The sequence below is a fragment of the Sulfuricurvum sp. genome (genome assembly GCF_028688295.1).
In the GTDB taxonomy this organism is placed as follows: Bacteria; Campylobacterota; Campylobacteria; order Campylobacterales; family Sulfurimonadaceae; genus Sulfuricurvum.
Genome location: NZ_JAQTYM010000009.1, coordinates 1 through 57,671, shown reverse-complemented (window position 1 = coordinate 57,671; position 57,671 = coordinate 1). Strand labels below are relative to the sequence as shown.

General features: G+C 42.1%; 62 protein-coding genes (1 of these 62 running past the window's edge). 26 read left to right on the top strand and 36 right to left on the bottom strand.

The genetic code is table 11. From position 1 onward, the window contains the following. From polA to PHR02_RS03980, 4 genes are all read right to left on the bottom strand, one after another. Positions 1-766, bottom strand: part of the annotated coding region (gene polA, locus PHR02_RS03995; protein ID WP_299989263.1) for a DNA polymerase I (this coding region is incomplete at its 3' end). Its footprint begins 1,585 nt before the window's first position; 766 of its 2,351 annotated nt are in view. Positions 767-775: 9 nt separating this feature from the next. Next, positions 776-1,594: an HDOD domain-containing protein gene (locus tag PHR02_RS03990; RefSeq protein WP_299989260.1), complete on the bottom strand. Its 819-nt coding sequence runs from the start codon at positions 1,592-1,594 to the stop codon at positions 776-778. A gap of 34 nt (positions 1,595-1,628) precedes the next feature. After that, positions 1,629-4,445, bottom strand: a complete 2,817-nt coding sequence (gene uvrA / locus PHR02_RS03985; RefSeq protein ID WP_299989256.1) for an excinuclease ABC subunit UvrA — start codon at positions 4,443-4,445, stop codon at positions 1,629-1,631. Positions 4,446-4,450: 5 nt separating this feature from the next. Beyond that, complete coding sequence (locus PHR02_RS03980) at positions 4,451-5,188, bottom strand: sulfite exporter TauE/SafE family protein (protein ID WP_299989253.1); 738 nt, start codon at positions 5,186-5,188, stop codon at positions 4,451-4,453. Positions 5,189-5,417: 229 nt separating this feature from the next. Between PHR02_RS03980 and PHR02_RS03975 the strand changes: the two genes are divergently transcribed. Genes PHR02_RS03975 through PHR02_RS03965 form a run of 3 tightly spaced genes read left to right on the top strand, consistent with a single transcriptional unit; the run spans position 5,418 to position 7,084 of the window. Then, positions 5,418-5,840: a chemotaxis protein CheX gene (locus PHR02_RS03975; protein WP_299989250.1), complete on the top strand. Its 423-nt coding sequence runs from the start codon at positions 5,418-5,420 to the stop codon at positions 5,838-5,840. Between the two features lie 3 nt (positions 5,841-5,843). Further along, positions 5,844-6,191 (top strand): flagellar motor switch protein FliN, encoded by a 348-nt coding sequence (gene fliN, locus PHR02_RS03970; protein ID WP_299989247.1) that lies wholly within the window; start codon positions 5,844-5,846, stop codon positions 6,189-6,191. Further along, positions 6,188-7,084 carry a hypothetical protein gene (locus PHR02_RS03965; protein ID WP_299989245.1) on the top strand — a complete coding sequence of 299 codons (897 nt, stop codon included), beginning with the start codon at positions 6,188-6,190 and terminating at the stop codon, positions 7,082-7,084. The genes fliN and PHR02_RS03965 overlap by 4 nt, the downstream gene beginning before the upstream one ends. 14 nt (positions 7,085-7,098) lie before the next feature. On the opposite strand, the gene PHR02_RS03960 is transcribed toward PHR02_RS03965, so the two are convergent. After that, positions 7,099-7,566, bottom strand: coding sequence for a hypothetical protein (locus tag PHR02_RS03960; RefSeq protein WP_299989242.1), 468 nt, complete (start codon positions 7,564-7,566; stop codon positions 7,099-7,101). A gap of 79 nt (positions 7,567-7,645) precedes the next feature. Beyond that, positions 7,646-9,004, bottom strand: coding sequence for a nitrogenase iron-molybdenum cofactor biosynthesis protein NifE (gene nifE / locus PHR02_RS03955; RefSeq protein ID WP_299989240.1), 1,359 nt, complete (start codon positions 9,002-9,004; stop codon positions 7,646-7,648). A gap of 77 nt (positions 9,005-9,081) precedes the next feature. Here nifE and PHR02_RS03950 point away from each other — a divergent pair, with 77 nt between their 5' ends. From PHR02_RS03950 to PHR02_RS03940, 3 genes are all read left to right on the top strand, one after another. Then, the gene (locus PHR02_RS03950; protein ID WP_299989237.1) at positions 9,082-9,333 is read left to right on the top strand and encodes a GIY-YIG nuclease family protein; all 252 of its coding nucleotides are present in this window, start codon (positions 9,082-9,084) and stop codon (positions 9,331-9,333) included. After that, complete coding sequence (locus PHR02_RS03945; RefSeq protein ID WP_299989234.1) at positions 9,318-10,082, top strand: transglutaminase domain-containing protein; 765 nt, start codon at positions 9,318-9,320, stop codon at positions 10,080-10,082. Before PHR02_RS03950 ends, PHR02_RS03945 begins: the two co-directional genes overlap by 16 nt. 64 nt (positions 10,083-10,146) lie before the next feature. Beyond that, complete coding sequence (locus PHR02_RS03940; protein ID WP_299989231.1) at positions 10,147-10,905, top strand: TerB family tellurite resistance protein; 759 nt, start codon at positions 10,147-10,149, stop codon at positions 10,903-10,905. Positions 10,906-10,927: 22 nt separating this feature from the next. Here the strand turns inward: PHR02_RS03940 and PHR02_RS03935 are convergent, their stop codons facing one another. Next, complete coding sequence (locus PHR02_RS03935; RefSeq protein ID WP_299989228.1) at positions 10,928-11,536, bottom strand: DedA family protein; 609 nt, start codon at positions 11,534-11,536, stop codon at positions 10,928-10,930. Positions 11,537-11,628: 92 nt separating this feature from the next. Between PHR02_RS03935 and PHR02_RS03930 the strand changes: the two genes are divergently transcribed. Further along, positions 11,629-12,510, top strand: coding sequence for a DMT family transporter (locus PHR02_RS03930; protein WP_299989225.1), 882 nt, complete (start codon positions 11,629-11,631; stop codon positions 12,508-12,510). 2 nt (positions 12,511-12,512) lie between these two features. On the opposite strand, the gene PHR02_RS03925 is transcribed toward PHR02_RS03930, so the two are convergent. Further along, positions 12,513-12,773, bottom strand: a complete 261-nt coding sequence (locus PHR02_RS03925) for a hypothetical protein (protein ID WP_299989223.1) — start codon at positions 12,771-12,773, stop codon at positions 12,513-12,515. 191 nt (positions 12,774-12,964) lie between these two features. Between PHR02_RS03925 and PHR02_RS03920 the strand changes: the two genes are divergently transcribed. Further along, a complete protein-coding gene (locus PHR02_RS03920) occupies positions 12,965-13,831 on the top strand; it encodes an energy transducer TonB (RefSeq protein ID WP_299989220.1) in 867 nt (288 codons plus the stop codon). A gap of 61 nt (positions 13,832-13,892) precedes the next feature. Next, complete coding sequence (locus tag PHR02_RS03915) at positions 13,893-14,549, top strand: energy transducer TonB (protein WP_299989217.1); 657 nt, start codon at positions 13,893-13,895, stop codon at positions 14,547-14,549. 9 nt (positions 14,550-14,558) lie between these two features. On the opposite strand, the gene PHR02_RS03910 is transcribed toward PHR02_RS03915, so the two are convergent. The 3 genes from PHR02_RS03910 to PHR02_RS03900 form a co-directional block, all read right to left on the bottom strand. Next, positions 14,559-15,641, bottom strand: coding sequence for a GGDEF domain-containing protein (locus PHR02_RS03910; protein WP_299989214.1), 1,083 nt, complete (start codon positions 15,639-15,641; stop codon positions 14,559-14,561). 173 nt (positions 15,642-15,814) lie between these two features. Next, positions 15,815-16,744, bottom strand: coding sequence for an aldolase/citrate lyase family protein (locus tag PHR02_RS03905; RefSeq protein WP_299989211.1), 930 nt, complete (start codon positions 16,742-16,744; stop codon positions 15,815-15,817). Then, positions 16,713-17,075: a cytochrome c gene (locus PHR02_RS03900; protein ID WP_299989208.1), complete on the bottom strand. Its 363-nt coding sequence runs from the start codon at positions 17,073-17,075 to the stop codon at positions 16,713-16,715. Before PHR02_RS03900 ends, PHR02_RS03905 begins: the two co-directional genes overlap by 32 nt. A gap of 68 nt (positions 17,076-17,143) precedes the next feature. On the opposite strand from PHR02_RS03900, the gene folD reads away from it, so the two are divergent. From folD to PHR02_RS03845, 11 genes are all read left to right on the top strand, one after another. Then, entirely contained in the window at positions 17,144-18,001 is an 858-nt protein-coding gene (gene folD / locus PHR02_RS03895; protein WP_299989205.1) for a bifunctional methylenetetrahydrofolate dehydrogenase/methenyltetrahydrofolate cyclohydrolase FolD, read from the top strand. A gap of 2 nt (positions 18,002-18,003) precedes the next feature. After that, the gene (gene lepB, locus PHR02_RS03890; protein ID WP_299989202.1) at positions 18,004-18,822 is read left to right on the top strand and encodes a signal peptidase I; all 819 of its coding nucleotides are present in this window, start codon (positions 18,004-18,006) and stop codon (positions 18,820-18,822) included. Next, positions 18,803-19,486 carry a site-2 protease family protein gene (locus tag PHR02_RS03885; protein ID WP_299989199.1) on the top strand — a complete coding sequence of 228 codons (684 nt, stop codon included), beginning with the start codon at positions 18,803-18,805 and terminating at the stop codon, positions 19,484-19,486. The genes lepB and PHR02_RS03885 overlap by 20 nt, the downstream gene beginning before the upstream one ends. An 8-nt stretch (positions 19,487-19,494) precedes the next feature. After that, positions 19,495-19,932, top strand: a complete 438-nt coding sequence (gene rpiB, locus PHR02_RS03880) for a ribose 5-phosphate isomerase B (protein WP_299989196.1) — start codon at positions 19,495-19,497, stop codon at positions 19,930-19,932. Between the two features lie 3 nt (positions 19,933-19,935). Beyond that, positions 19,936-20,268 (top strand): hypothetical protein, encoded by a 333-nt coding sequence (locus PHR02_RS03875; RefSeq protein ID WP_299989193.1) that lies wholly within the window; start codon positions 19,936-19,938, stop codon positions 20,266-20,268. Between the two features lie 21 nt (positions 20,269-20,289). Then, positions 20,290-20,838 carry an adenine phosphoribosyltransferase gene (locus PHR02_RS03870; RefSeq protein ID WP_299989190.1) on the top strand — a complete coding sequence of 183 codons (549 nt, stop codon included), beginning with the start codon at positions 20,290-20,292 and terminating at the stop codon, positions 20,836-20,838. Continuing rightward, positions 20,838-22,037, top strand: coding sequence for a tryptophan synthase subunit beta (trpB, locus tag PHR02_RS03865; RefSeq protein ID WP_299989187.1), 1,200 nt, complete (start codon positions 20,838-20,840; stop codon positions 22,035-22,037). Before PHR02_RS03870 ends, trpB begins: the two co-directional genes overlap by 1 nt. Positions 22,038-22,046: 9 nt before the next feature. Further along, a complete protein-coding gene (locus tag PHR02_RS03860; RefSeq protein ID WP_299989185.1) occupies positions 22,047-22,640 on the top strand; it encodes a DedA family protein in 594 nt (197 codons plus the stop codon). Beyond that, positions 22,621-24,039 (top strand): leucyl aminopeptidase, encoded by a 1,419-nt coding sequence (locus tag PHR02_RS03855; RefSeq protein WP_299989182.1) that lies wholly within the window; start codon positions 22,621-22,623, stop codon positions 24,037-24,039. Before PHR02_RS03860 ends, PHR02_RS03855 begins: the two co-directional genes overlap by 20 nt. 115 nt (positions 24,040-24,154) lie before the next feature. Then, a complete protein-coding gene (ychF, locus tag PHR02_RS03850) occupies positions 24,155-25,255 on the top strand; it encodes a redox-regulated ATPase YchF (protein WP_299989179.1) in 1,101 nt (366 codons plus the stop codon). Positions 25,256-25,307: 52 nt separating this feature from the next. Further along, positions 25,308-25,910 (top strand): hypothetical protein, encoded by a 603-nt coding sequence (locus PHR02_RS03845; protein WP_299989177.1) that lies wholly within the window; start codon positions 25,308-25,310, stop codon positions 25,908-25,910. Here the strand turns inward: PHR02_RS03845 and PHR02_RS03840 are convergent. From PHR02_RS03840 to PHR02_RS03830, 3 genes are read right to left on the bottom strand one after another with little or no spacing between them, the layout of a single operon-like run. Further along, entirely contained in the window at positions 25,900-26,718 is an 819-nt protein-coding gene (locus tag PHR02_RS03840) for a phosphatidylserine decarboxylase (RefSeq protein ID WP_299989174.1), read from the bottom strand. The two genes, PHR02_RS03845 and PHR02_RS03840, sit on opposite strands and share 11 nt — an antisense overlap. A gap of 3 nt (positions 26,719-26,721) precedes the next feature. Continuing rightward, positions 26,722-27,813: a tRNA pseudouridine(13) synthase TruD gene (gene truD / locus PHR02_RS03835; RefSeq protein ID WP_299989171.1), complete on the bottom strand. Its 1,092-nt coding sequence runs from the start codon at positions 27,811-27,813 to the stop codon at positions 26,722-26,724. 7 nt (positions 27,814-27,820) lie between these two features. Beyond that, complete coding sequence (locus tag PHR02_RS03830; protein WP_299989168.1) at positions 27,821-28,645, bottom strand: thiamine-phosphate kinase; 825 nt, start codon at positions 28,643-28,645, stop codon at positions 27,821-27,823. Between the two features lie 160 nt (positions 28,646-28,805). Between PHR02_RS03830 and PHR02_RS03825 the strand changes: the two genes are divergently transcribed. The 4 genes from PHR02_RS03825 (at position 28,806) to PHR02_RS03810 (ending at position 33,767) form a co-directional block, all read left to right on the top strand. Then, the gene (locus PHR02_RS03825; protein ID WP_299989165.1) at positions 28,806-29,996 is read left to right on the top strand and encodes a diguanylate cyclase; all 1,191 of its coding nucleotides are present in this window, start codon (positions 28,806-28,808) and stop codon (positions 29,994-29,996) included. Positions 29,997-30,174: 178 nt separating this feature from the next. Next, positions 30,175-31,887: an FAD-dependent oxidoreductase gene (locus tag PHR02_RS03820; RefSeq protein WP_299989163.1), complete on the top strand. Its 1,713-nt coding sequence runs from the start codon at positions 30,175-30,177 to the stop codon at positions 31,885-31,887. A gap of 10 nt (positions 31,888-31,897) precedes the next feature. Continuing rightward, entirely contained in the window at positions 31,898-32,875 is a 978-nt protein-coding gene (gene sdhB, locus PHR02_RS03815) for a succinate dehydrogenase iron-sulfur subunit (RefSeq protein ID WP_299989160.1), read from the top strand. Positions 32,876-32,885: 10 nt separating this feature from the next. Further along, positions 32,886-33,767, top strand: a complete 882-nt coding sequence (locus PHR02_RS03810; protein ID WP_299989157.1) for a CoB--CoM heterodisulfide reductase iron-sulfur subunit B family protein — start codon at positions 32,886-32,888, stop codon at positions 33,765-33,767. Between the two features lie 14 nt (positions 33,768-33,781). On the opposite strand, the gene PHR02_RS03805 is transcribed toward PHR02_RS03810, so the two are convergent. Next, positions 33,782-33,967, bottom strand: coding sequence for a hypothetical protein (locus PHR02_RS03805; protein WP_299989154.1), 186 nt, complete (start codon positions 33,965-33,967; stop codon positions 33,782-33,784). Between the two features lie 28 nt (positions 33,968-33,995). Between PHR02_RS03805 and PHR02_RS03800 the strand changes: the two genes are divergently transcribed. Continuing rightward, the gene (locus tag PHR02_RS03800) at positions 33,996-34,304 is read left to right on the top strand and encodes a DUF167 family protein (protein WP_299989151.1); all 309 of its coding nucleotides are present in this window, start codon (positions 33,996-33,998) and stop codon (positions 34,302-34,304) included. A gap of 5 nt (positions 34,305-34,309) precedes the next feature. On the opposite strand, the gene mog is transcribed toward PHR02_RS03800, so the two are convergent. The 7 genes from mog to PHR02_RS03765 all read right to left on the bottom strand — a co-directional run bounded on the left by mog (position 34,310) and on the right by PHR02_RS03765 (position 42,376). After that, positions 34,310-34,840, bottom strand: a complete 531-nt coding sequence (gene mog, locus PHR02_RS03795) for a molybdopterin adenylyltransferase (protein ID WP_299989148.1) — start codon at positions 34,838-34,840, stop codon at positions 34,310-34,312. Then, the gene (gene bioV / locus PHR02_RS03790) at positions 34,837-35,352 is read right to left on the bottom strand and encodes a pimelyl-ACP methyl ester esterase BioV (protein ID WP_299989145.1); all 516 of its coding nucleotides are present in this window, start codon (positions 35,350-35,352) and stop codon (positions 34,837-34,839) included. The genes mog and bioV overlap by 4 nt, the downstream gene beginning before the upstream one ends. Further along, on the bottom strand, positions 35,339-37,006 hold the full coding sequence (locus tag PHR02_RS03785) for an AAA family ATPase (protein ID WP_299989142.1): 1,668 nt from the start codon (positions 37,004-37,006) through the stop codon (positions 35,339-35,341). Before PHR02_RS03785 ends, bioV begins: the two co-directional genes overlap by 14 nt. Next, positions 36,981-38,228, bottom strand: coding sequence for a tRNA (N(6)-L-threonylcarbamoyladenosine(37)-C(2))-methylthiotransferase MtaB (gene mtaB / locus PHR02_RS03780; protein ID WP_299989139.1), 1,248 nt, complete (start codon positions 38,226-38,228; stop codon positions 36,981-36,983). Before mtaB ends, PHR02_RS03785 begins: the two co-directional genes overlap by 26 nt. After that, positions 38,225-39,847, bottom strand: coding sequence for a mechanosensitive ion channel domain-containing protein (locus tag PHR02_RS03775; protein WP_299989136.1), 1,623 nt, complete (start codon positions 39,845-39,847; stop codon positions 38,225-38,227). The genes mtaB and PHR02_RS03775 overlap by 4 nt, the downstream gene beginning before the upstream one ends. After that, complete coding sequence (gene aroB / locus PHR02_RS03770; RefSeq protein ID WP_299989133.1) at positions 39,844-40,899, bottom strand: 3-dehydroquinate synthase; 1,056 nt, start codon at positions 40,897-40,899, stop codon at positions 39,844-39,846. Before aroB ends, PHR02_RS03775 begins: the two co-directional genes overlap by 4 nt. Positions 40,900-40,969: 70 nt before the next feature. After that, positions 40,970-42,376, bottom strand: a complete 1,407-nt coding sequence (locus PHR02_RS03765; RefSeq protein ID WP_299989131.1) for a TrkA C-terminal domain-containing protein — start codon at positions 42,374-42,376, stop codon at positions 40,970-40,972. A gap of 172 nt (positions 42,377-42,548) precedes the next feature. On the opposite strand from PHR02_RS03765, the gene PHR02_RS03760 reads away from it, so the two are divergent. Further along, entirely contained in the window at positions 42,549-44,498 is a 1,950-nt protein-coding gene (locus PHR02_RS03760) for a bifunctional diguanylate cyclase/phosphodiesterase (RefSeq protein WP_299989129.1), read from the top strand. On the opposite strand, the gene PHR02_RS03755 is transcribed toward PHR02_RS03760, so the two are convergent. The 14 genes from PHR02_RS03755 to PHR02_RS03690 form a co-directional block, all read right to left on the bottom strand. Further along, positions 44,495-45,238, bottom strand: a complete 744-nt coding sequence (locus tag PHR02_RS03755) for a TIGR02757 family protein (protein WP_299989127.1) — start codon at positions 45,236-45,238, stop codon at positions 44,495-44,497. The genes PHR02_RS03760 and PHR02_RS03755 overlap by 4 nt on opposite strands. After that, entirely contained in the window at positions 45,238-46,503 is a 1,266-nt protein-coding gene (locus PHR02_RS03750; protein ID WP_299989125.1) for an RNA polymerase factor sigma-54, read from the bottom strand. The genes PHR02_RS03755 and PHR02_RS03750 overlap by 1 nt, the downstream gene beginning before the upstream one ends. A 6-nt stretch (positions 46,504-46,509) precedes the next feature. Then, positions 46,510-47,232 (bottom strand): LPS export ABC transporter ATP-binding protein, encoded by a 723-nt coding sequence (gene lptB, locus PHR02_RS03745; RefSeq protein ID WP_299989122.1) that lies wholly within the window; start codon positions 47,230-47,232, stop codon positions 46,510-46,512. Continuing rightward, the gene (gene tsaE / locus PHR02_RS03740) at positions 47,225-47,635 is read right to left on the bottom strand and encodes a tRNA (adenosine(37)-N6)-threonylcarbamoyltransferase complex ATPase subunit type 1 TsaE (RefSeq protein ID WP_299989119.1); all 411 of its coding nucleotides are present in this window, start codon (positions 47,633-47,635) and stop codon (positions 47,225-47,227) included. The genes lptB and tsaE overlap by 8 nt, the downstream gene beginning before the upstream one ends. Further along, the gene (trpD, locus tag PHR02_RS03735) at positions 47,632-48,612 is read right to left on the bottom strand and encodes an anthranilate phosphoribosyltransferase (protein ID WP_299989117.1); all 981 of its coding nucleotides are present in this window, start codon (positions 48,610-48,612) and stop codon (positions 47,632-47,634) included. Before trpD ends, tsaE begins: the two co-directional genes overlap by 4 nt. Next, positions 48,609-48,857, bottom strand: a complete 249-nt coding sequence (locus tag PHR02_RS03730) for an RNA-binding S4 domain-containing protein (protein WP_299989114.1) — start codon at positions 48,855-48,857, stop codon at positions 48,609-48,611. Before PHR02_RS03730 ends, trpD begins: the two co-directional genes overlap by 4 nt. A gap of 106 nt (positions 48,858-48,963) precedes the next feature. Further along, complete coding sequence (locus PHR02_RS03725; RefSeq protein ID WP_299989112.1) at positions 48,964-49,119, bottom strand: hypothetical protein; 156 nt, start codon at positions 49,117-49,119, stop codon at positions 48,964-48,966. A 12-nt stretch (positions 49,120-49,131) separates the two neighbouring features. Next, positions 49,132-49,620, bottom strand: a complete 489-nt coding sequence (locus PHR02_RS03720) for a hypothetical protein (RefSeq protein ID WP_299989110.1) — start codon at positions 49,618-49,620, stop codon at positions 49,132-49,134. Beyond that, positions 49,602-50,126 (bottom strand): hypothetical protein, encoded by a 525-nt coding sequence (locus PHR02_RS03715; RefSeq protein ID WP_299989108.1) that lies wholly within the window; start codon positions 50,124-50,126, stop codon positions 49,602-49,604. Before PHR02_RS03715 ends, PHR02_RS03720 begins: the two co-directional genes overlap by 19 nt. A 9-nt stretch (positions 50,127-50,135) precedes the next feature. Beyond that, positions 50,136-51,242 carry a hypothetical protein gene (locus PHR02_RS03710; protein ID WP_299989105.1) on the bottom strand — a complete coding sequence of 369 codons (1,107 nt, stop codon included), beginning with the start codon at positions 51,240-51,242 and terminating at the stop codon, positions 50,136-50,138. Between the two features lie 62 nt (positions 51,243-51,304). Then, entirely contained in the window at positions 51,305-53,044 is a 1,740-nt protein-coding gene (locus PHR02_RS03705; protein WP_299989102.1) for a YgiQ family radical SAM protein, read from the bottom strand. A 381-nt stretch (positions 53,045-53,425) separates the two neighbouring features. Then, a complete protein-coding gene (locus PHR02_RS03700; protein WP_299989099.1) occupies positions 53,426-55,387 on the bottom strand; it encodes a LapD/MoxY N-terminal periplasmic domain-containing protein in 1,962 nt (653 codons plus the stop codon). Between the two features lie 3 nt (positions 55,388-55,390). Further along, complete coding sequence (locus tag PHR02_RS03695; RefSeq protein ID WP_299989097.1) at positions 55,391-56,035, bottom strand: transglutaminase-like cysteine peptidase; 645 nt, start codon at positions 56,033-56,035, stop codon at positions 55,391-55,393. Between the two features lie 19 nt (positions 56,036-56,054). Then, on the bottom strand, positions 56,055-57,671 hold a 1,617-nt coding region (locus PHR02_RS03690; protein ID WP_299989094.1), incomplete at its 5' end, for a vWA domain-containing protein.

The window sequence follows — 57,671 nt, the reverse complement described above, 5'->3', positions numbered from 1 at the left end:
CTGAAAAATCGAGGCTATTAAACACGTCATCTTTGAGACGTACCAGTTCACGAGAACGGAATGCGTCATCTCGATAGGTTTCAAGCAGCCCTTTGATCCGAGGAGGTGTTACCTCTTCGAGTCTTTCGTACATTGCATCGAGTGTGAAAAACTGCGTTAAAAGCTTTTGTGCCGTTACCTTTCCGATCCCCTTGACCCCTGGGACGTTATCGGCAGTATCGCCGATGAGGGATTGATAATCGATAAACTGGCGCGGGTGGACGCCGTATTTCTCTTCGCAGTGACGCTCATTCATCACTTTTTTGCTGATGGCATCGACCAACACAACCCGATCATCATCGATGAGCTGATAGAGGTCTTTATCGTGCGATACGACACGAACCAAGAAACCGTGCTGACGCGCTTGGCGTACAACGGAGGCGATCATATCATCCGCCTCAAAACCGCTTTGAGAGAGCGATTTGTATCCCATTTTATCGATCCACTCGATGGCGATAGGGAGCTGCATAACCAATTCTTCGGGTGCAGGAGAACGGTTGGCTTTATACGCAGGATCGATTTCGGCACGAAAACTCGGTCCTTTAGCATCGAGAGCAAAAATGAGATAATCGCTGCTGTGATCTTTATGCAGTGAAGCAATAAAGTTGATAAATCCGGTCAAAAGACCGGTAGGAAAACCCTGGCGATTTTTAAGAGGGGGAAGAGCGTAAAAACTGCGGAAAAAGAATCCAAACGTATCGATAATGGTAACAACTTGCTGGGCCATTAATCGACTTTATACAACACGAATTTTATCAAGAATCGCATCAATTGCTGCTTGCAATTTAGCGATATCATAACCTGCTTCTTCTGCTTTTTTAAGTCCGTAAGCGATACCGTGTTCTCCGAATGGGTCATTGATCGGAACAATAGTTTTGACGATATGAAGTGCCATTGCAAACTCTTGAAGTTCCTCTGGTGCCTCTTTTGGTGAATCTGAAAATTGAATCATTTCAACAAATTCCCGATCAAAATTCCAGTGGTTAAAAATCTCTGCGGTTACTGTTGCCGTTGTCTCTTGGATATAAGAGCGTTCAACCGATGCAATATCAATAGCAGAAGTGATATCTGCTTTAAAATTCGTTGCTAAATCTTCTTGGATAACATCACTGGCAATAATAATTTTACCTGTCTCTTGCAAGAATGACGCTAGAAAAAGTTTATCCGCTTTAGCCCGATCAATTTTCAAATACCAGCTGTGCATCAATGCTGCTTGCAAAGATGAAATCTCTGCAAAGCGATCGGAACTGATCCCATAAGGTTCCATATCAACATTCAAAAGCTTTCGAACCGAATTACCCAATCCGATAGAGCGGGTCATACTCATTCCAAAAAGTGAAACTGCTTGTGAGACATTATTAATCTCACGACGGAAACTATAAAGAGGCGAATTTGCCGCTTTGAGTAAGTTGGCAACAATCATCGGATCGGTTTCAACCGTTTTTACCAAATCATGGATCGATGAGTTTGGATCGTTACAAACACGTTGCATGTCGATAACGGTTTTAGGAAGCGGAGGCAAAGATTTAATACTATTTATAATCGAGCTTTTCATTTAATACGGTCCTCTACAAAAGCAATTAGGGTTATTATAGCCTATTTAGCTCAAGAGCCAAATATTTTCCGGTAAAACTACCCGTTTTTTCCCAATCACGTGCAACACATTCAGGATCACCTTCCGCAATCAGCAATCCGCCGCCACTTCCCCCCTCAGGACCCATATCGATGATCCAGTCAGCATTTTTAATCATGTCGAGATTATGCTCAATGACAAGAACCGAATTTCCAAGCTCAACGAAGTTATGAAGAACTTTGGTCAGACGGTTGACATCATCAAAATGCAATCCTGTTGTCGGCTCATCGAGAATATAAAGGGTATTTCCCGTATCCCGTCGGCTCAGCTCTTTGGCGAGTTTAATACGCTGAGCTTCCCCACCGGAGAGGGTAACGGCATTTTGACCCAACGTGATGTAATCTAGCCCTACATCGCTGAGTGTCTGCAAAATCGCTTTGATCTTCGGGATCGGGGCAAAAAATTCGAGCGCTTCGCCGACGCTCATGTTCAATACATCAGAGATCGTTTTCCCCTTGTACTCCACTTGGAGGGTTTGGAGGTTGTATCGGCTGCCGTGACACGAATCACATTTGACCATAATATCGGGTAAAAAGTGCATCTCGATCTTGATCTCCCCTTCCCCCTGACACTTCTCACATCGTCCACCTTTGACGTTGAAACTAAATCGTGATGCCGTGTAGCCTCGAATCTGTGCCTCTTTCGTTTTAGCAAACAGGTTACGGATCTCATCCATCACCCCTGTATAGGTGGCAGGATTGGAACGCGGTGTTCGTCCGATAGGGCTTTGGTCGAGGTAGATTACTTTATCAAGCTTCTCTAGCCCTTCCACTTCGACACCCGCAACGCGGTTAATTTTACGGGCATGATTGAGAATTTCTCTCGTTACGGGAAGGAGTGTTTGTAAAATCAATGAACTCTTACCGCTACCACTCACACCCGTGACACACACGAAATTGTGAAGAGGAATTTTAACACTCAGATTATTAATATTATTTAATGTCACATTGTTGATGGACATCCACTCTTTTTGTTCACGGCGATAAAAATACTCGATTTTTTTCCGACCCGAAAGATATTGTGCGGTGAGAGTATCAGATTTTTTCATCTCTTCGAGGGTTCCGGCGAATACGACATTTCCGCCGAATTTCCCCGCACCCGGTCCGATATCGACGATATAGTCGGCATTCTCAATCGTCTCTTTGTCATGTTCGACAACGATAACAGTGTTCCCTTTTTCCTGCAATGATCGCAACGTTCGGATCAGTTTGAGGGTATCGCGTTCATGCAGACCGATACTCGGCTCATCGAGGACATACATCACTCCCGTCAATCCGCTACCGATTTGAGAAGCGATACGGATACGCTGTGCTTCACCGCCGCTGATAGTACGCGCATCACGGCTGAGGGAGAGATATCCTAACCCCACATCAAAGAGAAAGAAAAGGCGCTCACGAATTTCATTCAAAATTGACGCGGCAATCATCGTACTCTGATCACTCAACCCCTCAAAGGTTTTAGGATCGGCGAACCACGCATACGAATCTTTGAGCGGCATCGAAATAACATCACCGATCCCTTTGTCCGCAACACGAACGGCAAGAGATTCGCGTTTTAAACGATGAGAGTTACAAATATTACACGGCTTTTCAGACATGTAATCCGCCAAATCTTTTTCATCTTTAAAGATGTCATAGGCGATACGGACAATCCCCGGCCACGTACGCTTAATCGGGTGATCTTGCCATTTAAATTCCACTTCATCGACACTGCCGTGGAGAATTGCTTTTTTCTGATACTCTTCGAGGGTATAAAAAGGGGCGCTAATACTGATCCCCGATGCGGAACAAAATGCTTTTAGAAAGGTAAAATAGTATCCCTTATTAAAGCCATAAACGATTTTAATCGCCCCTTTCTCTATCGGAAGTTCAGAGTCGATGATCTTGTCGTAATCAAGAGCATAGCGAATCCCTAAACCATCACATTCTGAACACGCGCCCTTAGGAGAGTTAAACGAAAACGAGAGAGGCTCTAGCGGATCAAAACTCACTTTACAATCAAAACAGGCACTGTGTTCACTGTAGTGGATCAGTTTTTCATGCATTCCCACTTCGTCGTGGTTTTGGATCTCGATTTCTACTTCACCGTAGGATTCTTTGAGCGCTTTTTCAACGTCTTGGGCTACGCGGTCATGGTTGTCGTCTTTGATGATGAGACGGTCGATAACTACTTTAAGGGTATGTTTCTTGGTTTTGGAGAGTTCAATCTCTTCATCAAGACGCACCATAACACCATCAACCATTGCCCGCACGTATCCTTTATGACGCAATGATTCGAGGATATCGGCAAACGAGCCTTTCTTTTCACGTACTAACGGTGCTAAAATAACTATCTTTGCTCCATCAGGGAGCTTGAGTACTTGATCGATAATATCTTGTGCCGACATTTTTGAGATTTTTTTACCGCAGAGATGACAGTGTTGAATCCCGATACGGGCATACAAGAGACGTAAATAGTCATAAATCTCGGTGATCGTCCCTACCGTAGAGCGCGGATTTTTGGAAGTCGTTTTTTGATCAATTGCGATAGCAGGGGTAAGTCCTTCGATTTTATCAACATCCGGTTTTCCAACGCGATCCAAAAACTGTCGTGCATAGGATGAAAGAGATTCGATATAACGGCGTTGACCTTCAGCATAAAGGGTATCAAACGCCAATGTCGATTTACCGCTCCCACTGATTCCGGTACAGACTACCAATTTATTTTTCGGAATTTCCAAAGAGATATTTTTGAGATTGTGTTCTCGCGCACCAATAATTTTAATTTTATCCATAAATCTTACCCCGTAATCAGTTTGTATGCCGTAATGGCAAAAATAAAGACGTAAAAAACCACCAATATTTGTTTATATTGGCTTATTTTGATCAAATTCAAAAGCCAAATCCCCATCATAATCCCAAGCAGTGAACTCAGCCCCATAATCAATCCTGCATGAAGATTAATCATACCCAGCCAAAGCAAGGTACCAAAAGCCGAAATAGAGGTAAACATAACAAAGAAAAGTCCTACCGCCGACGCTTTTTTCAGAGGAAAGCCCATAAAACTCACCAATATCGGCGTCATAAGGATAGAACCCCCTACTCCGAGCATCCCAGAGAATACCCCAATTCCTCCACCAATGGTAGTGTAAAGAGGTCGATTGATCACTTCAGAACGAGTGGGCACGGGAGATGAAAACGCTAAACGTCCCAACGTAAAAGCAACAATTCCCAAAAAGAGCCATTCAAGAATCGTTTCATCCAAGATTTTGACGAAAACTCCTCCAACCATGGCACCAAGTACTCCGCCATACCCGAAATATTTAATATCATTGACCACATACGTCTGTTTCTTGTGATGAATCCACGCCGCCATTAACGATCCTGCCACCATTTGCATGACCGAAATACCGATTGCTTCTTTAATACCGAAACCGAGATAGAGCAAGATCGGAACAGTGACCGTACCGCCGCCGATTCCGAAAAAACCGGAGAGTGTACCGACACCAAGTCCTAAAAGAGCCAATTCTATTGTCATACTATCACTTTAGTTGAAAAATAATTCTTCAAAAGTTCATTCCGCGCGATTATACTCTCTTCGTGCTTCAAGCAACCCCCTTTTCGTTCACTTGATTTTACGGTATAATCAATTCTCATACTGTTGTTACCCACTTTTTGGGCACTACCCGAAACTCATAAAGTGACTCAACACCCTGAAGCTACCCGTCTCTTTCGGATAGGGTGAAATTAATGAGAGTGAGGATGCAATGCTAGCGATCATTGTTCATGCAGCTGAAAACTTTTGTCAACATCAACTACGCTTGCCGTTTGAACGTATTGAGAGTAGCCCAAAAAAGAGAACACTTCTTGCTTATATTGATGTAGAAGAAAAAAATGCTCTCCTGCATCGCGTCTATATCGGATGCGATGAAGCGTTGATGCAACGGATTAGCGAAATTTTTTTAGGTGAAGATGAAAGTGATGAACAAACGCTTATCGATATGCTTTTGGAAACGACCAACATGATTGTAGGAAGTGCAAAAGTGTTAGCAGAAGAGTCGTACGAAACAACGATCAGTATCATGACCCCTTTTTTCGTATCTGATGATACGAGCAAGGGTGAGTTACAAGAAGTTCAGCACCTCAGTATTGATAATTGCGAAATGATGATTGCGCTAAAAAGGCTCTAAAAAATGAATGAAATCGTTACACCTCAGCCCTCTTCACTTCCAAAAGATCACCCCTTTGATGCACTCAAAGAGCTTTCATGGATGGATTATGAGGGATTGCTCGATATGGAAGTGGAGTTTGTTGCTGACTTGGGACAAACCAGCCTTTCTTTGGGGGAAATTTTAAAACTCGAAAAAGGCTCCGTCATTGATTTGGGAAAACCCGCCGGTGAAAGTGTCGAATCTTATGTAAACCGTCGTATTATCGGGAAAGGCGAAGTAATGGTATATGAAAAAAACTTAGCAATACGGATCAATGAGGTACTCGATTCGAGTGCCGTACTTTACTACCTTTCAAAAGAGAGACTATGAGATACTTACTTCCCCTACTTCTTCTCCCGGCACTGTTATGGGGTGCCAAAGTTTTAAGCTATAACGTTTATGACCGTAACGACCGTGTTGACGTCATGCTCACCTTTGACACCCCTTATGAGGGTGTTCTCCGCCAAAACCGTCAAGGTAACACCGTTGTTATTAAGCTAGAAGAGGCCTTTATCGAATCACCGAAAATTAAAGATGTTAACTCAAAATACTTAGGAAAGCTCACCATTGCACCCCAAGGAGAACACATCGAGATTGTAGCGGTAGTGAGTAGCGGCGTCTCGATGCAAGCGTCTAAGACATCCGATTCCTACGGTCTACGTCTCCGTTTTATGCACCCAGTATCTACTGAAGCACTTCAACCAACACCACCTGTCGATGAAACCGCACTCCAAGGTCTCCCTACAAAATCTGACGGTGAATTTGAACAAAGCTATTATGTAGTCATCGGCATTTTAGTGATCGGGATTGGTATTTTATTTTGGCTAAAACAAAATATTGCCAAACGTGCTGAAACGATGCATAATGAACCGAAAACACCGTGGCTCTTTAACAAAAATTCAACAGAACCAAAATCGACTCCGATACCGGGTATGAAAGGATCTACTGATGCAGGAGGGATACATATTCGCTTCCAAAAGACATTGGATTCATCCCATACCGTTGCGATGCTCGATTATGGAACCATGAGTTATCTTGTTCTTTTAGGGAACAATACATTATTACTCGATAAATTCCAAGATAATATTCCGATTACCCAAAATGAATTTGAAACTCTTTTACAATCCAAACATCGTGAGTTGGATGGCTTTTTCCAAATCGCACCTGCTGCGCAAGATGAGATGTTTGATTCTTACAAAGAGAAAGCTTCCGGGGTATATTAAAACACCCCTTTTCTTTATTTCACATTTCCTAAATCATAACGACTATAGACATCATAGGCTTCTTCCCCTCCGGTAGTGGAGAGAACTTCACGGATCAATTCAGCCGCTTCTTTACGACTTCCTCCCGCAAACCCTTTTGCATAAATTTCAGCTAACGTTATCTTAGCCGCAGGCTCGCCCTGTGCAACTGCCATCTTAAGATAATATGCTGCTTTATCGAAATCTTCAGGAACCCCCATCGCATTAGCATACGCAAAACCTGCACTTACTTGCGCCGGTAAAATCCCTGCTTCAGCGGCTTTGGCATAATACGCTGTCGAGTGGGTAAAATTTCTCTCAACACCCTGAGCGTTATAATAAAGCGTCCCCAGTGCATAAGCACATCGCGGGTCCTCTGGATTTTTATTAAACCATTCATACGCTTCTTCAAAACGTTTGCCACTGTAGGCATTCATCCCTGCATTGTAAACATCAATCTCCATAGCAGCCTCTTTTTAATGCGATTGTAACAAAAGAGGCTAAACCTAAAGATGTATCGCGCACATTAATCCAAAAGTTTATTTACAACTCCCACGGTGCCGGTTTGCCTACATTGGCAAAGACCGGATTACGAAACGCATATTTTAAGTCTTCTGCCAAATTCAACAATCCGTTATATCCGCCGTAACTGGTTTTCTTTTCTTGATTAACATCAATAAAAGAGATTTTCTTCTTGATAGCCGTGTAGAGACTTCGTCCACCGGCGAGAAGAATATTCGCCCCCGTAGAGTCGATAATTTTCCCCTGTTCAGAAGCAGGTTTCGTCATCAGTACCCCATTTTCACCCAAATACTCACGTGCTTTATCGATATCATCCTGTGTCGATTTTGCCACGCTCGTTGCAACGACTTCAATACCCAAATCCTGCAAACCTGAAGCAATCGACCACGCTTTATTCCCTCCGGTATTTAGAACCGCTTTTTTCCCAGCAAACAGTTCCCTATAAGGGATAAGAGCACTCTCGAGTTCAGCTTCAGCTTGAGCAATCACCTCTTCGGCTCGTGCTATCAACTCCTGATCACCTAAAGCATTTACGATCTCACGAATCGCAAATGTCGTATCGCGTTTACCGTAAAATGAGACCGAAATCCACGGAATCCCATACTGCTCTTGCATTTTTCGTGTCAGCGTTATCAGTGATTTGGCACAAACGATAACATTGAGTTTCGCACGGTGGGCACAGCGGATATCCCCCACTCGCCCATCTCCGCTCATTGAACTCAGAACGCGGATACCAATCTTTTCAAACAACGGAAGATATTGCCACATGTCTCCCGTAACATTATAATCGCCGATAAGATTGATATCATACGGTGTCGTAAATTCCGGCTCTTTGGTACCAATCAGATGTTCCAATACCGCCTCACCGGCGAGACGTGAACCAAGATTTTTGCTCCCCACAAATCCGGCGGCATGAACGGGAACGACGGGGACACCATATTTTTCAGCTCCCAATTTACAAGTCATATCAATATCATCGCCTACAAGAGCCGTGACACAAGTCGAATAGACAAAAATCGCTTCGGGTTTGTAATGTTCCATTACATAATCGATCGAATCCCCCAGACGTTTATCCCCCCCAAAGATGACATCATTGGTCGTAATCCCCGTCGTAAATCCCATTTGTGTATGATCCACACCCGTGTACGACGTTTTTGTCTCACGTGTCTCCCACGATGCGCCCAGACAGGTTTGAGGACCGTGCACAAGATGTACTGCATCTGCATACGGGAAGAGAGAGATTTGAGCACCGTCAAACGCACATCCCCCTGCGGCCAGTCCGGGTTTAGGCTTATCACACCCTTCTCCAGGTTTTTTATCTTTAGAGTGTGAACAGGCACTCTCATTCATAAGCTCTTTGATTTTTGCGCGGCTGACCATGGTGACTCCTTAGAGTATAGTATTGCTTAATATGCAATTTTTATGCATCTTCACCTCTCTTTTGTTATACTCTCATCATGAAGAGCTACAGCGTTTATATCCTCAGATGCAATGACAACACATTTTATACCGGTATTACTACCGATATCGAGAAACGGCTAAATGAGCATAACACCTCTATGCGGGGAGCAAAATACACCCGATACCGCCGTCCGGTAGAGCTTATGTATCATGAAAGCCATATCGATAAAAGCAGTGCGCTGAAACGTGAAATCTTTATCAAACAGATGAAAAGAGATCAAAAAGAGGCATTATGGATCTCTGGATAAAAATCCTTCTCGTTGCTCTTTTTGGTATCTTGATTTATCGTGAAATCCTAAAATCACTCCACAATCCCCATAAACGCCCCCTCCAAAAATCCAAAGCAGGATTTATGAGTTTCATTACCATCACTATTCTTATCGGAGTTTTTACCTATGCAGGGATCTTCGTCACGAAAATAGAGACACGCGATTTACGCTCCTTTACTCCCTCACATTCTCCACAAATGATCAGCATCTATGATCCCGGCGTTATTGAGTTGGAGGGGATGGTAATAAAAACAAATCTTGCGCACCAAGGTGAACTTACCGCCCTTGCAACACAACTCACCTCCGCATGTGCCGGAGACAAGGGATGTGAACTCCAATCGCTTTTTGATTACGTTACACACATCCCCTACCGAACTGACCACACCAGTCGTAATGCAAAAAAAGTAATCGAAACCAATTGGGGAGATTGCGATGATAAATCAAACCTTTTTGCTTCACTTTTGAATGAACGTGGATTTGACTATCGGTTCGTGTATGTACCGCGTCACGTCTTTGTCGTTGTCCATACAGAAGATGGCGATAATCTCCCTTTTCTTCCTGCGAGCTTGCAGATCGAGGGAAAAAAGTTTTACTATGCTGAAACAACCGCCAAAAATTCAAAAATTGGAGAATTCAACGGCCAATTTCCCCACAGCTTTGAGGGGATATACGATATCAAAAAAGATGAAGCCGTTGATCATGAAACTGTCTCTTTCAGCTTTGGATAAAAAATCTTTTTTATTATCCATTTAAAGCTACACTTTCATTCAATTTTTTATCTCAGGATTTTTCATGACTCAAATGATCATACTTATCGTCGTTATTGCCCTTTTTTACTGGCTTTCACGCAGTTTTTCCCAAAACCAACACACCTATACCCCCAATCAGTTTGCCGGATTCAAACTCAACAAAGATACTCTTGCGCACAGTGAGTTAGGTCTCTTTGTTGCCCTTTCAGCCAAAGTAGCCAAAGCCGATGGACGTGTCGATGAACTCGAAGCGGAGTTAGTCGCTAACATGTTCTCCGATATCAGTGCCCTCTTCCCTGATCCTGAGGCAACCAAAAAGCTCCTCAAAGAGATTTTTGACGAAGAGAAAAATGCTCCCCACAATCTAGACCTCGTAGCTCAAGCACTCTATAAGGCTCTCTCGAAAGATCCCCATAAACGTCAAAAAATGGTCGAATTTCTCGTCAATCTCACTTACATCGATGGAACGCTAAGCCAAAGTGAAGAGGAGATGCTCCATAGAATTGCCTATCATTTAGGGTTCAGTGAACAAGATCTAAAAGCAATGATGGAGCGTTTTGGTGCTTATCATCGAAACAGTATCAAAGAGAGCTCGATCGATCAAGCCTATACCCTCTTAGGAATCACCGCCGAAGCAACGAACGATGAAGTAAAAAAAGCGTATCGCGCACTCGTACGTGAGTACCATCCCGACATTATCAAATCACAAGGCGCTTCGGATGAGTATCTCAAAGAAGCAACTGAAAAGGTGCAAGAGATTAATGCCGCCTATGAGATGATTAAAAAATCACGAGGTATATGATCAAAAAGATATCGAAAGAATTTCACTCTTCGATAATCTCTTTTTTGACTTTGAGTCGAACATAGATCGCAATCATTAAGATAACCCCCACGACAAGAGCAACAATCATTATATGAAGATATTCTTTTAAAAGTGCCTGATTTCCTCCAAGCATATATCCCAATAACGCCAAAATAATCACCCAAATCCCTGCACCGAGACTGGTGTAAATACTAAATGCGATAATGTTCATTCTTGCCAATCCGGCAGGAAGTGAAATGTATTGGCGAACGGCAGGAATCAAACGGCCGCTAAAGGTAGAGATATGACCGTGTTTAGCGAAAAAATCATCCATTTTTTGAAGACTCTCTTCTTTAAACAATACATATTTACCGTACTTCACGATAAACTCACGCCCCAGTTTCAAAGCCAAATAATAGTTAAACAAAGCGCCGCTCAAACTCCCCGCGATACCGGCCAAAATAGCACCATAAAGATTCATTTCTCCCTTGGATGCCAAATATCCGGCTGGAATCATCACCACTTCGCTTGGAAAAGGGAAAAAACTGCTCTCTAAAAACATCATCACAAAAATCCCTAGATACCCTAAAGCACCAACCGTTTCAACAATCCAATTAATAATTTCACCCATTATTTTTCACTTTTAAAAATATTTTGCAAATACTACACTCTATTGACTAAAACTACTCCCTATAACCGTCAATATCATGTTACAATCGCACCATGATTTCGCACCTCGATAATACCCGACTTGGCATCATTTATATGCTCGCAGCCTCTTTTTTATTTTCATTAACGATGGTATTTGCCAAACTTCTCTCTGCTTCACTAGGCTCTGTTGAAGTGACATTTTGGCGCAATACCATCGGATTGATCGTTATCGCGTTTTTCCTTCTGCGCAAACCGATGAAAAATGTCGGTGGAAAGCCGTTTACCCTTATTTTTCGCGGCGTTATCGGTACCGTTGCCCTCCTCGCATTTTTTTATACCATCAGTGCTACGACTTTATCTAATGCCATTGTTTATGCGAAAACAGAACCGATTTTTACCGCTTTACTCGCTTTTTTTCTCTTAAAAGAAAAACTCCAATCCCATGCTCTTTTAGCCATTGCCATAGGATTTTTAGGAGTGATACTCCTAAGCAAAATGGAATTTGGATACCTTCATATTATGGGGCTTCTGACCGGTTTTTTATCGGCGCTGGCGTATACAAGCGTACGAAGTCTCAAAGCCCATTACGATGAGCGAACCGTAGTCCTCTCCTTCATGCTCTCCGGCGTTATTATCCCTGCTCTTTTAATGTTTATAGCCAACTACGTTCATTCTGATTTTTTTGCTTTCGCCCTAAACTCGTTCGTTATTCCTCAGGGGATTGCGTGGTTGTGGATTATTTTGATGGGAGTAGCCGCCGCTTTCGGTCAAATCTACATGACGAGAGCCTATTTCTACGCTAAAGCGGGCATTGTGAGCACCCTGAGTTATTCCGTAGTACTCTTTGCTACACTTTTTGGAATACTTTTGGGTGATCTCTTCCCTACACCAATCGTTATAACAGGGGGGATTTTAATCGTTATTAGCGGGATTTTACTCTCACTAAAAAAATAATATTAGAGTTTACTATCTAATTTATCAGCGATGCTATCCCCTAACTGATCGATAGGCATCCCTTCATTTTTAGATGTAGGCTGAACTTTTTTAACCGGAACGGGAGCTGCCGGTACGGGTTCGACGCTAACCGGTTCTTGGACTTCTTGTGATACTGTCACGTTATTTTCTAGGTCTTGTTTTTTCAGATAATCATCTAAAAAAAAGGCTTTAAAAATCAACAAAATAACCGCGAAAATTAAAATATAAACAATTCGATGCATTATTCTCTGCCTTCGTTTCTAAAATTTATAACTATCAAAGGAAGGTATCTTAGCGTAGTTTTTTTAACAAAATTCTATCATTAGTAAATACAAGGTACAATTCCCACAAATACATGATGTTACGCACTAAAACGAATACATCCGTTTAAAGGTCAGTTAACACAATAAACTAAACTATATTTTTTGAGACTATGAAGCGAATCCAATCTTTTTCCATCTATGCATTGTTAATCGCCCTCTTAGTGCATCTCATCATAGCACTATTGCTTGTGCTCCTAAATCAGCTAAAACCGATCATCCCGCCTGAAAAAAATCCATCAAAACCGACAGAAGAGCGCTTTCGCCTCTCCATCAAAGAACGCCCTACACCGAAACCTGAAGCGATCATCAAAAATGAGATTCCACGCCCCAACACCAAACGTCCGATTCCTCAGGGAGAACAGCTTATCAAGCCATCGGAGCCCGTTCAAAAACCTCTTCAAAAAGTGACCACTCCAGAACCCCCGCGTAGTATAACGCCCCCTGAGCGCGTCAAAAATGAACCGGTAAATGAGCCTAAAAAAGCGTTCGAACGTCACATCGCCAAAACGGTTGCCGAAATTGAGCGTAAACCTGTTCCTCAAAAAGCATTCAATCTCCATGAAAGCCTCTCAAAAGCTGACCCCTCAGCACAAGAGAGACCGGTCCGAAGTTCTACCAAAATCGCCGACAGTATCCAACGTCTTTATGGGGATAAATTTAATGAGCTCTCAGCAGGAGAACAAAAATACATTCTTGACAACCAAGAAGTGATGCGCCGTATTACCCAAGGGGTACTCGATCGATACGGCCGATCACGTATTCCCGATAGTATTCGTACTCAAGATACCAATATGATTGAATTTTATCTCCATCCAGATGGCAGTATCTCTGATATCCGTTTTCTAAAAAACTCACAGCTCTCTATATTGGATGATACAACCAAAGAGGTTATCGAACTCTCCTACGCCAAATACCCCCGACCTGAACAAAAAACACTCATTCGCTACCGTGTCTTTTATAACCTTACAGGATATTAATACTCCAGTTTAATCTTTAACTATTTAAAAAAGCTGGAGTTTCAATGGTTATAATGCAAAAATGAAATCAACTAACTCACAAAAAGCATTGCTCATAGCACTCTTTTTGCATCTTTTTATTGTGAGTATCTTTTGGATCAGTTTCCCTAACATCAAGGAAGATAAAAAACTCCTCCCCGAAAAACGATTCGGTATCTCTTTGAGTGAAGCACTTGAGATCAATGACAACAGCCCATCAGTACCACAGAACACACCTATTCCTTCACCTCCGATGCAAACCATTGTCGAGAAATCTCCTCCCTCTTCAGAAGAAAACAACCCACTCCCTCTCGACACACCCAAACCATTAACACCCAAAGATCGTGATTCTCTCCCCTTTTCTGTTCTTCACCACTATGGAGAAGAGTTTTTTAATCTCAGTGCAGGGGAACAACACTACATCATCGACAATCTCCAAAAGATACGTAAACTCAATGAGATCGTCGGAACAAGATTACTGAGAGATCGTCCCGATGATGTCGATCCGATGGATAATAATGTGGTTGAGTTCACCCTCAATCCTGATGGGAGTATCAGCGATCTATCTCTCGAAAAAAATCGCCTAGGAACACCGCTCGATGAGCTAACCCTTCAAACGATTAATCTCGCCCATCCGAAATATCCCAAACCTAACCAATCCACAAAAATACGGATACGGGTTTATATTATTATCAAATAATCGCAAAGACTAATAGCAGATTCGATTACGCCCTTGCTCCTTGGCATTGTAAAGATGCTTATCTCCAAGGGTTACGAGTGTATTAAAATCTTCTATATGTTCACTGTTTTCGATAATCCCGATACTTGCCGTGACACGAATCGTTTCCTCATTATACGAAATCGACGTCTCTTCGATTTTTTGGCGAACCCGTTCCGCAATTATTTTGGCTTCATTCAGATCGGTTTGAGGCAATATCACCCCGAACTCCTCCCCACCCAGACGTCCTACGATATCCTGTTCTCTCGTTTGCTCAAGCAATATTCCTGAAACAGCCTCGATAACACGGTCACCGCACTCATGTCCGTAGGTATCGTTAACCCGCTTAAAATGATCGATATCAAGCATAATAAAAGAGATCCCTTTATCATCATTCCAGTGGCGTCTGGAGACTTCATACCATGTTCGGCGGTTGAGGAGATTGGAGAGTCCGTCAAGCGACATCAAAATATTGTTTTCAAACGCATTCCGATACGCCTCGATACCGTTTCGGCGGCTGAGAATAACTACCGCAAAGACATAACCTGCCAGCGGCAACGCAAAAAAGATATAGGTCACGATCTCTTCCGCACTTTTTCCCACCCAAGCCATCACAAAGAGGACAAAAAGGATTTGAAAACTCTCCATAATAAAATAGATTTTTTTAGTAACCAAAGGGGCAAGCATCATGGTAGCAGTGAGATAAAACATCCATGAATAGCCAACAAAATGGACAGGATTTCCAAACAAAAGATAAGTGAGTGCAACCGCACTGAATCCCATCGTACCAAACGTCGTAATCGCTTCGATACGGCGATTTTCGAAATACGGGTGTGCCACAGCGATAATCACCATAACGGCAAAAAATACCGCCGTAAGCCTACCGCCGAGTACATACAAAAACTCACTTGTCGCACCGTAGGTTTTATAATCGAAAGGGATATAGATAACGGCTAAAAAAAGACCGATGTAGCTGAAAAGGAGAAAGTTTTTAAATATACGATTTCCGAAATACTTTTCGAACGATTCAAAACGGATAAGACGGTTGGATTGCAATGCTACGGTATTCGTCATGCTGTACTCTCGCTACTAGTGGGGTTACTAATAGCGTAGTACAAAATGTGTTATCGAAACCTTAAAGTGTTATTGCTTATTTTTCAACTAGTGACAATTTGTCACGGTTTCATTTTCATTGTAGTCCGTCCATTATCAAAAGGCGGAAAATAGTTCTAAATGAACTACTACTGCTACTGCGCTAAAACCGACAACGCACCCTTATAAATCGGCTCGTCAATAAACCCGTACCGCTCATCCACAAAACCGCTAATTCCACGGACGCTGTGTTCTTCGAATAATCTCACGATCTCGTGGCATCGCTCTATCTCTGCTTCACCGTGACCGAAAATGTCATGAATCAGCTCTACTTGAGCAGGGGAGATACACCCTTTTGCATCAAATCCCATCATTTTTTCCAACTCCAGCCAGTTACGTAATCCATCACTGTTTTTATAATCTTGATAGACAAATGATACCGGTTTTACACCGCATGCACGACAGGTAATCAAAAAGTGAGAGAGGAGCGTGTGAACCATCGGATTATCGGGGATAAGAAGCGTCTGAGAGAGGCCTAAATCGGCAAAGAGATCGAGAATTCCGAGATAATAGGCACTAATCCGTGTATCGATGCGCAGTTGAGCGAGCAAAAGCCACGCCTCTTTGGTCTCGATGGAGAGATGAATTTCAATCCCCTCATCTACGAGGGTCAACACCCGTCTCACATCTTCAATACTTCGAATTTTAGGAACCCTAATCGCATCGGGCATGAAAGGATTGAGAAACAAAATCTCCTCAGCACCTCCCTCATCCAGAGGATTCACCCGAACCACTAATTTTTTATCCGTTTGCGGATTGGATGAGAGTACCATGGCGCACAACGCCAATGCGTAAGGTTTTTGGGAGGCACTGACACCATCTTCGAGGTTTAGCATTAAACACTCAGCTTCCAGTGTCGGAATTTTAGAAAGATGTTTGATGTTATGGGTAGACACCATCATGGCGGATCGAAATGACAAGGTACGGTTTAATTCCCTCTTCACGGGAATTGCTAACGCCCTCAGGGTTGTTATGTTTTCGGAATCAACTAAATTATTGAGCTTTTCGAGGTTTCTGAGCGGCACTTTTAAACTCCTCACGATGGAGATAATAATAAAGGGTTTGTATCTCAGTATCCGTGAGATAATAACGAGGCATGCCAATGATGCGACTGTTCACTTTGTCATAAAACTCACGAAAAGAGAGCTTATGGATCGGTTTTCCGGCAAAAATCTTGTTTTCACCTTTGTCACGATAGCGGGCAATTAGCTTCCCCTCACCCTTTTCTCCATGACACAAATGGCACCCTACCCCTCGTGGATTATGATAGAGCCCGGCCGCATACTCTTCTTTCGTAATAAATGATTCCGCATGAGAGAATGTGAATGCCAAAAATAATAGAATAACCCCGCGCACCTGATCCCTTTAACCATTTATTAGTCTTTACTCGCTATGATACCCAAAAACAATTTGACGGTGATTAAATGCAAATTCTTGACGGTAAAGCACTCGCACAAAAAATCGAAGAAAAAGTGACGCTCGGGGCCAAAGAGCTGAAAGTTAAAACCGGTAGAGTTCCGGGTTTAGCGGTAATTTTGGTCGGTCATGATCCAGCGAGTCAAGCGTACGTCGGTATGAAGAAAAAAGCCTGTGATCGTGCAGGATTTTATTCGGTTACGCACGAAATGCCCGATGATATCTCCCAAGATGCCATCCTTAAAACCATCGAAATGATGAACCTAAATCCTAACATCGACGGGATTTTAATCCAACTTCCTCTCCCTAAACATGTTGATACCACCAAGATCCTCGAAGTGGTTGCCCCATCCAAAGACGTAGACGGATTCCACCCCTATAATGTCGGACGCCTTGCAACAGGATTGGACGGTTTTGTTCCGTGTACACCACTGGGGGTTATGGAACTTTTGGCAGAATATAACATCGATCCAAAAGGGAAAAACTGCTGTGTCGTCGGCGCTTCTAACATCGTCGGAAAACCGATGGCGGCACTCTTGCTCAACGCCAATGCAACGGTTGAAATCTGCCATATTTTTACCGATGATCTGAAAAAACACACACTGGCCGCAGATGTTATCCTCGTTGGAGCAGGTGTTATTAATCTCATACGCGAAGATATGGTTAAACCTGATACCATCATTATCGATATCGGAATCAACCGAACTCCTGATGGTCGTCTCGTCGGAGATGTTGACTACGATGCGGTTGCCCCTAAAACCTCCTATATTACCCCTGTACCGGGAGGAGTCGGTCCAATGACTATCGCGATGCTCCTCTCTAACACCCTAAAAGCCGCACAAATTCACGCACAAGAAGAGAACTAATTTTGAAGAAAAAAATATTTAATGCAGCGCACAGCGCGTACCGTTTTTCAAACACATGGACAGGAACGATTATCATTGTCCTCTTTATCATTTTCTTTGTGGCGCAAGCCTTTCGTATCCCTAGCGGATCAATGAAAGATTCTCTCCTCGTCGGTGATCATTTATTTGCCAAAAAATTTGCCTACGGAATCTCAACACCCCATATTCCGTTTCTCGAAATTCCTCTTATTCCAGGAACCGATGGACACATCATCGATGGAGCCGAACCAATGCGCGGTGATATCGTCATCTTCCGCTATCCTAACAATACTCAGCTTCACTACGTTAAACGATGTGTTGCATTACCGGGGGATGAACTCTTTTTGTCAGAAAAAGTACTCTATCTTCATCCTCGTGAAGGTGATGAGTATGCCCGTAAAGCCTTTTCAGAGTATGAGCTCGTAGAGGTTGATGGAAAATTATGGGTTAAAAATCCTTACGCAAAAGAGCACCCGGGGATCCATAATGATAACAAAATGGTTGATAACGGAGTTTTCCCCACTGAACTTTTCAATTTTGCACCGATCCAAGTTCCCGAAGGGGAGTATTTCATGATGGGAGACAACCGTGACCACTCCAATGACAGCCGTTTTTGGGGATCAGTCCCGTATGGCTTGATCGAGGGGACACCGTGGTTTGTCTATTTCAGTATGGACAGCAATTACGAAGTACGCTGGGATCGTATCGGAAAAACACCAACCGATTTAGAACAAAAAGAGATTTTAGAACACGCTGTTAACGAGCGAATCCGCGAAGATGCCAATGACCATGAGCTCTATTGATCTACTCGAAATCGCTGCGGCGGTTATCGCTCTTCTCATTGCCATTATCGGTCATGAGATAATGCACGGTTGGGTCGCCTATAAATACGGTGATACTACCGCTAAAAACCAAGGTCGGCTCAGTATCAATCCTCTCATTCATATCGACCCCTTCGGTTCTATTCTCGTCCCCCTTATGACCTATTTTATCCCTATGCTTCTTGGGGCTTCGAGCGGTTTTTTATTCGGTTGGGCAAAACCGGTTCCGATCAATACGCATACGGTTATTCGAAATGGTGGATACAACGCTGCCATGCAGGTGAGTTTGGCAGGAATCGCTTATAATATTTTCCTAGCTACCCTCTCTTCGATCATACTGGTTTCACTTGCTCAACCGACTGAAGCTGACAGTATCGCTTATATTTTTGGATATATCTTTATAATGAAATTGCTGTTGATCAATGTTGTTTTAGCAGTATTCAATCTCCTACCCATTCCGGGATTCGACGGGGCTCACTTTTTGTCGTATCTGAGTCTGAAATACAAAATACGTGCCATTGCCGAATTTTTCGCTAAAGCCGAACCTTATGGAATGATTGTTATCATCATCATATTAGTTACCCCGCTCAAAATACCACTCGTAATGTGGCCGATTCAAGCGGTATTAAATTTATTGTTAGGGTAAGGAGAATTATGAAGTTTTACGTTGCAACCGATCATGCCGGAATCGATCTTAAAGATTTTACCGTTGAAAATCTCCGTTCCAAAGGTCATGAAGTGATCGATTTGGGACCATTTTCCAAAGAGAGAGTCGATTACCCCGATTACGCAGTTAAAGTGTGTGAAAATGTCCTAGCTGATATCGGTTCACAAGGAATTTTGATCTGCGGTTCAGGTATCGGCATGTCGATGGCGGCTAACCGTCATCATGGCATCCGCGCAGCACTGTGCCATGATGCCTATACAGCGAGCGTTGCACGTGGGCACAATGATGCCAACGTCCTTTGCTTCGGCGAACGTATCGTGGGGCAAGGGGTTGCCGAATCGATCCTTGATGCATGGATTGCAGGCGTGTTCGAAGGGGGTCGTCACTGCGGCCGCGTGAGTAAAATAGAGGCCATACAAGGATAATTGATGTTTTTAGAGTGGTCATTGCTTACCGTCGTTACCTTGGGAGCCATTTTCTTTTTGGTTAAAATGTTCTATTTTCGTAGTATTACGGTAAAAGAACAGCGTAGCAGTGAAATGATGAAAATGACCCTCAAAGAGGCAGAAATACTGATCCGAAAATACCAAATTCAACTTCAACGCGCACTCGGAAATGTTGACATCCTCAGCGAAGAACTCAACAACCTTCGTAATGAGCTAAAATCGCTTAAACAGCGTAACTCCAAACACCGTTCGGAAACTGATCGCCTCCAAAATAAAATCAAAGAGCTTGAAGGGCGCATTGACGCGCTAATTTAACCAATTTCTCAAGGAAAACCTATGAATCTGAGCATGAGTGACCGAGCTATATTAATCAACGCGATTCGCGATATCCCCGATTTTCCAAAACCGGGAATTATTTTTAAAGACATCAGCACCCTCCTCTCTAATGCAGATGCATTCGGTGTTTTGATGCGCCATCTGCATGCGCGTTACAGTAGCTATGATCTTACTCACGTTGCCGGTATTGATGCACGCGGGTTTATTTTTGGCGCAGCGTTAGCTCAAATGTTAGGATTAGGTTTTGTTCCGATCCGTAAAAAAGGAAAACTACCCTATACCACCGTCTCGGAAAAATACTCTCTCGAATACGGTGTCGATGAAGTAGAAATCCATATCGATGCTTTCAGTGGTGTTGATAAACCCAGAGTACTCTTGATCGATGATTTGATTGCAACCGGGGGAACCGCCTACGCAAGTGCCAACCTCATCAATAAAGTGGGTGCAGAGTGTATCGAAGCGTGTTTCATCATGGGGCTTGATTTTTTAAGCGGACAAAGCAAACTGCGTGATCTCGTCGAAGTTTATACCGTAATCGGAGTTGACTAATGTATATCCCATCCCCTTCCAAATTTGATCCCGTTGAGGGTCATTTCGGTATTTTCGGAGGACGTTATGTCCCTGAAACCCTTATGCCTGCCCTTTTAGAACTCGAAGCCGCCTACAAAGAGATCCGTTTTGATAAAACATTCTGGAGCGAGGTGGATGGTTATCTCACTGATTATGTCGGTCGCCCAAGTCCTCTTTATTTTGCTGCCAACCTTTCCGAAGAGTTAGGGGCTAAAATCTACCTCAAACGTGAAGATTTAAACCACACGGGTGCGCATAAAGTCAACAACGTTATCGCCCAAGGGCTAATGGCAAAACGTTTAGGCAAGAAAAAAGTGATTGCCGAAACAGGCGCGGGTCAACACGGTGTTGCGACCGCTACCATTGCCGCATTACTAGGATTAGAGTGTGAAATTTTTATGGGGGCCAAAGACGTCGCGCGTCAAGAGCTCAATGTTTTTCGTATGAAACTCCTCGGTGCTAAAGTTCACGCGGTAGAGAGTGGTTCTAAAACCCTTAAAGACGCAATGAACGACGCGATCCGCCACTGGGTTACTCATGCACGTGATACGTTCTACATTATCGGTACTGTTGCAGGACCGCACCCTTATCCGATGATGGTTCGCGATTTCCAAGCAATTATCGGATGCGAAGCCCGCGCTCAGATTTTGGAAAAAGAGAACCGTCTCCCTGATTATGTCATCGCCTGTATTGGAGGCGGGAGCAATGCTATCGGGACATTCCAACACTTCCTCGAAGACAAAGAGGTACGCTGTATCGGTATTGAAGCGGGTGGATTAGGAGTTGAAACCGACAAGCACGGCTGTTCACTTCTCAAAGGACGTCCGGGAGTCTTACACGGTCAGATGAGTTACCTCCTCCAAGATGACGATGGTCAAATCCTCGAAGCCCACTCCATCTCAGCAGGTTTGGATTATCCGGGTATAGGGCCGGAGCACTCTTTCCACAAAGATAATGACAATGTCGGGTATGACAATATCACCGATGCCGAAGCACTAGACGCTTTTGTATGGCTCAGCCGCGCTGAGGGGATAATTCCCGCATTTGAAACAGCTCACGCAGTAGCTTATCTCAAAAAAATGACTGACATCAAAGATAAACTCATCATCGTCAATCTCTCAGGGCGTGGCGATAAAGATATGATGCAAGCTAAACAAATACTCAATTTCGACAACTAAAGGCAACTGATGGAAGCATTATTAATCGGTTGGCTTAAAGAGTACGGCTATATTATCCTCTTTATCTGGAGTATCCTAGAGGGTGAGATGGGACTTATCATGGGTGGTATCATGTGCCATACTGGAGATATGTGGCTTCCGCTTGCCATCTTTGTAGCAGGTATCGGAGGATTTGTGGGTGATCAGGTCTATTTTTATATCGGTCGCTACAATAAAAATTACATTCATAATAAATTACGATCACAGCGTCGAAAATTTGCCATTTCTCACCTCCTCTTGAAAAAATACGGTTGGCCGATTATTTTCGTTCAACGCTACATGTACGGTTTGAGAACCGTTATCCCAATGGCAATCGGTCTCACCAAATACTCATCCAGAAAATTCGCTTTTATCAATCTCATAAGTGCATGGATGTGGGCTGCTCTCACCATTATCCCTGCTTATTACTACGGTGAACACCTATTAAATTTTCTCCATTGGACAAAACAACATTGGTATTTTGCTCTGCCGATGTTAGGTACTATCGCTTTTAGTATTCTCTTCTATCTGAACCGACTTGAAAAAAACCTTCTGGAGAAACGCCGTGAACGTCGCCCTTTATAATCAACCTTTATCCTCTCTCAATGCCGATTTGACAATTGAATGTGTCACCACGGCACAGTTTGAAGTACACCCTCTCAAAGCCCTTCTAACACAGGCTGGATTTAAAGCCGAAGCCGAACAGCTCTGCACCCTGCATGAGCATCGTCTCCTCGTCTGCGCTATCACGGATGAGAGCAGTGAAACCTACCGTTGCGTGATGACATCAGCACTTAAAACAGCTATGAACTACGGCTATGCATCCCTCAAAGTTGCTATTACACAAGCGAGTTTAAACTCTTTAGTCGAGGGGGCACTATTAGGAACCTATAAATTTGAATCGTACAAATCCGATCCAAAAAATTCCCCTCTCAAAGAGATTTTGTTTGCTAATGATTCTGGAGCTGATTTTAGTACTTTAGAGTCACTTTTCAACCAAAGTGTCACAATTGCCAAAGCAACAAATTTTGTCCGTGATTTGGTCAACCAAACCCCATACGACATGACCCCACAGGCAATGGCAGTTGTTGCAGACTCTTTAGCCTCTTCCAATAATCTTGAATGTACGATCCTCGATGTTAACGGATTAGAGAGTGAGGGGATGAACGCGATGCTCGCCGTCGGTCGTGCATCCATCAACCCTCCCCGCCTGATCCACCTCACATATAAACCTGCAAACCCTAAAAAAATCATCACCCTCGTGGGCAAAGGGCTCACCTACGATAGCGGCGGGCTCAGTCTCAAAGCAGCAGCATCGATGGTCACGATGAAAATGGATAAAGCGGGCGGATGTGCCGTGATGGGGATCATCAAAGCCGTGAGTGAGCTAAAACTCGACATCGAAGTGCACGCGTTTGTCGGAGCGGTCGAGAACATGATTGGCGGTAACGCCTACAAACCTGACGATGTCCTCCGTGCTAAAAACGGCAAAACCATCGAAGTACGCAACACCGATGCAGAGGGGCGTTTAGTACTAGCAGACGTTTTAGGGTATGCACAGGAAAACGTAAAAGCCGATTACATCTTCGACTACGCGACCCTCACGGGAGCGTGTATGGTTGCTCTGGGGCCATATACGACAGGGGTTATGGGACACAACGAATCGCTCAAACAAGAGTGGCTCAACGCGGCGGAAGTGAGCGGTGAATACTGCGGTAACCTCCCTTTCAACCGCCACCTCAAAAAACTGATCAAAAGCGACCTTGCCGATGTCTGCAACGTCTCGTCAAAACCGTACGGCGGAGCGATCACAGCAGCCCTCTTCCTCGATAACTTCATCGATGAGGATATGAAACAAAAATGGGTCCATTTCGACATTGCAGGCTCCGCCTACACCGAAAGCGCATGGGATGTTCATACCTATGGCGGAACCGGTGCGGGAGTGCGTATGAGTCTCAACTGGCTTATGGAAAACTGCAAATAAACACTTTGACTTTCCCGATTAAATCGGGAAAGCCCTCTCTCAGTCCCCACTCAACAACTCTGTATTATAATTGCGCCAATACTTTACGCATCGTAACACACTAAGGAAACACTCCATGGGATTATCAATCGGACTTGTCGGACTACCAAACGTCGGGAAATCAACCACTTTTAACGCACTCACCAAAGCACAAAACGCCGAAGCGGCAAACTATCCATTCTGTACAATCGAGCCGAACAAAGCGACCGTTCCGGTTCCTGATATCCGATTGAGCGCATTGGCTAAAATCGTTAACCCTGAACGTATCCAACACTCGACTCTCGATTTCGTTGATATCGCAGGTCTCGTTAAGGGAGCCAGCAAGGGTGAAGGGTTGGGAAATAAATTCCTCTCAAACATCCGCGAAACCGAAGTTATCTTGCAAATCGTCCGTTGTTTCGAAGATGACAATATCGTTCATACAGAAGGGCGTATCGATCCTCTGCTCGATGTTGAAATTATCGAGAACGAACTGATCTTCGCCGACATCGAAGTCTTGACTAACCGTATCGAACGTCTCAAAAAACAGGCGAAAAACGATAAAGATTCTGCGGTTATGGCTGAATTTGCCGAAGAGTTGGCGGAGTTTTTAGCAGAGGGGAACCTTGCTCGTAACTTTCCGAAAGCGGATAGTGAAATGTATGAAAAACTGATGAGTGAAACTCGACTTCTTAGTGCCAAAGAGATCATGTACGGTGCGAACGTCGATGAAGACAGCTTAACCTCCGACAATGAGTTCGTTAAACGTCTCCGCGAACACGCAGCGAAACACGGGTGTGAAGTGATCAAACTGTGCGCGAAGATCGAAGAAGAGCTTGTCGGTATGGAAGATGATGAGCGTGACGAATTCCTACGCGATATGGGTGTCGAAGAATCAGGCTTGGAGCAAATCATCCGCAAAGGGTTCGATAAACTCGGACTTATGAGCTACTTTACTGCGGGTGTTAAAGAGGTTCGTGCATGGACGATCCATAAAAACACAACGGCTCCGAAAGCGGCTGCTGTTATCCATAACGACTTCGAAAAAGGGTTTATCCGTGCCGAAGTAATCGGCTATGAGGACTTTGTAGCATGCGGTGGTGAAGCCAAATCGAAAGAGGCGGGGAAAATGCGTCTTGAGGGAAAAGAGTATATTGTGTCTGATGGTGATATCATGCACTTCAGATTTAATGTATAATAATTAAAATTGTTGCCTCTTATAGTGAGGCATACTATCCAAGGAGTGATTGATGCCTCTTAAATATGCCGGACCAAAGCCGCTAATCTCAGCACATGGGATTACGTTTGATCAAAACAAAGAAGATAAATTTGCGTATCTCAGTATCGTTGCAGAGTTGATCCAAGCACTTGATCATAACTATCAAGCTAATGAGCGATACACCTACCTAGCCAAAGCTGAACCCCTCAAAGCTGACACTATATTGGAACTCATAAAAAGTAAAGATAAAAATCTCCTCGCTGAAATGGAAGATCGCCGTTTACGTGTAGAAAATGAGATTGCAGATGAGTTAACACGGGCAAGTGAAAATAAAACCCTGTGCCAAGAAGAGTGCGACGTTCTGATTCGTAATATTGAACTGCTTCGCAATTATCAAATCAGTAGAGGTATCAATAAAACCGTTTATTATGCCGGAATTAATATTATCGCTGAAGAGATCAAAAAAGGGCATATTGACTACATTAATGCACCTATGTTTCCGAAGTTTTTACATGTTTTTCACTCTATACAAGGGGCATTAAGTAAACTGCATCCACCAGTCGATAGCAATATCGATATTCATGAACATGATGGGCATCTCAATGTACGCTTAGAGGTTACCTTTAGAGGCTAATACGCCCGATCGTCTGTGCAAAGTGGACGTTATGCCCCGTTGAAATTCCTAATTCTACCATCTCTTTTTCACAGAGCATGACGATTGTTGAGCCCATTCGGAAACATCCAAAATCATCCCCTTTACTCAAATACAACTCTTTATAGCTGTATTGGCTCGGGGTGAGCGTCGTGTTGGTTCGGATGCGAGGTTCAAAACTCACTTCCATCTCTCCGACATTGAGAGCACCAACCAAAATCAAGAAAAACCGTTTTCCCTCAGAACTTAAACATTCCAACACAACCCGCTCATTTTCGATAAAAAGATTAACCTGTTTTTTAAGAGAGGGGATGTTGACGGGATAAAGTTTCCCCGGGATATGGACTGCATGAAGCACCTGCATATCGAGTGGTGCATGGTAGCGATGATAATCACGCGGAGAGAGATAAAAATTAACAAATGCTCCATTATGAACACTTTTTTTCGAATCACTTGAAATTCCATCACCCAATACACCATCAACGCTATAGCTCATCCCTTTAATCTGCAATGCCAAATCTTCATGAATTGTACCGCACTCAGTAATCAAAGAATCGCACGGGCTGATCATATCCATAGGGTCACTTGAATATTTTCGCATATGCCGAAATTTTCGGGTAAATAATGCGTTAAGGGTTGGATAAGATTCAGGAGAATCAAAATCGGACATATCCAATCCCATCATCTTTACATACGTTTTATTAATCATATTTTGAAATGTTTTACCATGCTCTTTTGATGCAAAACGCCCAAAAGCCTGAGATAAAGCAGAGGTGAAGTGTGGTTTCATAGGCTACTCCTGAGTTTCATCGGTTTGAATTGGGCGCTTAGCGATCTCTTCGATAAGCACGGTGGCATAACACCCTTTTGGAAGGGTAAAATGAAGTTCAAACCATGCTTCATTTTCTTTATATTCCCCCTCTACCTCTTCAGGAAAGATCCATCCGTAACGACGTGCACCATCAATCCCCTCATGAATCGTGTCGAACTCTTTTTCAATACTCTCGGCAACTTCCACCGCGCGAGTAGCACGTTTACCGCTTAAGAGACCCGTGAATGAGATATCACGCTTAAGAAAGCGTTCAACCTCCTCATCACTCTCATAATGAAATATCTTTCCATAAGGATAATGCATCATCACATCCCCATGAATGAGTTTAAAGGGATGTTTTTGGGATTTCATTGCCACTAGTTCTTCTTTTGGAAACGCTAATATACGACTCAGTTCATCAATACTAAACCCGTCTACCAGCTTGGATATCTCGATACGACGGCTCAACCAATCGTTAAAGAGATAACTTTGATAAGAGTTGATGTAAAACTGCGACAATTTTTTATTCCGCTCTTTGAGCGTTCCTGCCAAAATTGCTTGACCTTTTTTGTAGTTTTCTCCATCGATTCCAAAACGTTGAAAACCAAAATAGTTTGGCATGCCCAGCTTTTTGATTAGTTTGAGAGCTTCTTGTATTTTCATCGCTGATGTTGGATTTACTTTTTTCAGCCGAATGAAAAAGCGGTTTCCTTTGAGATGTCCCATCCGAATTTTATTATTATGATAGGTTTTTTCGAGGATTTTTATCCCCTCATGCTCAAAATTCTCCAAAACAGATTCAAATTTTCGTGGAAGCGATATGTATTGTTTGGTTTGAGCATTTTTGTCTTTCAATCCGGCATAACCGATATCACGCCCTTTAATCCCTAAATGATTGCTAAAAATATCAATCATTTGCCATGTAGAAAGATTTTTCTTTCGAACATGCAACACTAAATGTTCGCCATCCCCACTAAAAGGATACAAGGGTATTTCATCAACCACAAAATCACGCGCGGATTGACGAAAATGAAATTCGATAGGGCTATGAGGGAGAGAATATTGACGTTCCATGAAACTCCTAGAAATGATGACGCTTACAGCGATTGAGATAACGTCCACGCACTGCGCGGGCAACGGGTGTTACAGAAACACGTGTTCGAGCGCCAATGCGCTGAATGGCTCTAAGCTGGCGAGGTGAAAAAGCGATTAACATTTCATACTCTTCACCGCTGCAAGCTATTTTTTTAGGTATTTTTTTCATCAATCGAATTCCCAATCGATTCGCCTCACAAAGTTTTCCAATATCGCTAAAAAGGCCATCGGAAATATCCATCCCGCAATGCAACAGTTTTCTGCCATGAGCTACAAACGATTGGCGAAGCTTAGGAGTGACAAAACGGCTCTTCGTATGAACTTTTCCACCGCTTAACAAATAGCGTAAATCCCGTGCAGATTTACCGATCACTCCGGTATAAGCAATAATATCACCTATTTTCATCCCCTTGCGTAATAAAGGATTACTCGCTTCTGAAATAATCGTAACAGAAATATCGAGTTTAGAATTGCTGATCGTGTCACCGCCGATAATCTCAATACCATATTCTACCGTAGCAGATTGAATACCGCGTGAGAGTTCATCCATTTGATGACGGGTCATCGAATTTGGCATCGCAACCCCTAACAATGCATATTTTGGTATTGCATTCATTGCAATAGCGTCTGAGATATTGACGATCATCGCTTTATACCCAATTTGATAATAGCTCAACCACTCTTTTTTGAAATGTACGTTTTCAAAAAAAACATCTTTACTGTACACCCATTTACCGATGCACGCGCCATCATCACCTATAAGGCTACGATGAGAAGTAAACGTAGAGATAAAATAGTTTTCGGTATTCACGCTGCGTATCTCTATCCTAGCTGTAACATAAAATGTTATTATTATAGACAAAATCATATTATGCTCGCGTTAAATCAGTACATTATCAGATTCACTGTGATATAGTGTGTTTAATTAATCTTAAATAAAGATATACATCACTTGATAGAAGGAGGTTAAAATGTTAATTTCGATAAGAAAAGTTTTTTTTAATCTTAAAACGGCGCTCATGTTACTTGGTTTTGGTATCACATTTTTAAGTATTCAACTTTTTCATATATCACAATACACGGATCGCTTAGCTGCACTTAAAAATCAGCATCTCTTAATTGCTAAAATTATTAATACCGATTTAAGTGACCCAAAAATGGGATCGATTCTTATCAATGGGGCCATTTCTGAAATAACACTTTCGGTTAAACGTTCTGGTGAAGAAGCTTTTTTAGATTCATTTGTCACTTCGAATGAAGAACAAGCATCACTTTTACGATCACTGGAGATATCATCGGAAACTTTTCGAGATGCGGCACTACTTTGGTCTGAATCACTGGTAATGTCAAAAAATAGTTCCCATGATCGGATGATGAACGCACGCGCTGCTTTTTTATCCGATATTGATAGCATGATCGATTATCAGATTCACATTATCCAAGAGTCCATTACAACAGCTAAAATGGTTTCAATTTTGCTCTTTTTTATAGGTTTAATCGTATTTCTACTCTATCGATATAGACTTAATCAAATCTATTCTGACATAGATAAAGCTTGTTCCGTCGATGTCGACGGCTCTGTAAAACTCGTCAAAACAGAAGAAGTTGATTTTATACTTAAACGATTAATGCGCAAGTCTTCCTTATCCTCCCTCAATCCAAATCTTATCCATCCAAGCAGCGGTCTTAACAACGAAAAGGGTCTTACCTATGCTTTCAACGCTAAAAAGGCAGGGAAATCCGGCAATACTGTCTTTCTTGTTTTGTTTGAAATTGATCATTACGTCTCACTCATCAATACCCATTCCAAAGAAGATATGAGCAATATGTTCAAGAAACTAGGGGATATTTTAAATATGTATGAACAACCATTAGACGTTATCGCTCACATCGACAACGACCGTCTTATTTTTCTCATGTCTCGTAATAGCAAACAACTTGCATTTCAAGAAGCAGAAAAAATCATTCACACGGTAGAAGAATCAAGCTTTTCGACAGCCAAAGGGCCGATTAAAATCACGTTAAGTGGGGGGTTTTTACTCAAACCACCGGCAAAATCGATTGATGAAGCAACGACAGAGGCAATTGCTTTAATCGAAAAGGCAAAAGAAATCGGTGGAAATCGTATTGCTCAACAACGTGATCGAAAAGAATTTAGTTAATCTCTCTTCACAATGTAACTATTTCACCCATATTTGGGTGGAAGTTTTATCAATATTGTTACTATTTTGGACAACATTTTCCACTTTTAACTACTACACCCATCCATAACCCTTTTTAATCTTACCCAAGGAGTGGCACGCTATAATCGTTCACAGATTTTATGAACAAGGAAGGCGTATGAGTATTCCCATTTATACTTATGATGCGGTTATTGTCGGAGCGGGTTTAGCTGGATGTGCTGCAGCTCGTGAATTGCAAAAAGCCGGCAAAAAAGTTGCCGTCGTCACAAAACTTCACCCATTGCGTAGTCACTCAGGTGCTGCACAGGGGGGAATTAACGCTGCGTTTAGTGATGCTGATAGCGTTGAGCTCCATGAGTTCGATACCGTCAAGGGTTCAGATTACCTTGCTGACCAAGACGTTGTCCAATTTATGTGTGAAAAAGCACCGGAAACGATCCGTTGGGTAGAACGTATGGGAGCGGCATTTAGCCGTAACGAAGACGGTACGATTGCTCAACGCCCTTTTGGCGGACAATCTTCACCACGTGCCTGTTTTGCAAAAGACCGCACCGGTCTTACTCTCCTTCAAACCATTTATGAACAAGCCTTCCGTGAAGGCGTGGAGTTTTGGGATGAGTGGTATGTTGCCGACTTGTTGTACAACGAAGGTAAAGTGTACGGTGTCAGTGCCTACAACATCCGTAACTCTGAAAAAGCGATTTTCAACGCGAAAGCAGTTATGTTTGCTACCGGCGGCTATGCACGTGCATTTAAAATCAACTCAAACGCTCATGCCAACACAGGTGATGGTCTCTCTCTTGTAGCGCGTCACGGTCTTCCTCTCGAAGATATGGAATTTGTACAATTCCACCCATCTGGGCTTTCTGGAAACGGCGTTTTGATCTCCGAAGCAGCTCGCGGTGAGGGTGGAAAACTCCTTAACTCTCTGGGTGAGCGTTTTATGGAAAAATACGCACCGAATGCGATGGAGCTCGCTTCTCGCGACGTTGTAGCCCGTGCGATCATCCAAGAGATCCGTGAAGGTCGCGGAGTAGGTCCTCGTAAAGACGCTGTATTTATCGATCTTGTCCATTTGGGCAAAGAGAAAATCATGGAACGTCTACCGGAACTTCGCGACCTCGCGATCACCTTCCTCGGACTAGACATGATTAAAGAGCCGATTTTGATCTCGGCAACGGCTCACTACTCTATGGGTGGTATTCCGATGGATAAACACGGTCATGTTCGTAAAAACAACTCTGAGTTTGTTGAGGGGTTCTACGCAGCAGGTGAGTGTTCATGCTCATCCGTTCACGGAGCCAACCGCCTCGGTGCGAACTCAGTTCTTGAAGCATTGTTGTTTGGACGTTTTGTCGGAAAAACAATGGTAAGCGAAATCGATACCCTGACTTTACACACAGCAACTGAAGCTGATGCAGAGCGAATGATCTCTGAAATGAATTGGGTACTTACCAATAACGGCCAAGAGTCCGTCCCGGCACTTCGCGAAGAGTTGCAACAATCAATGAGTGATAACGCTGGGGTTTTCCGCACCGCAGAAACTCTACAAGTACAAATGGGGATTTTGAACGATCTACGCAACCGTTACCAACATATCCGCATTGCCGATAAATCGAAAATTTTTAACACCGAACTTCAAGAGGCAATCGAATTCGGTCACATGTTAGACTACTCACTCTTTATCGTTGCGAGTGCGCTCGATCGTAAAGAGAGTCGTGGGGCACACTTCCGTGAAGATTTCCCGACACGCGATGATGAAAATTTCTTGAAACACACCATGGCATACATGGATGAAAACGGAAATATCAAGCTTGATTACATGGACGTAACCCTTGGACGTCATGAACTCAAAGCAAGATCTTATTAAGGAGAACGTCATGGATGCAATTAAAACTCAACAGGTGACGTTTAAAGTTTTCCGTTTTAACGAAGAGACCGATTACCTCCCTTACTATAACACCTACACTCTCGATGTAACACATGAAGAGGTTGTTCTCGATATCCTCAACCGTATCAAATGGGATCATGATGGAACTCTCTCTTACCGTCGCAGTTGCCGCCACGGTATTTGCGGTGTTTGTTCGATCAAAGCGAACGGCAAAGGGATATTAGCCTGTAAAACTCGTCTATTTGATCTCGTCGAAACGTTCGGATCAGAAATCATTCTAGAGCCACTTAGCACAAAACGGGCTATCAAAGACTTGATTATCGACAAAAAAGATTTCTGGGATAAACACGCACAAGTGCAACCGTACCTAGTTAGTGACATCGAAGAGCACCCTGCATTAGAGCACCTTGTCAGCCCTCATGATGCCGAAAAGCTTCTCGAAGCCGATTATTGTATCCAATGCGGTGCGTGTCACTACTCATGTCCAGCATTGGCTATCAATGATGAGTTTATCGGGCCAGCTGCTTTTGCCGCTGCATATCGATTTAGCGCTGACGTTCGTGATGAAGCTTCGTTAGAGCGCTTACACATCGTTAACGAAGAGGCTCAAGGGGTTTGGGACTGTGTCAAATGTATGGAGTGTGCAGAGGTTTGTCCGAAAGAGGTCAATCCTATCGAGAAAATCACTAAACTCCATAACATGGTGTTTGAAGCTAACATTGCGAAAAACAATGTTGCGACTCGCCATGCCGTCGGTTTTGCCCACTCGATTGAAAAACACGGTCTTCTCGATGAGGGTGAACTTGTACGCTACTCAGAGGGGAATATCGGTGTACTAAAATACGTTCCGGTTGCGTTGAAAATGTTTGCCAAAGGTAAGATCGTATTGCCATGGAATATGCCGAAAGCCGATAAATTAGATGAGATCAAAAAACTAATCAAATCTTCATCAACAGTAAAGTTTTAGGGAGTACTCAATGGAAAAATTAAAATACGCACTTTTTACCGGTTGTACTGCAAAAGAGAGTACGCCGGAACAGATGATGTCGACACTGGCTGTGGCGAATAAACTGGGAATAGAGCTTGTAGAGTTGACCGAAGCTTCATGTTGCGGTGCTTCACACCTGCAAGATTATGATGATTTTCTTTCACTTGTACTCAATGCACGTAACATCGCTTATGCTGAAATGCACGGGTTAACAATGGTTACAATCTGTAATACGTGTCAGCTCAATACGGCAATGACAAAACACCGTCTCGATCATAATGCAGAGCTCAAAGCAAAAGTAAATGCAAAGCTCTCCGAAGTGGGATTGGAGTACAAAGGGACTTCTCAAATCACTCACTTCTTATACGCAATCATCGATGATTTCGGTCTTGATAAGATTAAAGAGATGGTTGTAAAACCTTTAAGCCAATTTAATATCGCTCCGTTTTACGGTTGCCACAATATTCGCCCTTCTGAGCTTCAAAATGAAACGCATAAAGGTCATGAGAATCCGTACAAACCAACTTCACTTGATGATCTTATCATCGCATGTGGTGGAGCTAGTGTGGATTATGAAGAGAAAAACAAGTGTTGTGGTTTCCATGCCGAGCTTCAAGCACCTCGTACTGCTGCAATCCTAACAGGTAATGCAGTTGCCGGTGCGATGGATGCGAATGCAGACTGGATGGTAACACCTTGTCCACTTTGTCATCTCAAACTCGATACTCAAACACACCATGCTTCTGTTGCGATCGGTCGTGAAGTTTCCCTTCCGGTTCTTCATATGCAACAGATGGTAGGTTTAGCTCTTGGCTGTAGTGCTGAAGAGTTAGGTCTCAAACACCACGTTACTAAAGTCGATTTCATTTAATCGGCTTTTCACTTTTAGGAGGTTCTCCTCCAAAAACTCTTAGGTAATGAAGCGATGATGAGCAAAATGCCTATCTCGATATTCAACGCGCGTGTATGCGTTGTCATAATCTCGTACGCGACTGCTAACAAGATACGGCTTTCGCCGTATTCTTCTCTCTCATCCTCACCTATTACCCTCTCAAAATGGTAAAATTGCATTCAGTTTTTCTATTGTAAAGGTTCCTCTGTGAAAGCCAAAACTCTTACCAATATTTTTTACCAATGGGAAGGGGATATTTTGGTACTCAACATTTTAGGAACACCCAGTGCCAAGAGAGACGCCATCGGAAAACCTAAAGGAAATCAGCTCAAAGTAAGTGTCACTGCCGCACCCGTAGCAGGGAAAGCAACCGATCACATGGTACGGTTTTTAGCAAAAGAGTTCGGTGTTTCCCCCTCAGATTTCGAGGTGGTATACGGACGGATGAATATCCATAAACAGCTTCGGATCAAGTCTCCGAAAGAGCTTCCCGCATCGATAGATTTCCCCTCATAACCCCATTACTGCTTCGGTCGAAATGCCTTGATGACATCTTCGTTACACTCTAAATACGGCCCTTCAATCAAATCGATACAATACGGCACGGCAGGGAATACAGCGTCCAAACACTCACGGATCGATTTTGGTTTCCCCGGAAGATTGATAATAAGGCTTTTTCCACGGATTCCCGCTGTCTGGCGTGAGAGGATCGCCGTAGGAACGTATTTAAGGCTCACAGAGCGCATTAACTCACCAAATCCAGGCATCATCTTCTCGCATACATTTTCAGTCGCTTCAGGGGTAACGTCGCGCAATGCAGGACCTGTCCCTCCAGTAGTAACCACCAGACAGCACCCCTCAAAATCACACAACTCAATCATCGTCTCTTCTATCGTATCTTGATTATCGGGAATACAACGGTACACAATCTCATGTTCTGATTTTAAATAATCTTTCATGGTATCTTGGATCGCAACCCCTGAAATATCTTCGTAAATCCCTGCACTCGCACGGTCAGATGCGGTAATAACACCTATTTTAATTGTACTCATAGTGACTCCTGTAAAAAATGGTTTCCTCTTCGGATAGAGATAAGGGTGGCGTAGGGGAGGAAAAACTCTCTCGCTCCTGAGACATCGATCACCTGATCATCAAGCCCAAGATAGACTTCAATACGTGTCCCTTTAGCGCGAATAGACTCTATTAGCTCGATCGTCCATTCAAAATAGAGGAGTTCTTGTAGCGATTCGGCGTCATTGGTTCCTAAGTCGAGCGGAGCAACAGGTGACGGCGCAAAACAGCTCGCTAAAAAGTTTTCCAGATACCGCTCAGCATCTTTGAAATAGCCCCCCATCTGAAGACGGCGAAACGACTCTTTTTTCGTCTGAAAAAAAGCGGGAGAGAAGAGTTGGAGTGTATCGATACGCTCATGTGATTCAGCGACATAGTGTGCCGCTTTGATCGCACCGTAGCTGAAACCTGCTACCGTGTAGTCGCTGTGTTTGAGATAGGGATCAAAAAAATGTTGATCCTCACTCAGGGCAAAACCGCTATAAAATCTCATTCATCGTTGCTTTAGCAAGGGCTTTGGAAATATGTTCGTATTCATCGAGAATCGATTCGAATTTGGAGAGAATTTTTTCATGACGTTCTAAGAGCGCACTTATTTCATTGTAAAGACGATCGGTAAGCTTTGCTTCATCCTCGAAGGAAGGTTGAATTGTGCTTCCCATACCGTATTCATACACCATAGCATGGATCAGCTCTTTAGCAACACCCAAATCATGAGATGCGTTGCTAGCGTGTTCACCGAAGCGAATATGTGATGCAGCGATCCCCGCTAAATGAACCCGTATATGGGCTTCGATCTCATGGCGTAACTGAGGTTCAGCCGTTGGAGGGGTAATAGAGTCGTTAGTAAGAGTAATCTTCTCATAAGGTAAATCAAACCATGTAGCGGCAAAAACTTTTCCTGCTTGGTAACGCACCTGATAACGACGCTGTTCATCACTGAGCATCGCGATCTTCTTTTTACCAAACATCACTTTATCTCTAACCGCCAAGAAATGTTCACCCCTCACCTGAATCTCATTTTGACGCATACACAGAAGTGCGGCTTCATTCACAAGTGCCGCTAATGAAGCACCGTTAAATCCAACCGTCATTTTAGCAATTTCATTAATCGAAAGTTCATTAGGGATATGACGAAGGTATTTTTGCAAAATCGCTTCACGTTCACTTGCTGTTGGGAGTTCAACAAAAATACGGCGATCAAACCGTCCCGCACGAAGCAATGCCGCGTCCATAACATCGATGTTGTTCGTCGCAGCGATAACAACGATACCGCTGGTATCTTCAAACCCATCCATCTCGGTGAGAAGCTGATTGAGGGTCCCTTCGCGTTCGTCATTTCGTCCCCCCTCACGCTTTTTGCCCACGGCATCGATCTCGTCGATAAAGATGATCGCTGGGGCATTTTTCTTGGCGGCTGAAAAGAGTTCACTCACCCGTTTCGCCCCCATTCCGACATAAATCTGAACAAACGACGCACCGCTTTGGTAGAAAAATGGGACATCCGCTTCGGCGGCAACCGCTTTCGCGATCATCGTTTTACCGACACCCGGAGGGCCTACGAGGAGTACCCCGCGTGGCATACGTGCACCAAAGCTGTAGTAGCGTTTCGGGTTACGGAGAAAATCAATGATCTCTTCAAGTTCCTCTTTAACATCACCAATACCACCGATATCACTAAATCTGACTGTTGATTTGACAGCGGTTACATTAGCAGATGGGGCTTCACTCTCGGCTATGGAGGCTTTGCTCACCGGAGTTTCTATCACAGGTGCATCATCTTCAAAGCCGAGTTTACTTTTCCATGCCCAAAATCCTGCACCCCCGATAAGGCCGAAAAAGACGAAAAACCAAATCCACCCATTTCCCCCTTTTGGCTCAATCACAAGATTTGCTGTTAATTCGGAGGGGAGCTGCGACGAAGCAATTTTAACAACACCATTCTCTTTGGTTGCAAAATAGGTATACCCATCATCACTAAACGCTTTTTCGATTTGGTTGTTTTCAATCAATTTAGTCGTTTCAGCAAGTGTTATCGTATCTCCACTATCACGTAATAGCGCAAAAAGGAGCAACAAGAGAATGATCCCCCCAGAGACGATAAGGATAAGCTGATTACGGTTAAAATTTTGCCATGTTATATTCATCGTGTACCTCATACTCTTCCAACGTGATCCAATCACCGCTGATATCTTCATTTGATTCTATCATCACCTTATTAAAAAACTGATCATACCCACTATAGTGTTTACCATCGCCCGATTCGACCAAAACTTCCAAAAAAGTTGATTTCATTTTTTCTCGAAAAGTGTGATTATTATTGGTGATTAACGTATTAAGCTCCGTCATTCTTTTTGCAGAGAGGGTACCGTTTACTTCTGGTTTCATGGTCGCGCTAGGTGTTCCATCACGCTTGGAATAGGTAAAGGGATGAATATGGGTGAGATGTAAATGGTTAATATTTTCCATAGCTTCTCTCCAAAGCTGATCACTCTCACCAGGATGTCCGACAATAAAATCGGTTCCTAACGCAAACCCCTTTGCATTCAGCATACCGAATAACTCAACATCGCTTACATGACGATTACGGCGATTCATAATGCGGAGCATTTCATCGCTGCTGTGCTGAATCGCAATGTGTAAATGTCTCTCCAGCCACGGCTCATCCAAAATCTCGCGAAATGATTCATTGATCTGAATCGGCTCAAGGGATCCTACACGAATACGGCGAACACCACGGATCATCGACATTTTTTTCATGAGTTCAGCGATATTTCGCCCCTCGCCCTGACCGTAACTTCCGACATTCGTCCCCGTAAGGACGAACTCTCCAAAACCATTGCTAGCGAGTCGTGATACCTGCTCTAAAATCTTGGATTCATCCATACTGCGTGCATCACCGCGTACAAAGGGGATAATGCAATAACTGCAACGAAAATTACACCCCTCTTGGATTTTGATAAACGCACGCGATTTACCGACGAACTCATCAACAATCGCATCATCAATGTAGTTCAAATCACCGATCTCATAAAAGCGGCTATCCGATGAAAGAAGTGTATTGATTTTCATTTTTTCCGAAGGGCCGAATACCCCTTGGATTTTGCCGGCACTAAAAAGAGACTCTCCCTTAGTATGAGCACCGCATCCCGTCAAAAAAAGCTTTTTGCCCTGTTTGTCCATTTGGTTGATATAACCACGGACACTTACATCAGCACCGTTAGTTACAGTACAAGAGTTGACAATAACAATATCTGCCTTACTCTCATCTTCTGTTACCTCATAATCGTTCAAAGCACCCATCATCACTTGAGAATCAAAGAGATTCGTTCGACAACCGAAAGTTTTGAAATAGACTTTTGGTTTCATTGAGTGTCCATCGGCGGAGGAGATTTTGGTGGTATGGGAGCCGTATAGAACGTCTGTGTTGGGTAGGCAATTGTAATATCTGACTCAGCATTAAAAGCATCAACGATATCGGCAGAAATCGTACTGCGCAGTGTCAGCGTCGCATACGCATTGGTGAGATACCACGCACTCACTTTTATCCCGTTGGATTCGATAAAAGTAAAGATTCGCGGCTCAACGTTACTGTTTTTTAAGCTGTATTTATCACGTAATTTATTGATCTGCTTGCGGGTGATATCAGTGTACCCTTTGGAGTATTTTCGGCAGATCTCTTTGACCAGATGAGATGCTTTTTTATGATTCGAATCAAAGGTAATGACGATATCAATCCCATCCCAAACCGTTTTAAGTGATCCGTGCGAATAGTTGGCAATCATCGAGGTGAAAATATAGTTATTTGGAATGAAAACAATCCGCCCTGCCCGACGGTTTACTTCGACCGTTGTTAGGGTTACGTCTTCCATGATGGTGATACGCTGCATAGAAACATCTAAGACGTCTCCAACATATTCCATCCCATCTTTCATAAAGCGAACACGATCTCCTACATGAATCGATCCCCCGACCACAATCACTAGCCATCCCAAAAGTGACATGAACCAGTCACGCATCGCAATTGCTAAACCGGCAGATGCGAATCCAAGGACAGTGGCAAAATAACCCACATTATCGATATAGCTAAAAAGAAGAATTAATATAATCAGTGTGACATTGATAAAGGTGACAATTTTATTGGCCATATAAAACCGCTCATTATCAACAATGTAGCGTTTAATAACACGCTTAAACAAAAAGGAGATCAAAAATAAAACAACAACAATCATACCGATATTGAGCAGTTTAAAAATCTGATCTTTTATCTCTTTGTTGATTTTTGCTTCGGTTGATTCGAGCCGCTTCTCATAAACTTCCGCTGTAGATACAAGAGTTTCAAGAGCCAATTTAAACTTTTCGACTTGGAGTAATGTTGCATCCAGTTCAACTTCATAATCGACTTTTGGATTGAGCTCTCTTAAATCTTTATACAATCCTACTTGATGTTCTAAAAGAGCGATTATTTCTTGAAGTTCCTCTTCACGCAATATATAATCATTGTACTGACTGTTCAGACGTTTAACATAAGAGAGACCTGTAAAAATATCAAAGGGGTTAGTAATCGAGGGAAGTTCACCCGCTTCATCAGGTTTGAGTAATGAAACAAACGGTGACGCACTCTGTGCTTTAAGTAAATCAATCTGCTCAGTGAGTACTTTTTGTTTCGCTTGAAGCGCTTCAATTTCAAGTTTTCGTTCCACACTTGTTGATCGATTTTGCAGTTGTACAATACGGTAATTTACTTCTCGAAGACTTTTTCGTGCTCCTTGATATGCCATATAGGAGTTATAATTTTTCAGCCAAATACTATTAGCGCGTGAAAGCTCTTTTTGAATTTTTGAAAGCTCATCTTGCGCATTTTGAATTTCAATCTCTTTGGAAAGTTGCGTGGCTGCCTCTTCGGCCTTTTTATCCTCCGTAGAAGCAGCATTTAGCGTTAAAACAACACAAAAGAGAGCTGTCAAAAGAAATTGAAAATGTTTCACGCACTAATTCCTTGAAAGGTTGCAAGTATTTTTTTAACCGTTACGGCTTCAATTGCATCCGTAATCTCAACACCTCCGATATTACGCGGCAGGATAAAGGTAATTGCACTGTCAGCACTTTTTTTATCCAAGAAAAAAGTCTGATAAAATTTTTCAACATCGTTAATATTATACGTGAGCGGTAAATTATAGTGATTCAATACTGCTTTAACCCGATCTACCTCTTCAGTATCCATCAAACCTACTTCACACGCCAAATCGTTCGCCATAACCATTCCGATAGCAACACATTCACCATGCAGATAGGTTTCGTAGTGTGTCTCGTTTTCAATAACATGACCAAATGTGTGACCATAATTGAGCGCAGCACGAAGTCCCAGCTCTTTTTCATCTTCTTCTACGACACGTGACTTTGTTTCAACCGCCATTTTAATTGCGTGTTGTAAATTATCAGCCTCACGCAAATCATTATTTTCTAGCCATTCAAAAAACTCACGATTGAACGTAACTGCCATTTTGACAATCTCGGCGACACCGGCACCGAACTCACGTGATGGGAGGGTGGATAAAAAACTCGGATCGATATAGACAGTACGCGGTTGGTGAAACGCGCCGATCAGGTTTTTACCAAAACGGTTGTTCACCCCTGTTTTCCCTCCGACACTCGCGTCCACTTGCGAGAGCAGCGTGGTAGGGATTTGAACAAAATCGATTCCACGGTTGTAAAGGCTAGCACTAAAGCCACCCATATCACCAATCACACCGCCGCCAAAAGCGATCAAGAGTGATTTGCGATTCAGGCGATGATCAAACATACGATCTAAAATGAACCCTATTGTCTCCATATTTTTATACTGTTCACCATCAGGAATTGTAATGATGTAAACATCTTTGGCTTTCAGACGAGATAACAAGCTTTGTAAATGTAATCCGGCAACTTTCGGGTTGGTTAAAACGGCTACTTTACCCTCAAAGTTTATCTCCGGCAAAGAACCGATATGAATAGGATAGGAATCATCAATAACACGTTTAAGATTAATGGAAATTGTCATAAGCAAAACCTGATGAATTAAGTTGTGTGAGTAATAGTCTATATCTTACAAAAATATGACTTAATAAGGGTTAAATTTGAGTAGGGATAAACAGCTGATGATAATGGTTGAGTTTACGATAAAGAACTTCCGGATCGGTCGAAAAATAGGCATTCAAAGGATTCACAAACATTTTAGTCGTAAATGGTAACACATGGAGAAAATTGGATCGTTTACACAACTCTCGAATTGGGTTTTCTTCTTGTTCAGAAACATGAATTGATTTGGAAAAAATGGTTGAAAGATTATGAAAATGTTCAATAACTTCGCGCTTATGCAAACCTTCATCATTTGCATAATCAATCAACTCAAGATTAAATCCGAACTGGGAAGATACGTCAAATATTGTCGTAGAAATATTTTCAATATGTCCCTCTTCACTTAAGACGACAACACTCTCTTTTAAAGAGGCGAAAGAACGTTCAGCAAGTTTCAGCACCGGAACATTACCAGTATAAAGTTTTTTTCGAATTGATTTTAAAGAAAAAGCCGTACTTGAAACCACAAAAAGACCAATGTGATATTTTTTAATATCGCTTAAGATCATCTCCTCATCGGGTTTACCCCCATACGATATATCAATAGTGACTCCGCTTTGAGCTGAAGCTTTAATCATTCGAAGAGCTTCGATATCTCCTGGATTAATTACTTTGATAATGAGGGGTTGGCGCAACTTTTTCTGAATATAAATACTCCGTCTTACTAATGCCATAATCGTGGATGCTTTTTCCATGTCCATATCTATGTAAAGATAGATTTTGGAACCAAAAGGTGCCGGAAACTGCCCGAGTTCACGTTTGATAGCCCTGTAAATAGAGCGTAATACTGCAGGATCGCCCACCAGCACCAATGTATCATTGGGTTGGATCATTTTGTTATCACTAGGAATGATGAGTTGTCGATTACGATAAATTGCAGCGATTTTCCAATTTTTTTGTTCAATCGAACCAATATGCCGATATACAAATGAACTTCCAAATGGAACAAGTACTTCCATGATCTCACCCGAACCCAAACCGATATTTTTAGCCAAAACAGGGATATTTGGAAGATAATCAATCAAATTAGCAGCAATCAACTCTTGCATGTTAACCCACTCAATATCATCAGTAGGGCTTAGTGCATTCCATAAATCCAGTGCAATAATTCGGATGGAAGGTTTATAAAGACGAATATTTTTGATGGTATGTTCTAAATCGGTTTGATTTTCCATAACCAAAAGAACTTGCCAAAAATCCATCTTTAAAAGATTAGAAATTTTATAAAAACTGGTGGGATCGAATTGAAAAAATTTAAAACGTGCCGGATTGTATCCCTCAAAACTCTTATGTTGCGTATGAACAACATAATAAAGATTTTCACTGGTATACGTCCCGATAACACGTTCGATGTAATGGTTACCAATAGCGCCGTCACTGATAATTAAAATTTTTTTCATTATACGGTTCGCTTTTACCAATCTTGAATGTATTTAGAGGTGAGATTGTACCATAATTACATTTTACAGGGTAAAGATAAAAATACTTACGTGTTGCATTGTTTTTTTTAATTTAAGTATGCTAGACTTATTGGAACACTATCAATTATAAGATAGTTACTCAGGAGCTTAGATGCAACTAAATGCCAAAAAGTTTTTTTTCGCTTTTTTCTTTTTTATCGCAACCCTCATTTTTATAGGCTACTACCATTTTAATCGTGAACAAACCGTTATCAATCACAACATCAACAACAGTTTAGAACGTGCTGTTGAATCGGCCCATGTAATAATCGGTGATAACTATCATGAAAAAGTTTTAACCATAAACCCTACTACGGTTGAAGATGCAGATACCATTAAAATACTTACAGCTTTAGCGCACGCACAAGAAGTCGAATACATTTATTCACTGGTGATGGATAATGAAGGAAATCTCCGTTTCACCTCCAGTAGCGCCCGTAATCATGAACTAAAAACAGGTCAAAATCTTACCCGATTTTTCGATCTCTATTCTAAAAATCCGGATATGATTAAAGCCCTAAAAACCAATAAAATCGTTTGGGACATGAAAGAAAAATCTGATCAATGGGGAAAATTTAGAAGTGTCTATATTCCGGGGACAACACCTTCAGGATATCGTTATATTATTGGTGCGGATGTTGAAGTGGGTTCTATTCAACAACTTTCAAATGCTGCCGCATTCAAAGCGGTGGGAACCTCTTTGGTACTTTTTCTTGGAGCATTGCCATTTTTATTGATTTATCGAAACACCCTACAAGGGACAACAAACTTTTTACGTGCCAAAGTCCTTTCTGCAACGGATGAATTACGGGAAGTAAATGAGATTTTAGAAACAAAAGTTGAGGAAAAAACAAAACAGCTCATCTCTCAAACGTTTGAAGACGCTCTTACCGGTTTACCGAATCGGCATCAACTCCAATACGATATGGATCGCCAAAAATACCATGCACTGATTATTCTTAACCTTCATAATTTTCGAGAGGTAAATGACTTTTTTGGATTTACAATCGGGGATGATCTTCTAAGGCAGATGGGACATTGGATACAAACCTTGGATTTACATCCTTACCGTTTGAGTGGAGATGAATTTGCTATCTTAATCGATGAAAAATTCTCCGATGAAGCACTGGACACCTTCTGTCAACGGGTATTAAATCGTCTTAGTGACCATCCCTTCAGTGTCGGAGAAGAGACAATATCTCTTAACGTTACTATAGGAGTTGACAGTACTGATGATGTCTCACTCACCCACGCTGATATTGCATTGCATGAAGCAAAAGAGCATAGTAAACATATCGCTTTTTATAATAGCGATTCGCATGTAGAAGTTCAATTTCAAGCCAATATAGCCCTAACTTCTACTATCCATAAAGCACTAAATTCTGGAAGAATTATCTGCTTTTATCAGCCGATTGTCTCTATACAAAGCGGACGAATCGAAAAATATGAAACCCTTGTTCGAATGATTGATGAATCGGCACAAATCATACCTCCACTTGATTTCCTACAAACAGCGAAAAAAACCCGCCTCTATCCTCAAATTACCCGTACGGTTATTGAACATGCATGTCATACCTTTAAAGGTCGAAATGAAGAGTTTTCTATCAATCTCTCTATCCGTGATATCCTCGATCATGGAACCGTACGCTTTATCGAAGAGACAATTGTTGAGACCGATACAGCACACCGAATCGTGTTTGAAATTTTAGAGTCTGAGGGGATCGATAATTTTGATGCGGTTATAAAATTTGTTCACCAAATGAAAAAATTAGGAGCAAAAATCGCTATTGATGATTATGGAACCGGCTATTCCAGTTTGGAAAATATTCTTCGACTGGATGTTGATTACATTAAAATTGACGGTTCCCTTATCCGTAGTATCAACACTGATCCAAAATATGCAATAGTTGTCCAACATATTTCTGATTTTGCCCATAGTCTTGGGATTAAAACCATCGCAGAATTTGTCAGTTCCGAAGAGATTTATAAGCATGTCAAAGAAGTGGGAATTACTTATTCACAAGGATTTTACACCGGTAAACCAACGATGCTTTCCATTTAAAGCATTTTTTCTTGTCCAATGCGATAAAGAGCAAAATCATATTTAAGTGGATCTCGTGGATCAAACGCTTTGAGTCGCTCTGTCAGCTCAATCGCTGCTCTCATATCGCACTGAGTACGCTTCAAAAGTCCTAGTTGATGAGAAACATTAAAAGTATGGGTATCAAGCGGCATAATCAAATCATGGGTTTCAATACCTTTCCAGAGCCCCATATCGAGGCTATCTTCACGAACCATCCAACGTAAATACATCATCCAACGCTTCATTGCCGAAGCTTTTTCAACCCTCTCAACCGGTTTCCCGATCAAAAATTCGTACCCTTTTGAGCGGTAGGGATTGAGATCGTACAATAAAGTGATCAATGCTGATACTCCACCGATAACATTATTAGATAAATAGCCCTCTTTAAATGCCTCTTCAGCCCCTCCAGAAGCTTTTAAACTCCGAAGGGTACAAAACCATTGAACAATGTCTTCAGAGCTTTGAAAGCGGTAATACTTACCCGCTAATTTTTGCCGACTTATTGCATCATCCACATCCAGCAAGTCAGCTTCGAGTGAAGACAAAAAAGCCACTATGGCTTTTGCACTCCCATAAGCAAATAAGGCACAAGTGAGTGCATGATGCTGATCCATAGAGCGGCGTGCAATCATCAACGGATCAGGACGCTCTGGCGATAATTCATCCTGATGATTACGTGCCGCCACCTGCTCATCGAGATAAGCTTTTATATTCTTCACTAACGCCCTAAAAGATAGAGTTGTTTACGCTCACTTGATCCGGCGATATTGAGCTGTTTACGGTATTTAGCGATGGTACGGCGAACCATCGTGATTTTAAATTTATCCTGAATCATCTCAAGAAGTTTCATATCGCTCAGCGGTTTTTTATGGGACTCATTTTTAACCAATTCTGAAACGTACTCTTTGATAGCAGCATTAGAGACATCTTCATCGATGGCGGTCGTAAAAAAGTCTTTCATTGGATAAATGCCGCGATCACACGCGATGTATTTGTTGGCGATTGCACGAGATATCGTAGAAGGATTATGTCCAAATTCATCCGCGAGTGTTTTAAGGGTGAGCGGCTTTATAGCGCCACCCGTAAAAAAATCGTACTGATACTCAACGATCATCAGCCCTACTTTATAAAGAGTCGCTTTACGCATTTCCAATGCGTCTACTAAACTTTTAGCCTCTTTGAGTTTTTCTCGGACGAAAGCATGATCAACACCATATGCTGAATCAATCGAAATAGCCGGATAATACTGATCGTTTAATTTAACTTCGATCCCCTCTTCAGGATCGTTAAAAATCATCAAATCGGGTATTACTTGGGTAGAGTCTTCCATAAAATCGATGGCGGGAGGGTTTTTAAAACTGCCAATTACGTTCATCGCTTCATCAAATCCGCTCTCTTTACGATAACGTCCTAACTCCTCAAGATGATTAATCATCTCACGTGCGAGTGAATATCCCTCATCACTTATCGAGGATGACTCTAACTGAAATAAGAATGATTCACTCACCGTCCTTGCAGCGATACCTACCGGTTCTACATGGATAAAGCGAAGACGGATTTTTTCAAACTGTTCGGCATCAATACTGTTTTTTTTACAAAATGGCTCACACTCCCCCTCATAGTAACCGCCTTCATCTAAATTTTCAATGACATGCTTTGCAATGAGTTGGGATACAGGGGTTGGAAAGAGTGAGCCATCTATCTGCTCTTCGAGTACTTCGTAGAGGCTTTTGTGTTGAATAGTAAGAGCTTCAATCGCTTCAGAGTGAGAATTTTGAACATACCCATACTGGATTTTTTTCGGAATTCTCGATTCAAAAGACTCTTCGTATCCCGATTTGATATCAATGAGCGGATTCGCTTCAACAAACGGCGACATCGCTTCACCCAAATCACTGAGGCTCGATTGTAAAATCGGCAGCCAGTTACGTAAGGTATTGGAGAGCTTATTTTTGAGCTCGACGCTGGTTTTTACCCGTAACATGCGATGCTAGAACTTGAACGATTCACCGAGATAGTGTTGGCGCACATCGGCATTATGAGCTATCTCATCACTCGTCCCGCTCGCGAGGAGTTGACCGCTTTTGATAACATACGCACGATCACACACCGCTAACGTCTCACGGACGTTATGATCGGTAATCAAAACACCGATACCATACTCTACCAGTTGAGAGATAACACTTTGGATATCCATAACGGCAATCGGATCAACCCCTGCAAATGGCTCATCCAGCAGGAGAAAACGGGGTTTATTGACCAATGCACGAGCGATTTCGGCACGACGGCGTTCCCCACCGGAGAGGTTGATCCCGCGACGATTTCGGATCGGCTCGATGTTAAACATCTCCAAGAGCTCCTCGATCTGCTGTTCTGCCATCTCTTTGCTCAGTTCCCCCGCTTGAGCCGCGATAATGAGATTCTCTTCGACCGTGAGATCTTTAAAGATCGAAGCCTCTTGCGGCAGATAACCGATCCCCATACGCGAACGTTTATGAAGAGGGAGATTGGAAACATCTTCGCCGTCAATATATACTTTTCCCCCTGTCGCTTCGACCAAACCGCAAATCATATAAAACGTTGTTGTCTTACCTGCCCCGTTTGGTCCCAGAAGCCCGACAACCTCTCCCGTGCGAAGTTCCATACTGATACCTCGGACAATCTCATGCTTTTTAATGGTTTTGACCAAATTGTCAATTTTTAATTCATGCACGTTGCACCTCATAGCATCGCAAATTTTCTTCGCATTTTGAAATTTTTAGTATAACTGTTTCGATCCCTGAGCGTTTGAGCAAATGAATCAAAGGCTCATTCCCCCATTCGATTAAATGATACCCTGCTCGCTCCAACTCCTCCATCATCCCTAAACTCAAAAACTTATCGAAACCGTAGTTATAGAGATCATAATGGTAAAGTTTCTCTCCATATTGGTGTTGGAGGGAAAATGTCGGGGAAGTGATCGCATCACTCATCCCTAGATATCGGGCATATGCTTGTGTAAACGTCGTTTTACCGCTGGCTAGGTCACCTTGGAGTATGACCACACCCCCTTGCGGGAGTAATTCAGCCACCTTTGCACACAGTTGTGAAAGCTCTTCGAGAGGTAACTTCATCATAGTTTAGACGATACCGACACGATTTGTTTGAGTTTCTCTGAGGCTTTGCCACTGAGCAACGTATCACGAGCAATCTCAAGCCCTTCTTGGGCATCACGTGCCATCCCCTCAGCTACAAGAGCGTATGCGGCGTTGATCAACACCATATCTCTTTGCGCTTCGGTTGAGCGATTGTTTAAAATATCGGTGAGGATTTTACCGTTTTGTTCCGCTTCCCCGCCGAGGATCGCTTCAAACGGCGCTTTTTTAATCCCCAACATCTGCGGATCTATCTCGAAATACTCTATGCTACCGTTTTTCAAATGTCCCGCATAGGTGATATCACTGATGCTGATCTCATCCATCTTTTCGCGAGAACTCACGATGATAGCCGAATTCATCCCCAGTTCACGTGCCGCTTCAGCCATTTTCGGAACGAAAACAGGGTCAAAAACACCTAATAAAATTTTGGACAATCCAACAGGATTGGTAAGCGGTCCGAGGATATTAAAGATCGTTTTCTCAGGGATCGATCGACGGATTGGCATAATGAACTTCATCGCCGGATGGTGGTATTGGGCAAACAAAAAGGTAAATCCGCATTCTTGGAGTAAAGTCGAGCTTTGTTCTAATGTGAGATCGAGTTTAACACCTAGATATTCGAGAACATCGGCACTTCCCGATTTGGAGGTGATGGAACGGTTCCCGTGTTTAGCGACATAGGCACCCGATGCGGCGAGAACGAGGGCGACGGTAGAGCTAACATTGAAACTGCCGCTTTTATCTCCCCCTGTACCCACAACATCGATCAGTTTTGGCTTAAGCTCACTTGGTACTTCGAGGATGATCGAGTGGCTTCGCATTACATCGGCGGCAGTGGCAATCATACCCGCTTCGGTCGTTTCATTCAGAGGTAATGAAACCAAAAACTCCCGCATCTCTTCATCACTCATGCGATGGTTAAAGAGATTTTCAAAATCGCTGCGGGAGGTATTCATGAGAGTTCCTTGACATAGAGGTTTTGCTGGGATTTCGGTGTTGATTTGAGTGTCGGGATATCAAGCACTTCATAACGCATCTGTTTTTCGAGATAGACAAGGGTGATAATATCCCCTACCGCGACGTTTTTAGCGGGCTTCACCGCTTTATCATTGATATAGACGACACCCTCGCCGATCATGTCCTGAGCTACAGCACGGCGTTTGGTCAAATTGACGGCGTTTAAAAATTTATCGATTCGCAAATAGGTTCCGTAGTATTGAGTTTGAAGTGGTTATTGTAGGTAATGAAAGCTAAAAGAGAGGTAAGAGCGCAAAAATTGTTCCACTATTTTGTGCTCTTTAAAATTGCTATATTAATGTGCCCTTTATATCTCTCCATGTTTCTCCAATGGAACGATCATTATGATACGACTCAATACGTGAGGTAAGCTCTTTTTTTTGTTCAGGTGAAAGCTCGTTTGTCACTTTCTGTGCCAATGCAATTTCTTCATCTACATCAGACATCATATTCTTTATTTATTGTAAAGCCTCACAACTTCCGCTCATATCGGCAATAAAAACTAAAAAATCATATGGTGTGACTACATGAGTTGCGATTCGAGGTGCACCATCTTCTTTGATATGTAAATGATAATAAGGATGACACGCCTTTTCACCCTCATCCGTCCCCTCGAATCTGAAATATCGAGTGTCACTATCGCTTTTCATCACATACGAGTATTTATGCAATTTAAACTCATTAGCAAAACCCTCTTTGAGTTTAAAATCAATACTAAATGTGATTTCCCAATGATCAAGTTTTAGAGGAGTCTCCGCTTTAGTAAAAACCATCATTTTAGGAACATTGGCATTTATGGTCGTCACAGACGAGTAGCCAAAAAGCTTTTCATAAACTACTTGTATATCTTTTACTAGAGAATTAAAACTTTTTTCTGTTTTTACACTCCGATTTTGTACGCTCTCTTTGTAGCCTACATAATTAGTTTTTAAAGGAGCACATACCATCGATTATATTCCTCTGTATCGTCTAGCTCTCCCGCTCTCCATAGTTCTAAAAATGTATCGCTCCTCATTCCATATTTTTCTTCAAACGATTGAATGATTTTTGAACGTTCATCTTCGTCAGGAAACAAAGTAAATACTTCTAATCCATACCCTTTAAGTTGTTCAAAATCTTGATTAATCATTTTATAAATAGCTTGATTTCCTAACAAAATCAATCGATGTTCATCGTCGAGCTTATCACGTAACTGTACCAATACATCCAAAAAAGATTTTGGTTGATCGATAGCAGTTAAATCAACTAAAAGTGACCTATTTCTCTCTCGGAGTAGTGTTTCAAATTTAGCTTTTTCTCCATACTGAATTACTTCATATTGTATTTCTGAATCAAAAAGTTGGATTTGTTCAACAATCTCCTCACGATTCGTCTCAGCCAAGACCAAGGACAACGTCCCAGCCATTTGAGTAAGATTAAATGCCAATTCACTGCTGTTTAATAGGGATGTCATTTCATCAACCTAAAATGGAATGTCACTTAATTCTACAAGAGGATGCAGGATACACATTACTTTTCCATCTCTTTGGGTAAAGAGTGCTAAAGGTATATCTTTTGTAAAGAGGTGAATAGCATTATTTGGAATTGTAGAGGGTTTATACTTATTTATATACTCTAATGCTTCCCAATCTTTTGATAATGGACTTGGCATTAGCTTACTTAATGAATTTTGTACATCTTTGCTTAACTGTATAATATGTGTGTCCTTTACAACAACATCTCCATTGCGATACATAAGATTAAGTAAATGGCGTAAAATAACCAATGTACCGCGTAATACACCACCTGAAAGTCCAACTAGGTCGTTGATTTGTTGATCACTTAATTTCAGCTCATCCATCTGTGCACGAACAGCTATAAATTCTTTCCAAAAAATCGTATTGATTGGGTCAGGAATAGGGATAGTGAGATGCGTTTGATCCAATGTGTCAGCTTCGTATACTTTAGCATATTCTGCCAATGCTTGTGAGGATTGTGTAAAAAATAGAGGTGTCACAAAAATGAGTTTTTGTTCCAAGACTTTCCAAATAGATGCGAGATCCAATAAAACATTGGTAATCGTTTTTAGATTGGATAATTCTAAAAAACGATCTAAACCATCGATGACAATAGCTTTACTTTTGATTGTATTCTTATTTTTAAATTCTATTATTGTATTAATGATGTCATTATTATCCACACCAAAAAATATATCATCAACTCTATTTTTTGTAATCAATTCTTCAATAGAAGATAGATCTCCCTGAGAATTAGTTAACTGAAAAATTTTATATACAATTAGTAATGTGACATCTATTGAATCATTCGGGTTAAAAATTGACAAATCAGAAACATCTAAATAGTGCATTTTTGCATTATTGAATACCAGACTTTTTAGTAAAGTACTTTTTCCACTCCCAATTTGACCCGATATAAAAAGTGGGGCAGATGTTTCAGGATACACTTCTATAAAAAATTCAATATCACGTTTAATATTAGGGTAAATTTCAATATAACGCGCTCTTAATTCTTCCTCAGATAATGTGTGCGTAGGATGAATATTTTTCGCCATTTCTAAAATATTAGCCATATGTTCTCCGGCTGAATCAAAATCTTTATATTATACATCAACATATCTTTGTAAAATACGTTTTAACTCCCAAACCCGCTTTTAAAATTGTCTTTAGCAACAACGATCTGTTTTTGCTTCTCTTTACGCGCCGTATCTTTTTCAACGAAGATTTTTTTGCGGGTGGCAGGATCCATCTCGGTGTAGTACATCACCGCCGAGTACGTTCCGGGGGTCGGGGTAAAAACCTGTGCTTGTTCAGGGTTCATCTTTAGCTCATCGCTCGTAAAGCGTTTCAGATCGTGCATATCTTTCTCGGTGCATCCCGGATGAGCGGCGATGAGATAGTAGGTTAAAAATTGCTTTTTCCCCTCTTCGCGGTTGAGCTGATCATAGAGCTTTTTGAAATCAACGAGAGTCTGTTTACCCGGTTTGTTCATCAGATGGAGGACATGATCGGAGGTGTGTTCAGGGGCAACTTTCATCTGTCCTGAGATGTGATGTTTCACCATCTCTTTGAGGTACTCATACCCTTGACGTTTATCTTCGTTGATGAGATCGTACCGCACCCCCGAAGCGACAAACGCTTTTTTGATCCCTCGTACTTCACGAAGCCGTCGGAGGAGATTGATAACACGTGTGTGATCGACCTTCATCGATTTACACAGATGGGTATCATCGACACACCGCTGATGATCACACGTACCGTGTTTGAGCTTTTTGGCACATTCATAGCCGTACATGTTTGCCGTTGGGCCTCCGACGTCGCTGATGATCCCTTTGAAATCTTTGTACTCGGTAAACTGCGTCGCTTCTTTTAGGATGGACTCCTCACTTCGGGTGCGAATGGTACGCCCCTGATGAACCCCGATGGCACAAAAATTACACTCTCCCCAGCACCCCTGATGGGTCATAATGGAAAACTTGATTGTCTCCAAACACTTCACCGCACCTTGAGGACGATGGTAGGGGTGAAGCTCACGGGTAAAGGGCAAGGCACTCACAGCATCCATCTCGTTCTCATCGAGATAATCGGCGGGAGGATTTTGGATCGCGTAGCGTCCGTCCACCTCTTGACACAAACCTTTTGCCGATATGGGATCGTTATGGTTATAAAACATATCGAAGAGATCGATATAACGCTCTTTGTTTTCCAAACACTCTGCATGAGATGGCAAGGTCAAATACCCATCACGAGGCTCTTTAGCGATATAACACACCCCTCTAATGTTATGAGGAGATTCACCGTTTGATAACGCTTTTGGAAGAGCGACTATCGCCCCCTCCCCCATTCCGTAAATCAGATAATCGGCTTTAGAATCAAAGAGGATCGGTTTGCGCAGTTTGTTTGTCCAATAATCATAATGGGTAACACGGCGCAAACTCGCCTCGATCCCTCCGAGGACGATAGGAACAGTGTTTTTAAAATATTTGCGGATTAGGTTGGTGTAAACCAACGTCGCACGATCTGGTCGCGCGTTATTGACGCCACCGGGGGTGTAGTCGTCGCTGTTGCGGAATTTTTTGGTTGCGGTGTAGTTCGAGACCATCGAATCGACGCTCCCGCCGCTCACCCCCCAAAAAAGTTTCGGTTCCCCTAAACGCATCACATCATCCGTAGTGATATCAGGCTGTCCGATAATCCCGACACGATACCCTTCTCTCTCCAATATCCGTCCCACTACGGCAACACCGATAAAGGGTGAATCGATGTAGGCATCGCCGGAGATGAGGATAATATCGCACGCATCCCAGCCCCGTGCGTCCATTTCGGCACGGGTGGTGGGTAAATAACGGAGATGTTCTGGGGTAATTGTTTTCATAATCGAAGTTTACCATATCCTTGTCATCCTCGCTCTTGTCTCTAGTATCCATCTTTTATAGTTAAGCAAAAACTTGATTTATCCATAAGGCACTTCTCCCTCCTTCGCGGGAATGACGAAAACCTACGTTATAATAATCACATTGAATAAAAGCGACAAAAAAAGATATCATCTTAAAATCATGAAAAACTACTGAAGGGAATCTAATGGAAGAACAAGGAAATATTTTTATTCTACTGGCGGTTATCGCTGTTTTTGCGTTTGTTTTAACACGAAAAAAAAAAGAATAGCTTACGTCATACCTGCGTAGGCAGGTGAAGTGCCCGTAAGGGATTCAACTAGATTCCCCTGTTCACGAGAATGACAGGAAATCTGCATAAACTATTGTAGCAAGGCTACCGGTGCGATATGAGAACCTTGGAAACATTCAATACCTAGTATTTTTAAGTTTTCAACCTCTTTCGCCTCTTCAATATTAATAGCAACAATCGAGATTCCGAGACTGCGAATCAGGTTGTTAAAACTCTCACGACTTTTACCCGTATCATGATCAAACATCATATCTTGTAAATACGCACTGTTTGCTTTGACATAATCAGGACGGATGGCTTGGAGATAGTGGGCACCCGCTTCTGGGATTGTAAAGTGATCAATCCCGAAACGATACCCGAACATTTTTACTAAAGCACTAATGGCAGATACCGCTTCAAGCTCATGTAAAGCAGTAGTGTTACTCACTTCAAACCATAATACCAAATCATTTTGACGATGAAACGTTTCCAATTGGGCTCTTAACCATTGAATATTGCTGTATTTTTTTACAAAATCACCGCTTAAATTCAGGGCTAAAGGGGTGATGGGATTATGCTCTTTTATATGTTTGAAAACTTTTTCGATCATATAACGATCCAAAGTATCGATCAACCCCAAACTCGTGGCCACAGGAATAAAATACCCCGCCGAATGGATAATCCCTTCACGATCCAACAGGCGTAAAAATATCTCCTCATGGATTACATTAAGATTATCACCTCGTTGTTCCACCACACTTTGAAATGCCAAAAGCATACGCGATTCATCCAAACTTTTCAACAATTCACTACGCCATTCTTCCCGTCCGAGCACCAAGGCTTCATTACTTTCATGATTTAAATCAATCGAGAAATTACCACGAAGTTTCGCCTGAATGACCGCATGGTCAGCGCGTGAAAAGAGTGTTTTTAAGGTATCATTTTCACTGTAGATTCCTACGCCGCACCCAATAATCAAATAGTTTAAAAGCTCTTTATCCATTTTCTCGATCATTTCACGCATGTGAGTCATAATTATTTCAATTTGATGGCTAACCGGTTCTATTTCACAAGCAGGAATAGCGGCGAAAAAGTCAGATTCATTCAATCTTGCAATCAAAGTGTGGCGAAATGAACCCAGTTGTGTATTCAATTCATCAGCCAACGTATTGATGATCTGGGTATAACGTTCATACCCTTTTTCCCGTTTCAATCGATCAATTTCATCCAAACTGATCAAAAGATAAATCCCCGAAGAGAGGGATGCATCTGACTGCAAATAATCGGGAAGTTTTGCAGTGAGATAACGACGGTTATGGAGTTTAGTTTCTGTATCTTTGTAGAGGAGCTCATGATAACGACGTAATGTTTCATTTTCACGTTCAAAAATATCTTTGACTTTAGCCACCATTGCATTCATCGCTGTGGTGACAGAGCGGAATTCAGTCGTAAAGGGAATTTTTTTCTCAATAATAAATTCATTATCGATAATTGCTTTGGCTTGATCTCGGATACGTTTCAATGATTTAAGGCTCAAAGATAATAAGAAATATAAAGTTGCAAAAACAATAATACCGATCATTAAAAAGGTTTGTACTAAATCAATAAACGTACTGTAAAGTTGTCGATACGCATTCCCCGTGTGTCCACTCACTTCTAGCGTACCAAAGCGGTTCCATCCGATCATAATATCACTCGTTGCACTTGCATTATTGATCGGTACCATCTCGATAAACCATTGAGGAACATCACTTACCCGAACATCACTCTCTCGAGTGTAGACCTCTTCATCATCAATATCGACAAGACGGATACGTTGGTAATACCCGCTGTCATAGATCGCATTGATCATTGTCTCCATACTCGAAGCATCTTTTGGATCAGCAACTTTTGAGAGAGAAAGTCCTAATGAATGCGCCGTATTTTTAGCATCGCTATAGAGCTGATTTTGGACAAACTCGGTTGCCGATTTAAAATTTAGAAGCATCACCGAGATTAGTATCACCCCTAAAAAGAGGGTCAACATGATCACCAACTGTTTAAATAAACTCATGGTCTAATCCTTTTGTCGTGTTATAACTAATTCGTCCCATGGACGTTTTTGTCGGGTTGCCGCCGGAACCATTTTTCCGATTTGTGCCTGTTTGGCATTAAAGAGTTCATCTCCGCTAAAGCTGTATATCGGAATCAAATCATCACGAACCGATGCGGGGAGAATTTTGAAATTGTAGTTATCCAAAACAAGCGGTATCGATTTGGGTGTTTCGTAGTAGGTAAGTACCAAATGAGCCGTTTTATATCGGATCGATTTGGCATACGTCATATAGAGTTTTGAGGTAGGGACACCTAACTCTTTGAGGGTAAAATATTTGGCGATAACATAGTCTTCGCAATCGGCGCGATCTTTACCGACAAACTCATAACGTGTCGCCCAGTAATCGCTAATTCCCCATATCGTTTTATCCGATGCATAAGGGGTTTGATTGAAAAAATCATTCACCTTTTCCATTTTTCCCATATCATCCAAATCCCGTGCATCATTCATCATTTGAACGAGATAAAAAGCCCTTTTTTTGGCAATTTGACCATATTCACGCTCAATTTTATCCATAAAAGCTTTTGCAATAGAAAATTCTGGGGAGCTAATGAGAATGGCGGCAAGTGCCGCCAAAATGAAGAAAAGAGCAAAGGTTTTTTTCATGCTCTTATTGTAGCAGTTTTTAACTAACAGAATTATCGATAATTTGTTCGACTTTAACTGTTACTGTCGGATCAGTAGCATTTATACCATGTGACATATAAATATCAAATGTATGGCCTGACTCTGTAACCGTTCCCGTATTTGTCCAACCATCAGCTTGTGTCAATTGCACTTTATCACTTGTGCTATCGCCAAGAATTTTTAATGTATTGTTTGAATCTGTCATATCAATCACATCGGCATACGAAAGATTTGTCAAATTATGATTGCCGTTTTGTGCTAAATCTAATACTTCAATATTTTTGATGACATCATTTGCCAATGCTGAGAAATCAATATTAGCATTTGATTGTAGAATCAATGTGTCCATTCCTGCATGTCCATCAATCGCAGTACCCGTAAAGGTAAAGCTTTCATCAATACCGATAACAAGACTTAAAGGTTTATCCAGTGTACTGTCACCATCTGCATCCGTTACACTGATAATGAAATTTTCAGTAATATCGAGTCCGCTTGTACTGGTAGGTGTATAGGTAAACTTACCAGTCTCAAAATTTAGTGCCATCATACCTTCGCTCAACGTAATATCTTGAGTTGGATTGGCTTGATCATATATATACGTCGTTCCGTTATAACTCAATTGAAGAATATGACCGCTATCAGCACCGAAATTGATACCTGCTTGGCCATCTGAGCCATAGAGACTACCAGTAACAGATTCGATATTGCTAGTAATCGTATTACTGAGTTCTTCTACATTTGTAACTACAATAGCAGTTTTTCCATCTTCTACTTGCACTAGATTTAAATAATCAGTATTTAGATTAGACCCAATCCCAATAACAGTAAGATTAATATTATTAGCTGCAATAAAATTTGTCCAATTATTTACATATGGTGTATCTAGCCACCCAGTTTCTGCATCCGTGCCAACGTTTCCATTGACATCATTCCCTTCATTATTTTCTACCGTTGGAGCACCATCGGAAATAAAGTAGGCAACCGTTTGATCTGCTACAGGAATTCCATTATCATCAGCTTTAATCGTCTCATTCAACGCCGCTTCATAGTTAGTATTAACACTTGTCAAACCAGTGATAGTATTTCCATTATAAGTAATTTGTCCATTAGAATTCATGCTTAAAGCATTAATGTAGTTTTTAGCGGTAGTTGCATCTACCCAATTCAATGCAGTTATTGCTGTGCTGTTAAATAGAGATAAATTAACTTTAATATTACCGTTAGCATCATACGCATTAATAGTATCGATCAATGCTTGTTTCGCAAGCTCAAAGCGAGTAGTAGTTACAGTATTACCATTCTGATCTGTATAGGTTACAGTTCCGCCATACGCTGCGGACATTGAACCAGACACATCCAAAGTTAAAAGAATATTTGTATCTGTTTCAGGAGGTAAGGAAATCGAAATAGCCGTCGTATCATTCACAACCGGACTGTCATCATGAATAGTGATATCTAAATTTGCCAAATAATCAGTACCATTTGTATCTGTCACAGTATATACAAAGCTATCAACGACTGTATCTAACGGAGTGTATGTAACTGCATTTTGTGTACCTGTAATAGTGAAATTACTCAAACTGACTGTTTCATTAGTATTATTTGCATTATTATC

Excerpts from the sequence above, each read along its gene's own strand:
- fliN (WP_299989247.1), top strand. The coding sequence starts at position 5,844 with ATGAATGAAATCGTTACACCTCAGCCCTCTTCACTTCCAAAAGATCAC.
- PHR02_RS03810 (WP_299989157.1), top strand. The coding sequence starts at position 32,886 with ATGGAAAAATTAAAATACGCACTTTTTACCGGTTGTACTGCAAAAGAG.
- PHR02_RS03935 (WP_299989228.1), bottom strand. The coding sequence starts at position 11,536 with ATGGGTGAAATTATTAATTGGATTGTTGAAACGGTTGGTGCTTTAGGG.
- PHR02_RS03820 (WP_299989163.1), top strand. The coding sequence starts at position 30,175 with ATGAGTATTCCCATTTATACTTATGATGCGGTTATTGTCGGAGCGGGT.
- mog (WP_299989148.1), bottom strand. The coding sequence starts at position 34,840 with ATGAGTACAATTAAAATAGGTGTTATTACCGCATCTGACCGTGCGAGT.
- bioV (WP_299989145.1), bottom strand. The coding sequence starts at position 35,352 with ATGAGATTTTATAGCGGTTTTGCCCTGAGTGAGGATCAACATTTTTTT.
- PHR02_RS03920 (WP_299989220.1), top strand. The coding sequence starts at position 12,965 with ATGAAGCGAATCCAATCTTTTTCCATCTATGCATTGTTAATCGCCCTC.
- rpiB (WP_299989196.1), top strand. The coding sequence starts at position 19,495 with ATGAAGTTTTACGTTGCAACCGATCATGCCGGAATCGATCTTAAAGAT.
- PHR02_RS03990 (WP_299989260.1), bottom strand. The coding sequence starts at position 1,594 with ATGAAAAGCTCGATTATAAATAGTATTAAATCTTTGCCTCCGCTTCCT.
- PHR02_RS03840 (WP_299989174.1), bottom strand. The coding sequence starts at position 26,718 with ATGAAACCACACTTCACCTCTGCTTTATCTCAGGCTTTTGGGCGTTTT.
- PHR02_RS03965 (WP_299989245.1), top strand. The coding sequence starts at position 6,188 with ATGAGATACTTACTTCCCCTACTTCTTCTCCCGGCACTGTTATGGGGT.
- PHR02_RS03940 (WP_299989231.1), top strand. The coding sequence starts at position 10,147 with ATGACTCAAATGATCATACTTATCGTCGTTATTGCCCTTTTTTACTGG.
- PHR02_RS03720 (WP_299989110.1), bottom strand. The coding sequence starts at position 49,620 with ATGGTATGTGCTCCTTTAAAAACTAATTATGTAGGCTACAAAGAGAGC.
- PHR02_RS03710 (WP_299989105.1), bottom strand. The coding sequence starts at position 51,242 with ATGGCTAATATTTTAGAAATGGCGAAAAATATTCATCCTACGCACACA.
- PHR02_RS03875 (WP_299989193.1), top strand. The coding sequence starts at position 19,936 with ATGTTTTTAGAGTGGTCATTGCTTACCGTCGTTACCTTGGGAGCCATT.
- PHR02_RS03805 (WP_299989154.1), bottom strand. The coding sequence starts at position 33,967 with ATGCAATTTTACCATTTTGAGAGGGTAATAGGTGAGGATGAGAGAGAA.
- PHR02_RS03870 (WP_299989190.1), top strand. The coding sequence starts at position 20,290 with ATGAATCTGAGCATGAGTGACCGAGCTATATTAATCAACGCGATTCGC.
- mtaB (WP_299989139.1), bottom strand. The coding sequence starts at position 38,228 with ATGAAACCAAAAGTCTATTTCAAAACTTTCGGTTGTCGAACGAATCTC.
- PHR02_RS03765 (WP_299989131.1), bottom strand. The coding sequence starts at position 42,376 with ATGAAAAAAATTTTAATTATCAGTGACGGCGCTATTGGTAACCATTAC.
- PHR02_RS03845 (WP_299989177.1), top strand. The coding sequence starts at position 25,308 with ATGCCTCTTAAATATGCCGGACCAAAGCCGCTAATCTCAGCACATGGG.
- PHR02_RS03860 (WP_299989185.1), top strand. The coding sequence starts at position 22,047 with ATGGAAGCATTATTAATCGGTTGGCTTAAAGAGTACGGCTATATTATC.
- ychF (WP_299989179.1), top strand. The coding sequence starts at position 24,155 with ATGGGATTATCAATCGGACTTGTCGGACTACCAAACGTCGGGAAATCA.
- tsaE (WP_299989119.1), bottom strand. The coding sequence starts at position 47,635 with ATGATGAAGTTACCTCTCGAAGAGCTTTCACAACTGTGTGCAAAGGTG.
- PHR02_RS03700 (WP_299989099.1), bottom strand. The coding sequence starts at position 55,387 with ATGAGTTTATTTAAACAGTTGGTGATCATGTTGACCCTCTTTTTAGGG.
- PHR02_RS03975 (WP_299989250.1), top strand. The coding sequence starts at position 5,418 with ATGCTAGCGATCATTGTTCATGCAGCTGAAAACTTTTGTCAACATCAA.
- sdhB (WP_299989160.1), top strand. The coding sequence starts at position 31,898 with ATGGATGCAATTAAAACTCAACAGGTGACGTTTAAAGTTTTCCGTTTT.
- PHR02_RS03785 (WP_299989142.1), bottom strand. The coding sequence starts at position 37,006 with ATGAATATAACATGGCAAAATTTTAACCGTAATCAGCTTATCCTTATC.
- nifE (WP_299989240.1), bottom strand. The coding sequence starts at position 9,004 with ATGGTCAGCCGCGCAAAAATCAAAGAGCTTATGAATGAGAGTGCCTGT.
- PHR02_RS03760 (WP_299989129.1), top strand. The coding sequence starts at position 42,549 with ATGCAACTAAATGCCAAAAAGTTTTTTTTCGCTTTTTTCTTTTTTATC.
- PHR02_RS03885 (WP_299989199.1), top strand. The coding sequence starts at position 18,803 with ATGACCATGAGCTCTATTGATCTACTCGAAATCGCTGCGGCGGTTATC.
- trpD (WP_299989117.1), bottom strand. The coding sequence starts at position 48,612 with ATGAATACCTCCCGCAGCGATTTTGAAAATCTCTTTAACCATCGCATG.
- PHR02_RS03825 (WP_299989165.1), top strand. The coding sequence starts at position 28,806 with ATGTTAATTTCGATAAGAAAAGTTTTTTTTAATCTTAAAACGGCGCTC.
- PHR02_RS03695 (WP_299989097.1), bottom strand. The coding sequence starts at position 56,035 with ATGAAAAAAACCTTTGCTCTTTTCTTCATTTTGGCGGCACTTGCCGCC.
- PHR02_RS03725 (WP_299989112.1), bottom strand. The coding sequence starts at position 49,119 with ATGTCTGATGTAGATGAAGAAATTGCATTGGCACAGAAAGTGACAAAC.
- PHR02_RS03960 (WP_299989242.1), bottom strand. The coding sequence starts at position 7,566 with ATGGAGATTGATGTTTACAATGCAGGGATGAATGCCTACAGTGGCAAA.
- PHR02_RS03950 (WP_299989237.1), top strand. The coding sequence starts at position 9,082 with ATGAAGAGCTACAGCGTTTATATCCTCAGATGCAATGACAACACATTT.
- PHR02_RS03750 (WP_299989125.1), bottom strand. The coding sequence starts at position 46,503 with ATGTTACGGGTAAAAACCAGCGTCGAGCTCAAAAATAAGCTCTCCAAT.
- folD (WP_299989205.1), top strand. The coding sequence starts at position 17,144 with ATGCAAATTCTTGACGGTAAAGCACTCGCACAAAAAATCGAAGAAAAA.
- PHR02_RS03915 (WP_299989217.1), top strand. The coding sequence starts at position 13,893 with ATGAAATCAACTAACTCACAAAAAGCATTGCTCATAGCACTCTTTTTG.
- PHR02_RS03980 (WP_299989253.1), bottom strand. The coding sequence starts at position 5,188 with ATGACAATAGAATTGGCTCTTTTAGGACTTGGTGTCGGTACACTCTCC.
- PHR02_RS03705 (WP_299989102.1), bottom strand. The coding sequence starts at position 53,044 with ATGAAAACAATTACCCCAGAACATCTCCGTTATTTACCCACCACCCGT.
- PHR02_RS03945 (WP_299989234.1), top strand. The coding sequence starts at position 9,318 with ATGGATCTCTGGATAAAAATCCTTCTCGTTGCTCTTTTTGGTATCTTG.
- truD (WP_299989171.1), bottom strand. The coding sequence starts at position 27,813 with ATGGAACGTCAATATTCTCTCCCTCATAGCCCTATCGAATTTCATTTT.
- PHR02_RS03715 (WP_299989108.1), bottom strand. The coding sequence starts at position 50,126 with ATGACATCCCTATTAAACAGCAGTGAATTGGCATTTAATCTTACTCAA.
- PHR02_RS03925 (WP_299989223.1), bottom strand. The coding sequence starts at position 12,773 with ATGCATCGAATTGTTTATATTTTAATTTTCGCGGTTATTTTGTTGATT.
- PHR02_RS03930 (WP_299989225.1), top strand. The coding sequence starts at position 11,629 with ATGATTTCGCACCTCGATAATACCCGACTTGGCATCATTTATATGCTC.
- PHR02_RS03910 (WP_299989214.1), bottom strand. The coding sequence starts at position 15,641 with ATGACGAATACCGTAGCATTGCAATCCAACCGTCTTATCCGTTTTGAA.
- uvrA (WP_299989256.1), bottom strand. The coding sequence starts at position 4,445 with ATGGATAAAATTAAAATTATTGGTGCGCGAGAACACAATCTCAAAAAT.
- trpB (WP_299989187.1), top strand. The coding sequence starts at position 20,838 with ATGTATATCCCATCCCCTTCCAAATTTGATCCCGTTGAGGGTCATTTC.
- aroB (WP_299989133.1), bottom strand. The coding sequence starts at position 40,899 with ATGACAATTTCCATTAATCTTAAACGTGTTATTGATGATTCCTATCCT.